This window comes from Kibdelosporangium persicum (genome assembly GCF_013280595.1).
GTDB classification, from domain to species: Bacteria; Actinomycetota; Actinomycetes; order Mycobacteriales; family Pseudonocardiaceae; genus Kibdelosporangium; species Kibdelosporangium persicum.
This window is the reverse complement of sequence record NZ_JAAATY010000006.1, coordinates 284350-340682: the sequence shown is the minus strand read 5'-3', so window position 1 is coordinate 340682 and position 56333 is coordinate 284350. Positions and strand designations below refer to the sequence as shown.

54 protein-coding genes and 1 pseudogene (2 of these 55 only partly in view) are annotated in these 56333 nt (G+C 68.1%); 30 read left to right on the top strand and 25 right to left on the bottom strand.

Annotation, left to right across the window (positions count from 1 at the left end; genetic code table 11):
- On the bottom strand, positions 1-1512 hold the 5' portion of the coding sequence (locus GC106_RS14385; protein WP_173129674.1) for an ABC-F family ATP-binding cassette domain-containing protein. The gene continues 126 nt to the left of window position 1, outside the view; the window shows 1512 of its 1638 coding nt (coding positions 1-1512); it begins with the start codon at positions 1510-1512; its stop codon lies off the left edge, out of view.
- A gap of 123 nt (positions 1513-1635) precedes the next feature.
- Here GC106_RS14385 and GC106_RS14380 point away from each other — a divergent pair, with 123 nt between their 5' ends.
- Entirely contained in the window at positions 1636-3153 is a 1518-nt protein-coding gene (locus GC106_RS14380; RefSeq protein WP_173129671.1) for an Nramp family divalent metal transporter, read from the top strand.
- Here the strand turns inward: GC106_RS14380 and GC106_RS14375 are convergent.
- Positions 3150-3806, bottom strand: a complete 657-nt coding sequence (locus GC106_RS14375; RefSeq protein WP_173129668.1) for a maleylpyruvate isomerase family mycothiol-dependent enzyme — start codon at positions 3804-3806, stop codon at positions 3150-3152. The genes GC106_RS14380 and GC106_RS14375 overlap by 4 nt on opposite strands.
- 91 nt (positions 3807-3897) lie before the next feature.
- Between GC106_RS14375 and GC106_RS14370 the strand changes: the two genes are divergently transcribed.
- Positions 3898-4446, top strand: coding sequence for a CGNR zinc finger domain-containing protein (locus tag GC106_RS14370; protein ID WP_173129665.1), 549 nt, complete (start codon positions 3898-3900; stop codon positions 4444-4446).
- Between the two features lie 41 nt (positions 4447-4487).
- Entirely contained in the window at positions 4488-5639 is a 1152-nt protein-coding gene (locus GC106_RS14365) for an AI-2E family transporter (RefSeq protein ID WP_376777735.1), read from the top strand.
- Between the two features lie 34 nt (positions 5640-5673).
- On the opposite strand, the gene GC106_RS14360 is transcribed toward GC106_RS14365, so the two are convergent.
- Positions 5674-5865, bottom strand: a complete 192-nt coding sequence (locus GC106_RS14360; protein ID WP_173129663.1) for a DUF3072 domain-containing protein — start codon at positions 5863-5865, stop codon at positions 5674-5676.
- A gap of 70 nt (positions 5866-5935) precedes the next feature.
- Here GC106_RS14360 and GC106_RS14355 point away from each other — a divergent pair, with 70 nt between their 5' ends.
- The 5 genes from GC106_RS14355 to GC106_RS14335 all read left to right on the top strand — a co-directional run bounded on the left by GC106_RS14355 (position 5936) and on the right by GC106_RS14335 (position 15887).
- Positions 5936-7234, top strand: coding sequence for an aldehyde dehydrogenase family protein (locus GC106_RS14355; RefSeq protein WP_173129660.1), 1299 nt, complete (start codon positions 5936-5938; stop codon positions 7232-7234).
- Positions 7235-7655: 421 nt separating this feature from the next.
- A complete protein-coding gene (locus GC106_RS14350) occupies positions 7656-7808 on the top strand; it encodes a hypothetical protein (protein WP_173129657.1) in 153 nt (50 codons plus the stop codon).
- A gap of 6 nt (positions 7809-7814) precedes the next feature.
- On the top strand, positions 7815-9068 hold the full coding sequence (locus tag GC106_RS14345; RefSeq protein ID WP_173129654.1) for a cation:proton antiporter: 1254 nt from the start codon (positions 7815-7817) through the stop codon (positions 9066-9068).
- Between the two features lie 82 nt (positions 9069-9150).
- Positions 9151-13632 (top strand): HAMP domain-containing protein, encoded by a 4482-nt coding sequence (locus tag GC106_RS14340; RefSeq protein WP_312872646.1) that lies wholly within the window; start codon positions 9151-9153, stop codon positions 13630-13632.
- A complete protein-coding gene (locus GC106_RS14335; protein ID WP_173129651.1) occupies positions 13629-15887 on the top strand; it encodes a SpoIIE family protein phosphatase in 2259 nt (752 codons plus the stop codon). Before GC106_RS14340 ends, GC106_RS14335 begins: the two co-directional genes overlap by 4 nt.
- Before the next feature lie 128 nt (positions 15888-16015).
- Here the strand turns inward: GC106_RS14335 and GC106_RS14330 are convergent, their stop codons facing one another.
- Together GC106_RS14330 and GC106_RS14325 are read right to left on the bottom strand one after the other, a co-directional pair.
- Positions 16016-16282 carry a cupin domain-containing protein gene (locus tag GC106_RS14330; protein ID WP_217280530.1) on the bottom strand — a complete coding sequence of 89 codons (267 nt, stop codon included), beginning with the start codon at positions 16280-16282 and terminating at the stop codon, positions 16016-16018.
- Between the two features lie 40 nt (positions 16283-16322).
- On the bottom strand, positions 16323-17069 hold the full coding sequence (locus GC106_RS14325) for a class I SAM-dependent methyltransferase (RefSeq protein WP_312872645.1): 747 nt from the start codon (positions 17067-17069) through the stop codon (positions 16323-16325).
- Between the two features lie 83 nt (positions 17070-17152).
- Between GC106_RS14325 and GC106_RS14320 the strand changes: the two genes are divergently transcribed.
- The 5 genes from GC106_RS14320 to GC106_RS14300 all read left to right on the top strand — a co-directional run bounded on the left by GC106_RS14320 (position 17153) and on the right by GC106_RS14300 (position 22926).
- The gene (locus GC106_RS14320) at positions 17153-17695 is read left to right on the top strand and encodes a CGNR zinc finger domain-containing protein (protein WP_173129642.1); all 543 of its coding nucleotides are present in this window, start codon (positions 17153-17155) and stop codon (positions 17693-17695) included.
- A gap of 64 nt (positions 17696-17759) precedes the next feature.
- Positions 17760-18107: an STAS domain-containing protein gene (locus GC106_RS14315; protein WP_217280481.1), complete on the top strand. Its 348-nt coding sequence runs from the start codon at positions 17760-17762 to the stop codon at positions 18105-18107.
- Between the two features lie 17 nt (positions 18108-18124).
- A complete protein-coding gene (locus tag GC106_RS14310) occupies positions 18125-18985 on the top strand; it encodes an SDR family oxidoreductase (RefSeq protein WP_173129872.1) in 861 nt (286 codons plus the stop codon).
- Positions 18986-19094: 109 nt separating this feature from the next.
- Positions 19095-21911 (top strand): golvesin C-terminal-like domain-containing protein, encoded by a 2817-nt coding sequence (locus tag GC106_RS14305; RefSeq protein ID WP_173129639.1) that lies wholly within the window; start codon positions 19095-19097, stop codon positions 21909-21911.
- Between the two features lie 79 nt (positions 21912-21990).
- Positions 21991-22926: a Ppx/GppA phosphatase family protein gene (locus GC106_RS14300; protein ID WP_173129636.1), complete on the top strand. Its 936-nt coding sequence runs from the start codon at positions 21991-21993 to the stop codon at positions 22924-22926.
- A 3-nt stretch (positions 22927-22929) separates the two neighbouring features.
- Here the strand turns inward: GC106_RS14300 and GC106_RS14295 are convergent, their stop codons facing one another.
- Together GC106_RS14295 and GC106_RS14290 are read right to left on the bottom strand one after the other, a co-directional pair.
- Complete coding sequence (locus GC106_RS14295) at positions 22930-23748, bottom strand: DUF72 domain-containing protein (protein ID WP_512698682.1); 819 nt, start codon at positions 23746-23748, stop codon at positions 22930-22932.
- 25 nt (positions 23749-23773) lie between these two features.
- Positions 23774-24532, bottom strand: coding sequence for an AMP-binding protein (locus tag GC106_RS14290; protein ID WP_173129631.1), 759 nt, complete (start codon positions 24530-24532; stop codon positions 23774-23776).
- A 193-nt stretch (positions 24533-24725) separates the two neighbouring features.
- Here GC106_RS14290 and GC106_RS14285 point away from each other — a divergent pair, with 193 nt between their 5' ends.
- The 4 genes from GC106_RS14285 to GC106_RS14270 all read left to right on the top strand — a co-directional run bounded on the left by GC106_RS14285 (position 24726) and on the right by GC106_RS14270 (position 28110).
- Complete coding sequence (locus GC106_RS14285) at positions 24726-25106, top strand: hypothetical protein (protein WP_173129628.1); 381 nt, start codon at positions 24726-24728, stop codon at positions 25104-25106.
- Positions 25107-25154: 48 nt separating this feature from the next.
- Positions 25155-25622 (top strand): hypothetical protein, encoded by a 468-nt coding sequence (locus tag GC106_RS14280; protein ID WP_173129625.1) that lies wholly within the window; start codon positions 25155-25157, stop codon positions 25620-25622.
- Positions 25622-26890, top strand: coding sequence for a DUF6545 domain-containing protein (locus GC106_RS14275; RefSeq protein WP_173129622.1), 1269 nt, complete (start codon positions 25622-25624; stop codon positions 26888-26890). Before GC106_RS14280 ends, GC106_RS14275 begins: the two co-directional genes overlap by 1 nt.
- 275 nt (positions 26891-27165) lie before the next feature.
- A complete protein-coding gene (locus GC106_RS14270) occupies positions 27166-28110 on the top strand; it encodes a hypothetical protein (RefSeq protein WP_173129619.1) in 945 nt (314 codons plus the stop codon).
- Positions 28111-28415: 305 nt separating this feature from the next.
- Here the strand turns inward: GC106_RS14270 and GC106_RS14265 are convergent, their stop codons facing one another.
- The 4 genes and pseudogenes from GC106_RS14265 to GC106_RS14250 form a co-directional block, all read right to left on the bottom strand.
- A complete protein-coding gene (locus GC106_RS14265) occupies positions 28416-29624 on the bottom strand; it encodes a sugar efflux transporter (RefSeq protein ID WP_312872643.1) in 1209 nt (402 codons plus the stop codon).
- Positions 29625-29681: 57 nt separating this feature from the next.
- Positions 29682-30713, bottom strand: a pseudogene (locus GC106_RS14260) (LLM class flavin-dependent oxidoreductase).
- 37 nt (positions 30714-30750) lie between these two features.
- The gene (locus GC106_RS14255; RefSeq protein ID WP_173129616.1) at positions 30751-31125 is read right to left on the bottom strand and encodes a PH domain-containing protein; all 375 of its coding nucleotides are present in this window, start codon (positions 31123-31125) and stop codon (positions 30751-30753) included.
- Positions 31126-31179: 54 nt separating this feature from the next.
- Positions 31180-32049 carry a hypothetical protein gene (locus GC106_RS14250; protein WP_173129614.1) on the bottom strand — a complete coding sequence of 290 codons (870 nt, stop codon included), beginning with the start codon at positions 32047-32049 and terminating at the stop codon, positions 31180-31182.
- A gap of 110 nt (positions 32050-32159) precedes the next feature.
- Here GC106_RS14250 and GC106_RS14245 point away from each other — a divergent pair, with 110 nt between their 5' ends.
- A complete protein-coding gene (locus GC106_RS14245; protein WP_173129612.1) occupies positions 32160-32543 on the top strand; it encodes a YchJ family protein in 384 nt (127 codons plus the stop codon).
- A 118-nt stretch (positions 32544-32661) separates the two neighbouring features.
- Positions 32662-33063: a PGPGW domain-containing protein gene (locus GC106_RS14240; protein ID WP_312872642.1), complete on the top strand. Its 402-nt coding sequence runs from the start codon at positions 32662-32664 to the stop codon at positions 33061-33063.
- 144 nt (positions 33064-33207) lie between these two features.
- Here the strand turns inward: GC106_RS14240 and GC106_RS14235 are convergent, their stop codons facing one another.
- Entirely contained in the window at positions 33208-34203 is a 996-nt protein-coding gene (locus GC106_RS14235) for a chymotrypsin family serine protease (protein ID WP_173129610.1), read from the bottom strand.
- A gap of 300 nt (positions 34204-34503) precedes the next feature.
- Here GC106_RS14235 and GC106_RS14230 point away from each other — a divergent pair, with 300 nt between their 5' ends.
- Together GC106_RS14230 and GC106_RS14225 are read left to right on the top strand one after the other, a co-directional pair.
- Positions 34504-34815 (top strand): nuclear transport factor 2 family protein, encoded by a 312-nt coding sequence (locus GC106_RS14230; RefSeq protein WP_246365721.1) that lies wholly within the window; start codon positions 34504-34506, stop codon positions 34813-34815.
- 1 nt (position 34816) lies between these two features.
- Complete coding sequence (locus GC106_RS14225) at positions 34817-35356, top strand: hypothetical protein (protein WP_173129606.1); 540 nt, start codon at positions 34817-34819, stop codon at positions 35354-35356.
- A 233-nt stretch (positions 35357-35589) separates the two neighbouring features.
- Here GC106_RS14225 and GC106_RS14220 read toward each other — a convergent pair whose 3' ends face one another.
- Positions 35590-36138, bottom strand: a complete 549-nt coding sequence (locus GC106_RS14220; RefSeq protein WP_173129604.1) for a DUF742 domain-containing protein — start codon at positions 36136-36138, stop codon at positions 35590-35592.
- 201 nt (positions 36139-36339) lie between these two features.
- Between GC106_RS14220 and GC106_RS14215 the strand changes: the two genes are divergently transcribed.
- Positions 36340-37359 (top strand): GDSL-type esterase/lipase family protein, encoded by a 1020-nt coding sequence (locus GC106_RS14215; protein WP_173129601.1) that lies wholly within the window; start codon positions 36340-36342, stop codon positions 37357-37359.
- A 6-nt stretch (positions 37360-37365) separates the two neighbouring features.
- Here GC106_RS14215 and GC106_RS14210 read toward each other — a convergent pair whose 3' ends face one another.
- Complete coding sequence (locus tag GC106_RS14210; RefSeq protein ID WP_173129599.1) at positions 37366-37998, bottom strand: hypothetical protein; 633 nt, start codon at positions 37996-37998, stop codon at positions 37366-37368.
- 147 nt (positions 37999-38145) lie between these two features.
- Between GC106_RS14210 and GC106_RS14205 the strand changes: the two genes are divergently transcribed.
- The gene (locus tag GC106_RS14205; RefSeq protein ID WP_173129596.1) at positions 38146-39630 is read left to right on the top strand and encodes an MFS transporter; all 1485 of its coding nucleotides are present in this window, start codon (positions 38146-38148) and stop codon (positions 39628-39630) included.
- Between the two features lie 283 nt (positions 39631-39913).
- On the opposite strand, the gene GC106_RS14200 is transcribed toward GC106_RS14205, so the two are convergent.
- Both GC106_RS14200 and GC106_RS14195 read right to left on the bottom strand, forming a co-directional pair.
- Complete coding sequence (locus tag GC106_RS14200) at positions 39914-40294, bottom strand: hypothetical protein (protein WP_173129593.1); 381 nt, start codon at positions 40292-40294, stop codon at positions 39914-39916.
- A gap of 10 nt (positions 40295-40304) precedes the next feature.
- Positions 40305-40739 (bottom strand): MarR family winged helix-turn-helix transcriptional regulator, encoded by a 435-nt coding sequence (locus GC106_RS14195; RefSeq protein WP_173129590.1) that lies wholly within the window; start codon positions 40737-40739, stop codon positions 40305-40307.
- Positions 40740-40808: 69 nt separating this feature from the next.
- On the opposite strand from GC106_RS14195, the gene GC106_RS14190 reads away from it, so the two are divergent.
- Entirely contained in the window at positions 40809-41195 is a 387-nt protein-coding gene (locus GC106_RS14190) for a PaaI family thioesterase (protein WP_173129587.1), read from the top strand.
- Here the strand turns inward: GC106_RS14190 and GC106_RS14185 are convergent.
- The 3 genes from GC106_RS14185 to GC106_RS14175 form a co-directional block, all read right to left on the bottom strand.
- Entirely contained in the window at positions 41185-42321 is a 1137-nt protein-coding gene (locus GC106_RS14185; RefSeq protein WP_173129584.1) for an alpha/beta hydrolase, read from the bottom strand. The genes GC106_RS14190 and GC106_RS14185 overlap by 11 nt on opposite strands.
- Before the next feature lie 75 nt (positions 42322-42396).
- Entirely contained in the window at positions 42397-45498 is a 3102-nt protein-coding gene (locus GC106_RS14180) for a S8 family peptidase (RefSeq protein ID WP_173129581.1), read from the bottom strand.
- Positions 45499-45699: 201 nt separating this feature from the next.
- Entirely contained in the window at positions 45700-46644 is a 945-nt protein-coding gene (locus tag GC106_RS14175) for a helix-turn-helix domain-containing protein (RefSeq protein ID WP_173129578.1), read from the bottom strand.
- A 52-nt stretch (positions 46645-46696) separates the two neighbouring features.
- On the opposite strand from GC106_RS14175, the gene GC106_RS14170 reads away from it, so the two are divergent.
- Both GC106_RS14170 and GC106_RS14165 read left to right on the top strand, forming a co-directional pair.
- Positions 46697-47530 carry a helix-turn-helix domain-containing protein gene (locus tag GC106_RS14170; RefSeq protein WP_173129576.1) on the top strand — a complete coding sequence of 278 codons (834 nt, stop codon included), beginning with the start codon at positions 46697-46699 and terminating at the stop codon, positions 47528-47530.
- A gap of 32 nt (positions 47531-47562) precedes the next feature.
- A complete protein-coding gene (locus tag GC106_RS14165; protein ID WP_173129573.1) occupies positions 47563-47790 on the top strand; it encodes a DUF397 domain-containing protein in 228 nt (75 codons plus the stop codon).
- On the opposite strand, the gene GC106_RS14160 is transcribed toward GC106_RS14165, so the two are convergent.
- Together GC106_RS14160 and GC106_RS14155 are read right to left on the bottom strand one after the other, a co-directional pair.
- Positions 47774-48211, bottom strand: a complete 438-nt coding sequence (locus tag GC106_RS14160) for a GNAT family N-acetyltransferase (RefSeq protein WP_217280479.1) — start codon at positions 48209-48211, stop codon at positions 47774-47776. The genes GC106_RS14165 and GC106_RS14160 overlap by 17 nt on opposite strands.
- Positions 48208-48906 (bottom strand): hypothetical protein, encoded by a 699-nt coding sequence (locus GC106_RS14155; RefSeq protein WP_173129570.1) that lies wholly within the window; start codon positions 48904-48906, stop codon positions 48208-48210. The genes GC106_RS14160 and GC106_RS14155 overlap by 4 nt, the downstream gene beginning before the upstream one ends.
- A 54-nt stretch (positions 48907-48960) precedes the next feature.
- Here GC106_RS14155 and GC106_RS14150 point away from each other — a divergent pair, with 54 nt between their 5' ends.
- A complete protein-coding gene (locus GC106_RS14150; protein ID WP_173129566.1) occupies positions 48961-50559 on the top strand; it encodes an SLC13 family permease in 1599 nt (532 codons plus the stop codon).
- Here the strand turns inward: GC106_RS14150 and GC106_RS14145 are convergent.
- Positions 50516-51130: a TetR/AcrR family transcriptional regulator gene (locus tag GC106_RS14145; RefSeq protein WP_173129563.1), complete on the bottom strand. Its 615-nt coding sequence runs from the start codon at positions 51128-51130 to the stop codon at positions 50516-50518. The two genes, GC106_RS14150 and GC106_RS14145, sit on opposite strands and share 44 nt — an antisense overlap.
- 91 nt (positions 51131-51221) lie before the next feature.
- On the opposite strand from GC106_RS14145, the gene GC106_RS14140 reads away from it, so the two are divergent.
- Together GC106_RS14140 and GC106_RS14135 are read left to right on the top strand one after the other, a co-directional pair.
- On the top strand, positions 51222-52145 hold the full coding sequence (locus GC106_RS14140) for an NmrA/HSCARG family protein (RefSeq protein ID WP_173129560.1): 924 nt from the start codon (positions 51222-51224) through the stop codon (positions 52143-52145).
- 48 nt (positions 52146-52193) lie between these two features.
- Positions 52194-53342, top strand: coding sequence for a serine hydrolase domain-containing protein (locus GC106_RS14135; protein ID WP_173129557.1), 1149 nt, complete (start codon positions 52194-52196; stop codon positions 53340-53342).
- Positions 53343-53358: 16 nt separating this feature from the next.
- Here the strand turns inward: GC106_RS14135 and GC106_RS14130 are convergent, their stop codons facing one another.
- Positions 53359-54204: an SDR family NAD(P)-dependent oxidoreductase gene (locus tag GC106_RS14130; protein WP_217280478.1), complete on the bottom strand. Its 846-nt coding sequence runs from the start codon at positions 54202-54204 to the stop codon at positions 53359-53361.
- Between the two features lie 179 nt (positions 54205-54383).
- On the opposite strand from GC106_RS14130, the gene GC106_RS14125 reads away from it, so the two are divergent.
- Positions 54384-55241 (top strand): helix-turn-helix transcriptional regulator, encoded by an 858-nt coding sequence (locus GC106_RS14125; RefSeq protein ID WP_217280525.1) that lies wholly within the window; start codon positions 54384-54386, stop codon positions 55239-55241.
- A 13-nt stretch (positions 55242-55254) separates the two neighbouring features.
- Here the strand turns inward: GC106_RS14125 and GC106_RS14120 are convergent, their stop codons facing one another.
- Both GC106_RS14120 and GC106_RS14115 read right to left on the bottom strand, forming a co-directional pair.
- Complete coding sequence (locus GC106_RS14120) at positions 55255-56154, bottom strand: alpha/beta hydrolase family protein (protein ID WP_173129548.1); 900 nt, start codon at positions 56152-56154, stop codon at positions 55255-55257.
- Between the two features lie 14 nt (positions 56155-56168).
- Positions 56169-56333 carry the final stretch of an LLM class flavin-dependent oxidoreductase gene (locus tag GC106_RS14115; RefSeq protein WP_173129545.1) on the bottom strand. 726 nt of this gene lie beyond the right edge of the window, so only the last 165 of its 891 coding nucleotides appear in the window; its start codon lies beyond the right edge, outside the window; it ends in the stop codon at positions 56169-56171.

The window sequence follows — 56333 nt, the reverse complement described above, 5'->3', positions numbered from 1 at the left end:
CTGCTCGATCGCGGGCAGGTCCAGGTGGTTCGTGGGCTCGTCCAGCACGAGCAGGTTCACACCCTTCGCCTGCAACAGGGCCAAAGCCGCCCGCGTCCGTTCGCCAGGGGACAGCGACCTGGTCGGCCGCGTGACGTGCGCGGACTTCAGGCCGAACTTCGCCAGCAGAGTCCGCGCGTCAGCCGGTGACCAGTCCGGGATCGCCGCGGTGAACGCGTCGAGCAGCAGCGCGTCGGAGTCGAACAAGCCGCGTGCCTGGTCCACTTCGCCGACGACCACGCCGGGCCCGAGCGCGCCGGACCCGGCGTCCAGTGATAACCGGCCCAGCAGCGCGGCCAGCAAGGTCGACTTGCCGGACCCGTTCTTCCCGGTGATCGCCACCCGGTCGGCCCAGTCGATCTGCAGGGTGACCGGTCCGAGGGTGAACGAACCGCGTCGCACGACGGCCTGCTGCAACGTCGCCACCACCGCGCCTGCCCGGGGCGCGGCGGCGATCGTCATCCGCAGTTCCCATTCCTTGCGCGGTTCCTCGACTGTTTCCAGCCGCTCGATCAGCCGCTCGGTCTGCCGGACCTTGGACGCCTGCTTCTCGGTGGCCTCGCTGCGGAACTTGCGGCCGGCTTTGTCGTTGTCGGTGGCCTTTCGCCGGGCGTTGCGCACGCCTTTGTCCATCCAGGACCGTTGTGCCTGGGCGCGGGCCTGCAACGAGGACACAGTGCCGGCGTACTCCTCGTACTTCTGGCGGGCGTGCCGGCGGTCCACCTCGCGCTCGGCCAGGTACGCCGTGTACCCGCCGCCGTAGCTCCGAACTTGCTGCTGAGCGAGGTCCAGTTCGACCACCCTGGTGACGGTCCGGGTGAGGAACTCCCTGTCGTGACTGACAAGCACGGTTCCCGCGCGCAGTTCGGTGACGAACTTCTCCAGCCGTTCCAGCCCGTCCAGGTCGAGATCGTTGGTCGGTTCGTCGAGCAGGAAGACGTCGAAACGGCTCAGCAGCAACGAGGCCATCCCGACCCGGGCGGCCTGGCCGCCGGACAACGCGGTCATCGGCTGGTCGAGGCTCACCGTGAGGCCCAGATCCGCGACGACCTCCTTGACGCGCTCGTCCAGGTCCGCGCCGCCGAGCGCCAGCCAGCGCTCCAGACTCTCCGCGTACGCGTCGTCCGCTCCCGGCTGACCGCTGCCGAGTGCCTCCGCGGCCGCGTCCATCTGGCTCTGTGCGTCCGCGACACCGGTCCGTCGCGCGAGGAACGCCCGCACCGTCTCGGCTGCCCGGCGTTCCGGTTCCTGCGGCAGATGGCCGACATTCGCCGTCACCGGGCTCAGCCGGACAGTGCCCTGCTCGGCCGGGATCAGGCCCGCCAACGTGCGCAGCAGCGTCGACTTGCCCGCGCCGTTGGCTCCTACCAGCCCGATCACGTCACCAGGGGCGACGACGAGGTCCAGTCCCGAGAACAGCACGCGATCGCCGTGGCCCGCGGCGAGGTTCTTGGCGGTGAGTGTGGCGCCCATCGGGCACGATTATGCACTGGCCACTGTGGACAAGGTCGACCTGGGCCGATGCGGGCGGCATTGACGTTCGCGATCAAAGAGCGCTTACTGTCCGGATCGTGAAGTTCTGGTCAGGAGGTGCTCATGGCCGGTATCGACCCACGAACCCAGCACCGGAGCGAGTATCCGCTGGGGGTGAGTCGTCCTCCGTTGGACGTCGCCGATCTGCCGAAACCCGAGGAGGTCTTCAAGGTCGGCAAGCTCGGCCCGTTGCAGGTGATCCAGTTCGTGATCGGCCCCAGCCTGATCGCGCTCGGGATCTCGATCGGCAGCGGGGAGTGGTTACTCGGCCCGCAGGCCGTCGGATCGTTCGGCTTCGTCGGCATCGGCTGGGTGATCACCGTTTCCGCCGTCCTGCAGACGTTGTACAACATCGAGATCGCCCGGTACGTGATGGCCACCGGCGAGGTGCCGATCGTCGGGTTCGGGCGCGTCCCGCCGGGCTGGAAACTCTGGGTGCCGCTGTCGCTCGTCGTGTTCTACTTCGCGTTCATCTTCGGCGGCTGGGCCGCGGGCGCCGGGCAGGGCCTGTTCGCCCTGTTCGCGGGCCGGGTGCACCGGCCGGACGAGCTGGAGTACGTGCGGCTGCTGGGTATCGGGCTGCTGCTGGTGGTCTTCGCGATCACCGCGCTGGCCCGCAAGGTGTCCAGGGCACTCGAACTGGCGAACTGGATCATCGTCGGCACGCTGCTGGTGGTGCTCCTCGTCATCACGATCGCGGTCGTGCCTGGTGGCGTGTGGTGGGACGGCGTCGCTGGACTGCTCACGCCCGCCGCTCCGCCGGACGGGATCACCGCGACGCAGCTGGGGGCGCTCGCCGGGTTCACCGCGTTGGCGTCCGGTCTGAACTGGTACGCGATGAGCCACTACCGCGACAAGGGCTACGGCATGGGCCACCGGGTCGGGTTCATCGCCGGCATGCGGGGTGAGCGCAAGGAGATCAAGCCGGTCGGCGTGACCTTCCTCGACACCCCGGAGAACACCGCGCTCTGGAAGCGCTGGTACCGGTTGTTGCGAGTGGACATGTGGGGCGTGTTCTTCGCGGGCGCGATGATCGGCATGCTGCTGCCGACCATCCTGATGTCCCACCTGGTCGCCACGACGGGCCGGGCACCGACGGCGGCGAACGTCCCGACGTACACCGCCGAGGCGCTCGGCAGCCAGTACGGATCAGGCATGTTCTACCTGATGTTGCTGGTCGGCGTGCTGATCCTGTTCTCCACCCAACTGGGCATCTTCGAGGCGCTGGTGCGCAACTTCACCGACGCCGCGCACGCCACCAGTCCGAAGCTGCGCAGGCGGATCGAAGGCGACCCGAGGCGCTTCTACTACCCGTTCATGCTGGTCGTGCTGGCCGTGATCGCGCTGGCCATCCACCTGGCGTTGCCGGTGGAACTCGTGCAGATCTCGGCGAACATGTCCAACCTGGGCGCGCTGATGTTCCCGTTCGCCCTGATGTACCTCAACAGCAGGCTGCCCAAGGCCGCGCGGCCCAGGGCTTGGCACTACGTCATCCTGGTGCTGAACGTGCTGTTCTTCGGGTTCTTCTTCGTCAACTTCGTGTACGAGTTCGTCACCGGCAGCGCACTGGTGCGGTTCTAGGGCCACGGCCCCAGCCGGATCGGCCGGGAGAACACGAGTTCGCCCGCGTAGTCCCGGCCGGCGAGCCAGGCGGCGATGTCGGTCAGGTCGCCGGTCACGTGGACCGGCTCGCCCTCACCGAGTGTCCGGTCGGGCAGCACGAGGGACACACCCGCGGGGATGCGCGGGGACAGGAAGCCGAAGAGGTGACCGCGGAACTCCGGTGACCACCTCACCGGCGTGAGGCCGAGGTCGGCAGTGTGGATCTCGACCTCACGCCACCGGACCAGGACGGTGTCGGCGACGGTGCCGTCACGGTGCTTGACCGGCCGTGCCCAGTCGTCCGGACCCACGGCGGCCCAAGCGGATTCGAGTTCCTTGGCGGACTGGACGACATCGTCGGCCAGTGCCGCGGCCGGCCGCCCGGCGCCTTGCTCGATCGCCGCGGCCCGGCCTTCCGCGCCGCCGTCGTACACGTCGACCAGTTTCCCGTCGAGGGCGTACTCCACTTGGCGCGTAAGGGCACGGGCCAGGTTCGCCACGTGGGTGAGCACGTGCCCGCGCGACCATCCCGGCAACGCGGAATCGGCACGTGCCTGGTCGTCGGTGAGCGTGCCGACGATCTCGGCCAGCCGCGCGTGACCGGCGGCGACCTCAGCGATTTTCTGGGCCATCGGGACGACCTTTCTAATGGAGTTTGTCGCCAAGCTCATTAGGCACCCTATCCCACATGGGTTCGGTCCGAAACTCCATTAGGATGACGGGATGGCTCACCTGGCCCTGGAGTTGGCCTCGACGATCAGGCACGACGGCCACGGTGGTGTGGCGGACGACCTGGACAGCGAGGAGGGCTTCCGGCAGTGGACACGTGACCACGTGGGAGACGTCGAAGGCGACCGTGACCAGGTCGTCGCACTGCGCCGCGCGGTCCGGACCCTGTTCGCGCACGCCGTGCGACCCGCTGAGCCGAGCAAGGCCGACGCGACGAACCTGCTCGAACCGCACGTCGCCCTCGAGATGGTGAACGCGGCGGCCGGGGACGTGCTGCGCGCCCCGCAACTGGACTGGCCCGACGACGGCGATCCCGCCATTCGGTACAAGGTGACCGGCGGCGACGAACTGCTCGCGACCCTGGCGCGAGCGGCGATCGAGTTCCTCGCGAGTGACGACCGGACGCGGCTGCGGGCATGCCCGGCGCCGCGGTGCGTGCGGTACTTCGTCAAGCAGCATCCGCAACAGGAGTGGTGCAAGCCGTCGTGCGGCAACCGTGCCCGGGTGTCGCGCTACTACAAGCGCAGGAACGAACCGGTTTAGTCGCGCTTCCGCCAGGGCAGCCCGTTGGCGGAGGTGGACGGGTGGCGGAGCAGCAGAACGGGGTGCCGCGCTTGATGCGCGTGACCGCCGCGGTGAGCTGGCGGGTAGTGGCGATCGCCGCGGCGCTGTACGTCGTCGGCCATGTGGTCGGGTTCCTCGCGCCGGTGGTCGTGCCACTCGCGATCGCGTTGTTGTTAGCGGCTTTGCTGGCTCCCGCGGTGTCCTTCCTGGTACGGCAACGGGTCCCGCGCGGCCTGGCCGTCGCACTGGTGATCGTCGGCGGTCTCGCGGTTCTCGGCGGGTTGCTGGCGTTCGTGATCACGACGTTCGTGAACGGCCTGCCGGCGCTGCGCACCCAGTTGTCCCGGAGCGTCGAGACCATTTCGGACTGGCTGACGAACGGTCCGCTGCACCTGAGCGACGACCAGTTGCGGCGGTTCCTCGACAACATCGTCACGTCCATCGCGGGCAACCAGGGCGAGCTCACCACCGGGGCGCTGAACACCGCGTTGACCATCGGCGAACTCCTCGCCCAGGCGCTGCTGGTGATCTTCTCGCTGATCTTCCTGCTCTACGACGGCCCGGGGATCTGGAACTTCCTGCTGCACGGCGTGCCCAACGGTTACCGCACCCGCGTCGACGTCGCCGGCCGCCGTGGCCTCGCCGCCTTGGTGAGCTACGTGCGAGCGACCGTCGCAGTGGCCACAGTGGATGCTGTCGGGATCGGCATCGGACTGGTCGCTCTGGACGTGCCGTTGGCGTTCCCGTTGGCGGCCTTGGTGTTCATCGGTGCGTTCGTGCCCATCGTCGGTGCGGTCGTCGCGGGCGGAGCCGCCGTCCTGATCGCCCTGGTGGCCAACGGCCCGGTCAGCGCGTTGATCCTGCTGGCCGTGGTGATCGCCGTCCAGCAACTCGAAGGCCACGTGCTGCAACCGTTGTTGCTCGGCCGCGCGGTCAAGTTGCACCCGCTGGCGGTCGTCCTGGTGATCTCGGCCGGTGTCGTCACCGCGGGCATCACCGGAGCGTTGCTGGCCGTGCCGCTGCTCGCGGTGCTCAACTCCGGCATCCGGTCACTGCGCAGCGAGGCCGACGAACACGTCGACCCCGAGGACGTGCACACCAGCGAGCCCGAGGACTCCGCGCCGGACGAGCCGGGCCTCGACCGGCACGACGACACGCCAGGGCCAGGCTAGGCCCCGTGCATCGATGTCCCCGGGTCGATCAGAGTCAGGCCCCGCGACCGGTCCGCTGCTGGAGTTCGTCGATGAGCTGGGACGCCTGGGCCTTGGTGAGGCCGTCGGGCACCTGCTCACCGGCCTCCTGGGCCAACGTGTTCAGGTAGGACTGCTGAGGGCCGGTCATCGGCTCGTCGCCGGTCGTCCACTCTTCGGGGTCCTTCTCGGGATTCGGCTGCGCCATCGGTCACCTCGCGTTGATCGGAACATACGTTCGACGGGTTACCCGGATGCTGCCCGGGTAATCCCCGCGCATGACCGAAGCCCTGGACCGAGCACACCAGGCCAAGCGCGCCTGGGCACGTACACCCGCGACCGAACGCGCGGCCATGCTGCACGCCGCCGCGGCGGAAGTCAGAGACCGTGCGGACGAACTCGCCGCCCGTAACGAGCAGGAGACCGGACGGCCCGCCGCCGACGCCAGGGAAGGCGTCCTCGCCGGCGCGGGCACGCTCGTCCAGTACGCCGAGCTGGGACCGGTGCACCGCGGACGCAGCCTGCTGGGCGGGTGGTCGGCGACGGACCTCATGGTCCCGGAACCACGCGGGGTCGTGGTCGCCCTGACGCCGTGGAACGACCCCGTGGCTGTGGCGTGCGGCCTGCTGGGGGCGGCGCTGGCCACGGGCAACGTCGTGATCCACAAGCCGAGTGAGCGCTCACCGGGCACGGGTGCGCTCCTGGACGAGATCCTGCGCAACCACCTGCCCGAGGACGTGTTGATCACCGTTCCGGGTGACGGGAAGGTAGGCGCCGAGCTGGTCGCGCAGCCGGGCATCGACGTCGTCGCGCACGTGGGTTCGACGGCGACCGGGCGTGGCATCGCCCGGTCGGTCCAGCCGGGGGTGAAGGTGCTGCTGGAGAACGGCGGCAACGACCCGCTGTTGATCGACCAGGACGTCGACCCGGAATGGGCGGCGAGCCAGGCGGTGACGGGCGCGTTCGCCAACTGCGGCCAGGTCTGCGTGTCGGTGGAACGGATCTACGTGCACCAGGACATCGCGAATCCCTTCCTGGACGCCCTGACCGCGCAGGCCAAGCAGCAGACGTTGCCGCCGTTGGTGGATCGCCGCCAGCGTGACCACGTCCACTCGCACGTGACCGACGCCGTCTCCCGTGGCGCGGAACTGCTGACGGGCGGCGAGATCCCCGGCGGGCCCGGCTCGTACTACCCGGCGACGGTGTTGTCCGGCTGCACCCCGGAAATGCGGGTGATGACTGAGGAGACCTTCGGCCCGGTCGCTCCGGTGATGGTGGTCGCCTCGTTCGAGGAAGGTCTCGAGCAGGCGATGAGCGGTGAATACGGCCTGGCGGCGACCGTGCTGACCTCGTCGATGGAGCACGCGCAGCAGGCCTGGCGGGAACTGCCGGCAGGCACGGTGAAGATCAACGCGGTCTTCGGCGGCGCTCCCGGCGGAGCCGCCCAGCCCCGGGGTACCAGCGGCACAGGCTTCGGCTACGGCCCGGAACTGCTCGACGAGATGACGGTGACCAAGGCAGTCCACATAGGACTAGCCCACCCACGCACACCCGTGTCCACCACTCCGAAACCCTGAAACCCCCACTCCAGCACCCCGAAAGCCCCGTTCCGGCACCCCGTGTCCTCCGTTGCGGCACCTCGTGTCGACCGTTGCGGCACCTCGTGTCGACCGTTGCGGCACTGCGTGTCCTCTGCCGAGGGCATGGCACGCGCCTTCGGCGACGGCATCGCGTCACCGAAAGCCGGATGCGAACTCGGGGTGCCGGAACGTGCATCTCGGGGTGCCGGAATGTGCATCTGGGGGTGCCGGAACGTGCATCTCGGGGTGCCGGAATGTGCATCTGGGGGTGGCGGAATGTGTATTTCGGGGTGCTGGAGTGGTGGACACGGGGTGCCGGAAAGGTGGACACGGGGTGCTGAGGGTGGGGCGGTTGAGGTTGGGCGGGCCGGGTATCCGGTCGGCGGACGTGATCATTCCTGCCGTGGAGGGCCGACTCATGGGTCTTGTCGTCTTGCTGCTGGTGATTTGGCTCGCGCTGTCGGTGCTCGGGTTCGTCGTCGAGGGACTGGTCTGGTTGGCGATTGTCGGCGTTGTGCTGTTCCTGGTCACCGGCGCGTGGAGCTTCGCGCGCCGGGGTGTCCGCCGTTAGGACTTCATGGCCGCACTGATCTACGCCGCCGCCGGGGCGGCGATGCTGGCGGCGGCGCTGCTGCCGAGGCTGCTGGGCAAGGCACCGATCTCGATGCCGATGGTGTTCCTCGCGGTCGGGGCGGTCGCGTTCACCGTCATCGACGGCTTACCGGACCCCGACCCGATCAGGTACAGCGCTGCAACGCAGCACCTGACCGAGCTGTGCGTGATCATCTCGCTGATGGGCGCGGGCCTCGCCCTCAACCGCGCGGTCGGCTGGAAACGGTGGTCCACGACGTGGCGGCTGCTCGCCATCACCATGCCGTTGTCGATGCTGGCGGTCGGACTGCTCGGCTGGGCGGTGCTGGGGCTGGGCGCGGCGGCCGCGGTCCTGCTCGGCGCCGTGCTCGCGCCGACCGACCCGGTGCTGGCCACCGAGGTCCAGGTCGCCGAACCGGCCGACGACAAGGACGATGACGACGACGAGACCCGGTTCGCCCTGACGTCCGAGGCGGGCCTGAACGACGGTCTGGCGTTCCCCTTCACGTACCTCGCGGTCGCGCTCACCACCCTCGCCCCGAACTGGCTGCTGAAATGGGCGGCCGTGGACGTGCTCTGGCGGCTGGCCGTCGGTGTCCTCCTGGGACTGGCGATCGGCTGGCTGCTCGGCAGGCTGTTCTTCACCGCGCGGTCGACGAAGATGCGGCTGGCCGAGCACGCGGAGGGATTCGTCGCGCTCGCGGCGACGTTCCTCACCTACGGCGCGACCGAACTCGCTGAGGGATACGGGTTCGTGGCCGTGTTCGTCTGCGCCTGCACCGTCCGGGCGGCCGAGCGGTCCCACGGGTATCACCGCGTTCTGCACCAGTACATCGAGCAGACCGAACGGATGCTCACCGTGGTGATCATCTTCCTGCTCGGCGGCGCGGCCGCGACCGGACTGCTGGCGGGCGCCACGTGGCAGGAAATCCTCGTCGCCGCGGCGGTACTGCTCGTCGTGCGGCCGTTGGCCGGGCTGGCCGGCCTGGTCGGCGCTCGCACCGGTCCCAGGGAGGGCTTGGTGGTCGCCTTCTTCGGCGTCCGCGGCGTCGGTTCGGTGTTCTACCTGGCATACGCCTTGTCAGCCGGGCCATTTCCTCATCCGGAGGCGTTGTGGCGGATCGTCGGCATGGTGGTGATCGGGTCGATCGTCCTGCACGGAATCACGGCGTCGCCGTCCATGCACGTGCTTGACAGGATCAGGGCCCGTGAACGGCCCCACGATTCCGGATACCTGTAATGTTCGGGCCAGTGTCACCGTCTAGCCAAGGGCGGGAAACAACTCGGCCGAGCATGGCCGCTGATCGACAGCGGGGTTGGACGTGGGTGGCATCTCTGTGGACAAGGCACGCCCGGATGGTGGCGAAGTCGGTGAGCCGGAGCTCCGGCAACTGCTCGCGGGGCTGACGGCCGTGCGCGACGGCGACTTCGGCATTCGCCTTCCTGAGGCGGAGAACGGACTGCTCGGCGAGATCGCGACGGTCTTCAACGGCATGGTGGACCAGTTGTCGCTGTTCACCTCCGAGGTCACGCGAGTCGCGCGGGAAGTCGGCAGCGAGGGCAGGCTCGGCGGCCAGGCGCAGGTGCCCGGCGTCTCCGGGACGTGGGAGGACCTGACCGACTCGGTGAACGCGATGGCGGGCAACCTGACCACGCAGGTGCGGGACATCGCGCAGGTCGCGACTGCGGTGGCCAAGGGCGATCTGTCGCAGAAGATCGACGTGGACGCGCGGGGCGAGATCCTGGAGCTCAAGGAGACCGTCAACACGATGGTCGACCAGCTCTCGTCGTTCGCCGACGAGGTCACGAGGGTGGCCCGGGAAGTGGGCAGTGAGGGCAGGCTCGGCGGCCAGGCCCAGGTGCCCGGCGTCGGCGGCGTGTGGCGGGAACTCACCGATTCGGTGAACTTCATGGCCGGCAACCTGACCGACCAGGTCCGCAACATCGCCCAGGTGACCACGGCGGTGGCCCAGGGTGACCTGTCGCAGAAGATCGACGTCGACGCGCGCGGCGAGATCCTTGAGCTGAAGAACACGATCAACACGATGGTCGACCAGCTGTCGTCGTTCGCCGACGAGGTCACGCGAATGGCGCGTGAAGTGGGCACCGAAGGGATCCTCGGCGGCCAGGCGGACGTCAAGGGCGTGTCGGGAACCTGGCGGGACCTCACCGACTCGGTGAACTTCATGGCCGGCAACCTCACCGCGCAGGTGCGGTCGATCGCCCAGGTGGCGACGGCCGTGGCCCGTGGTGACCTGTCGCAGAAGATCACGGTCACCGCCCGGGGTGAGATCCTCGAGCTGAAGAACACGATCAACACGATGGTCGACCAGCTCTCGGCCTTCGCCGACGAGGTCACCAGAGTCGCGCGCGAGGTCGGCACCGAGGGCCGGCTGGGCGGCCAGGCCGACGTCAAGGGCGTGTCCGGCACCTGGAAGGCCCTGACCGAGTCCGTGAACGTCATGGCGGACAACCTCACCGCGCAGGTGCGGTCGATCGCCCAGGTGACCACGGCGGTCGCGAAGGGTGACCTGTCGCAGAAGATCCGGGTGGACGCGCGGGGCGAGATCCTGGAGCTCAAGGAGACCATCAACACGATGGTCGACCAGCTGTCCGGATTCGCCGACGAGGTCACGCGGGTGGCCCGGGAGGTGGGCACGGAAGGAAACCTGGGGGGCCAGGCCGGTGTGCGGGGCGCCGAGGGCACGTGGAAGGACCTCACCGACAACGTCAACGTGATGGCGTCCAACCTGACCGGCCAGGTGCGGTCGATCGCGCAGGTCGCGACGGCGGTCGCCCGGGGCGACCTGTCGCAGAAGATCACCGTCGAGGCCAAGGGCGAGGTCGCCGCGCTGGCCGGCGTGATCAACACGATGGTGGACACCCTGTCGGCGTTCGCCGACGAGGTCACCAGGGTCGCCCGTGAGGTCGGCACCGAGGGAATCCTCGGCGGCCAGGCCCGTGTGCCGAACGTGGCGGGCACGTGGAAGGACCTGACCGACAACGTCAACTTCATGGCGAACAACCTGACCAACCAGGTCCGCAACATCGCCCAGGTGACCACGGCGGTGGCCCTCGGCGACCTGACGCGCAAGATCGACGTGGACGCGCGGGGCGAGATCCTGGAGCTCAAGACCACGATCAACACGATGGTCGACACGCTGTCCGCGTTCGCCGCGGAGGTCACGCGGGTGGCCCGTGAGGTGGGCAGTGAAGGCCGGCTGGGCGGTCAGGCCGAGGTCGAAGGCGTGTCCGGCACGTGGAAGCGGCTGACCGAGAACGTCAACGAGCTGGCCGGGAACCTGACCAGGCAGGTGCGTGCCATCGCCGGTGTGACCAGCGCCGTCGCCGAGGGCGACCTGACGCGGTCGATCACGGTCGAGGCGTCCGGTGAGGTCGCCGAGCTCAAGGACAACATCAACTCGATGGTGGAGTCGCTGCGCGAGACCACCAGGGCCAACCAGGAACAGGACTGGCTGAAGTCCAACCTGGCCAGGATCTCCAGCCTGATGCAGGGCCGCCGGGACCTCGCCGTGGTGGCCGAACTGGTGATGGACGAGCTCACGCCGCTGGTGTCCGCCCAGTACGGCGCGTTCTACCTGGCCGACGACACCGAGCTGCGGCTGATCGGCTCGTACGGGCACCCTGACGACACCCGTGCCACCACGTTCCGGCTCGGCCAGGGGCTGGTCGGGCAGGCCGCCAGGGTGCGGCGCACGATCGAGGTCGCCGACATGCCGCCGGACTACATCACGGTGTCGTCCGGCCTCGGCGAGACCAGGCCCAGCAACCTGATCGTGCTGCCGATCGTGGTCGAGGACCAGATCCTCGGCGTGATCGAGCTGGCCTCCGTGCACCGCTACACCCAGATCCACCGCGACTTCCTCGAACAGCTGATGGAGACCGTCGGCGTCAACGTCAACACGATCGTGGCCAACGCCAGGACCGACGAGCTGCTGCTGGAGTCCCAGCGACTGACCGCGGAACTGCAGGCCCGGTCCGAGGAACTGCAGGTGCGTCAGGAGGAACTCCAGCGCTCCAACGCCGAGCTGGAGGAGAAGGCGGCGCTGCTGGCCACCCAGAACCGGGACATCGAGACCAAGAACCTGGAGATCGAGCAGGCCCGGCAGGAGCTGGAGACGCGGGCGCAGCAGCTGTCGCTGGCGTCGAAGTACAAGTCGGAGTTCCTGGCCAACATGAGCCACGAGCTGCGCACCCCGCTCAACAGCCTGCTGATCCTCGCCCAGCTGCTGACCCAGAACGCCAGCCGCAACCTCACGCCCAAGCAGGTCGAGTACGCCAGCATCATCCACTCGGCCGGATCCGATCTGCTGCAGCTGATCAACGACATCCTGGACCTGTCCAAGGTCGAGGCGGGCAAGATGGACATCAGCCCGGAACGCGTGCCGCTGCGGCAGCTGCTGGACTACGTGGAGGCCACGTTCCGGCCGCTGACCACGCAGAAGAACCTGGACTTCCGGATCACCACGGCGTCGGGCGTGCCGGTCGACCTGCTCACCGACGACTCGCGGCTGCGCCAGGTGCTGCGCAACCTGTTGTCCAACGCGGTGAAGTTCACCGAGTCGGGCGGCGTCGAGCTGCGGATCGAACCCGCGCAGGCCGACGAACTGCCCGCGTCGGTCCGCAGGCACGGCCCGGCGATCGCGTTGCGCGTGATCGACACCGGCATCGGCATCCCCGAGCAGCAGCTGGAATCCATCTTCGGCGCGTTCCAGCAGGCCGACGGCACGACGAGCCGCAAGTACGGCGGCACGGGCCTGGGACTGTCGATCAGCCGCGAGATCGCGTACCTGCTCGGCGGCGCGATCGACGTGCGGAGCACGCCCGGCCAGGGCAGCGCGTTCACGTTCTACCTGCCGGTGTCCCGGCCGGACTTCGAGGACCTGGCCGCCGGCACGCACCAGGACGAGCAACCCGCCGAGGTCGAGCAACCACCCGCGTCCCCGGTGCGGCAGCGGCGGCTGCTCGTGATCGAGCCGCATCCACGGGGACTGCTGTCGCTGGTCGCGGAGAGTGCCGTCGGTGATCTGCCGATCGGCCCGGACCACGGGGACGACCGCGGACCGGTCGAGATCGTCACCGCCACGACGGCCGAGGAGGCGGCGGCCGCGCTCGCGGACAGCCCGTGCCATTGCATCGTGCTCGAAGCGGACATGCCGGACGGCGCGACGTGGACGTTCCTCGACGCGCTGGAACGGGATCCCGCGCTCCGCGACGTGCCGGTCCTCGCGCACAACAACCGCAGGCTGGACACCCGTCAGGAAGCCGCGTTGCAGGCTCGCGCCGAACCGATGGCGAGCCTGGACGAGCTGCGGGAGCGGATCGTGTTGCACCTGACCGCGGAGAAACTGCCGTTGGTCCGTGCGGAAAGCGCTGCCAAGCCCGCGCCTCGGACGTACGACGACCGCGTCGCCGGACGAACCGTGCTCGTCGTGGACGACGACGCACGCAACGTCTACGCGTTGACCAGCATGCTGGAGCTGCACGGAATCCAGGTGTTGCACGCGGAGAACGGCCGCAAGGGCATCGAGACGCTCACCGCGCACCAGGAGATCGACCTCGTCCTGATGGACGTGATGATGCCGGAGATGGACGGCTACGCGGCGACCGCGGCGATCCGGGCGATGCCGCAGTACGCCGAGCTGCCGATCATCGCGGTGACGGCCAAGGCGATGCCGGGCGACCAGGAGAAGAGCCTGGCCGCCGGAGCGAACGACTACGTCACCAAACCGGTCGACGCGGACCACCTGATCGCACGCATCCAGCACTGGCTCGACGCATGACCGAGCCGGTGCACAGGCTCGCGGCGACGGTTGAACGCCTGCGGGACGAGGTCCAGGAAGCGCACGCGTCGGCGGACGGCCGGGCCTTGGTCGAGCTGGCGAAGGGCATCCTCGTCGAGCGGTTGCGGTGCGGGCCCGTGCAGGCGGCCCAGCAGATCGAGGCGCTCGCCGAGCAGTCGGGCGTGTCGCTGCTCGAACTGGCCGCGGACATCGTCAACGACGTCGCCGCCGACCGGCTCACCGAGACCGCGTCGTCCACTGTGGACCGTGTGCGGCTGCGCAAGGCGGAGAGCGGCATGCTCGCGGCGGGCGACGCGCAGGCCGTCGCTCAGTCTTTGCTGGAACAGGCGCTTGTTCCGTTGGGTGCGGCGTCGGTGGCCGTGTGGGCGGTGGATTCGGACACATCGTTGAGGTTGGCGGGTTTCGCGGGCTTCACACCGCAGGAAGCCAGCCGTTGGCGTTATGTCCCACCGGGTGTGGCCACGCCGGCCCGGCGGGCGCTGGCCGAGCGTCGCACGGTGTGGTTGACGGACCTGGCCGGAGCCGGCCTGCCGTCGATCGGGCCTGCCAAGGGCGGCCGGGTCGCCGCGCCCGCGGCGATGGGCGGCCTGATCGCCGGGATTCTGGAGATCGGCTGGGCACAACCCCTTGAGCCGCAACCGGTCGCGGTGCGGCGGCAGATCGAGGCGCTGGCCGGGCTGTGCGCGCACACGTTGCACGAGGGGTCGGTCGGCAGACTGGACGAGGACGTGGCCCGGTTGTCGGACCTGGCCGACGGCATCCTGGACCCGGCGCTGGTGCTGGTTCCGCGACTGGATCAGGGCAGGGTGGCGGACTTCCGGATCCACCACCTGAACGAGCGGTTCGTCGATCCCGCGGGACGGCCGCGCAGCCTGGTCGACGGCACCCTGCTGCTTGAGGCGTATCCGATGGCAGCCGACCGGGGCGGGCTGTTCGAGAAGGTCGAGCACGTGCACGCCACCGGTGAGGCGTTCCGTGCCGGGGACATGGCGATCACGACCCTGGTCGCCGACGTTCCGGTGACCGTCATCGCGGACGTGAGCATCAGCCGGTTCGGCAACGCGGTCCTGCTGATCTGGCGTGTGCAGGACGAGACGACCCGGCTGACCAGCCTGCTCCAGCACGCGCAGCGGCTGGGCCGGATCGGCGGGTTCGACGAGAACGTGCTCACCGGCGAGGTCAGCTGGAACAGCCAGCTGTTCGAGCTGTACGGACTGCCGCCCGGCGCCCCGCCGGTGCCGCTGGATCAGCTCGGCACCCAGGCACATCCGGACGACGGCCCGGCGATCAGCCGCTTCCTGCGCTCGGTGCTGCACCATCGGAGGTCCGCGTCCACGGCGTTCCGGCTACAGCGGCCGGACGGGATCGCCCGGCACGTCCGGGTCATCGCCGAACCCGTCCTCGACACGGACAACCGGCTGCTGCACGTGCGTGGCGCGTACCAGGACATCTCGGCACAGCACTGGACCGAGGTCGCGCTTGCCGTGACCCGGGATCAGCTGGCGCAGACCGAGCAACACGCGGCCGAACGCGACCGCCTGGCGTTGCAGTTGCAGCGCGCGATCATGCCGTCGAGCCCTGATCCCATCGACACGTTCGGGCTGAGCATCGCCGTGCGGTATCTGCCCGCGGAGAGCGGCGCGTTGGTCGGTGGCGACTGGTATGACGCGGTTGTCCTGCCCACCAAGAAGATCCTGCTGTCGGTCGGCGACATCGCCGGGCACGGAATCGACGCGGCGACAGGCATGGTGGTGCTGCGTAACGCCTTGCGCGGGCTGGCGACGACCGGCGCCGGGCCCGGGAAGATGCTGACGTGGCTCAACCTCGTGGCACACCACCTGACCGACAGCGTGATGGCCACGGCGATCTGCGGGTTGTACGACCCGGAGACCCGGACTTTGTGCTGGGCCAGGGCCGGGCACCTGCCCCCGGTGCTCGTGCGCGACGGGCGGGCGAGCATGCTGCCGATGCCGCGCGGCAGCATGCTCGGTGTCGTCGCCGAGGCCGAGTACGAAGAGGCGCAGTTCGAACTCGAGCCCGCGGACATGCTGATGCTCTACACCGACGGCCTGATCGAGCGCCGCGACCGCAACGTCGACGAGGCCCTTGAGGAGTTGCGGGTGCTGGCCGAGACCACCAGAGGCCCGCTGGAACAGCGCCTCGACCGGCTGGTGCGGTACAGCAACGCGGACACGGACGACGACACCTGCATCGTGGCGGTACAGCTCAACTAAACGATCCCCGGGTGCCCGCCGCCGTGTCCACCACTCCGGCACCCTGTGTCGACCGTTGCGGCACCCCGAAATTCCCCTGCGCCACTGCCGCCCTGTCCGGCAACCGCGCCGCCACAAAGGAAACCCCGCTAACCCTCCGGGTAGAACACGAACAGCGTGCACCCGGTCCTGCTCTGCGGGATGTGCCACGAGCCGGCGGGGGCGTGGATGAACGATCCGGCCGGGTAGTCCTTGAAGCCGTCGTTGAAGACGCCGCTCACCACGTACACCTCTTCCGGGCCCGGCTCGTGCACGTCCTTGCCCTGCCAGCACGAGCCGGGGCCGAACTCCACCACGTCGGCGCCCGCGCCGTTCTCGCCTTTCCACAATGGACGAAGCCGGATGCCGGGGAACAGTTCCGTGGCGGGGGCGCCGGCGACGGCTGTCGGCGTGCGTTCAGGACTTGAGGGCGACGAGCACCTGGTCGTCGCCCACCTGCCAGAGCGGCGCGACACTGTCGAATCCCGCGGCGCGCAGGAGATCCGAGTGTTCCTTGATGGACAGCCGGTTCTCGGCGTGGGAGTCCTTGTGCGCCCGGCGGTCGGTACGTGCCTTGGCGAGCGTGGCCAGTTCGGGGGAGTCGTTGACCGCGTCCCACCACGCGCCCCACTCCTCGTTGTCCTCGACGCCGACTCGGGCCGCCCTGCGGTGCCGGACGACGCCGGCGATCTCGTCGAGCCGGTCGTCACCCAGCCTGATGTGGTCGCCGTTGACGAAGACACGCGTGATCACCCGGCCGAGTGTCCGGTAGAGGTCGGCCAGTTGGGCCTCGGTCAGCCAGTGCAGGGCGGTGGTGGACACGGCCGCGTGCACGACGGAGGGGATCTCGGCCTGCCATCCGGCGGTGGTGAGGTCGGCGTCCACCCAGGTGATGCCGTCCCGGTAGTGCGCACGTGCCAGCCCGAGCAGCAGGGGATCCGAGTCGATGCCGATGATCCTGGCGTGCGGCAGTCGTTCGTGCAGCCGCGCGGCCAGCGAACCAGGGCCGCAGCCGAGGTCGACGATCACCGGTTCCGCGACGTCGGCCAGTGCCGCCTCGACGACGTCACACAGCACCGTGAACCGCTCCTCGCGGTCGGCGATGTACCGCTCCTGCTGGGCATCCCACCGCCGCAGCCACGCCTCGGCCGCTTGGCTGGTCACCTGAGTCATGCTCCACCCCGTCACTGTCGTTATGATGTTTGCCAGTGACGTTGACTCTAGAGCCGGAAGGGGTGACTGGTCAATTGAACTTTGACAGTCACACGAGTGACGTGGTGGCCGCCGCTGTCGAAGCGGTCAACGTGCTCACGCCCGGACACGCGCTGGGACGCGAATACTCGGCGGCCGATCCCGATCTGCGCGGGCTCAGTCACGGAGAGCCGGTGCACAGGGAGGACGTGGAGGAGCTGCGTGCGTACGCGGCCAGGCTGCGTGAGGTCTTCACGGCGGTCGACGAAGGCCGTATCGACGAGGCCTGCGAGGCGACGAACCTCCTGCTCAAGGACACCCAGGCCGCGCCGATGCTGATGAAGCACGACGGCGAGCCCTGGCACGTCCACTTCCACACGGCGTCCGCCAGCTGGGCCCGCAGACGGGCCGCTCCGATGGCGACCGCACTGGCGATCGTGCTGGGAAACCCGATGTTCGACCGGCTGGGCGTGTGCACGGCGGTGGCCTGCGACCGGGTCTTCGTGGACGTCTCGCGCAACGGCACCCGGCGGTTCTGCTCGACCGCGTGCCAGAACCGCGTCAAGGCCGCGGCGTTCCGCGCCAGAAAGCAGGTTTGATCGACACCGGTTGCGGGGTAACTGCGCGGGCAAGTCCATGTGAGCTGAAGGAACGGGATAACACGTGGTCGGTGAGCTGCTCGAGGTGAAGACACTGCGCGACGAGTCGGGAGCGCAGGTGCTGGGCCTGGCCGGTGAGGTCGACCTCAGTACCGCGCCAACGCTGGAGAAGGCGATTCTGGCGGCACTCGGCGAGCTGACCGCCAGGACGCTGGTCGTGGACCTGACGAAGGTGACGTTCCTGGCGTCGGCGGGCATGTCGGCGCTGATCGCCGGCCGTGAGCGGGCGGCCGAGAAGGGCGTCGAGATGGTGATCGCCGCGTCGCCGCAGGGCGCCGCCTACCGATCACTGGAGATCGCCGGGCTGGTCGACGTGTTGCGGGTGCGTCCGGAGGTAACCCCTCCTGCGTGACGACTGATCCGCGGTACATGTACCCAGGCCCAGGACAGCAGTCCGGGCAACAGCAGGAACACCCGGGCACAGACTCGGATATGGGACCGAGCCCCGATCACGGCGAGCGGACCTATCGGGGCTGTGCCCGGTTGGACGACCGCAAGGCGGTGATCACCGGCGGCGACTCCGGGATCGGCAGGGCGGTGGCGCTGGCCTTCGCCCGGGAGGGCGCGGACGTCCTGCTGACCTACCTGCCGGAGGAGGAGAAGGACGCCAGGGCGACCGAAGCGCTGATCACCGACGCGGGCCGCAAGGCGGTGCTGGTGGCGGCGGACCTCCGGTCGGAGGACCAGTGCGCCCAGGTGGCCGATCGTGCGGTCGCGGAGTTCGGCCGGATCGACATCCTGGTCAACAACGCGGCGTACCAGATGTCCGCGGACGAGGGCCTGCTCGGCATCAGCACGGACCAGTTCGACCGTGTGCTGAAGACCAACCTCTACGCGCTGTTCTGGCTCTGCAAGGCCGCGGTCCCGCACATGCCGCCGGGGTCGAGCATCATCAACAGTTCCTCGATCCAGGCCTTCAACCCCTCGCCGGAACTGCTGGACTACGCGGTGACCAAGGCAGGCATCGTGAACTTCACCAAGGGCCTGGCGCTGAACCTGGTCGAACGCGGCATCCGCGTCAACTCGGTCGCGCCTGGTCCGGTGTGGACACCGCTGATCCCCGCGACGATGCCGCCGGAGAAGGTGGACTCGTTCGGCGGCCAGACCCCGTTGGGCCGAGCGGCGCAACCCGCGGAGCTCGCACCGGCGTACGTGTACTTCGCCTCCACCGACTCCAGCTATGTCACGGGCGAGATCCTCGCCGTCACCGGCGGGCAGTTCATCACGTAACCGGTCACGGACATGCCGGGACGCCCGGTGATTCCCCGCCGCGGGGGCCCGAGAACAAGATCAAGCCAGGCAGGATGACGTCATCGGCTTGCTCTTGAAGGGGTCCAGGGTGAACCAGGGGATCATGCTCCGGGCGCTGGTGGCCGGCGTGCTGGCCGCGCTCACTGTGGCGGCACCGGCGGCGGCGGGACAGGCGGACACCGGATCGTTCGAGGAGGCCGAGTTATGGGACTCGACCGACGATGACGCCTACGCCAGTTTCCACGCGCACGGACTGGCGGTGATCCCGGCCGGCACGGTGACTCCTGCCGGGAACGGTCAGCCGCTGGCCGACGACGTCGTGCTCACGTTCACCGAAGGGCGATTCAAGGTCGGTGACGACGGGCCGAAGGACCTGCTCGTCCGACGCAGCGTGGATGCGGGCCGCACGTGGTCGCCCAGCGCGCCCGTGGTTCCTGCCGATCCCGCGCACAGCTGGGGCAACGCCACACCGGTGGTGGACGAGCAGACCGGCCGCGTGTGCATGTTCTACAAGGGGTCCGGCGGCACGATCTTCGTCAAGCGGAGTGACGACGCGGGCGCGAGCTGGTCGGCACCGGAGGACTTGACCGGGCTGTTCGCGTCGAACCCGCACGGGTGGACGCGCAACAGCCCGATGCCAGGGCACGGTATCCAGCTTCGTAGCGGCCGGCTGCTGATGCCGGTCAATCACCGGGCACCTGATCCGGATCGCAACTACGGCGTCGACGTGCTCTACAGCGATGAACACGGCGCGCCCGGTTCGTGGCGCCGCGGTGCCGCTGCGCCGGTCAGCGATGCGTATCCGATCAACGAGAGCCGCGTGTACGAACGCAGTGATGGGACCGTGGTCATGAACGGCCGCTGGGGTGCGGGAGGTACTCGTTACCGCATCAGCACGACGAGCACGGATCAGGGCAAGACCTGGTCCGCCCCGGTCATCGAAGGCGCGACCGGGCAGTTCGGGTCCGTCGACGCGGGAATGGTGCAGTACACGCGCGGAGCGGTGAACCGGTTGCTGTTCAGCAGGCCGGATTCGTCGGCGCGGCAGAACATGACCGTCTCGATCTCGTACGACGAAGGCGCGAGTTATCGATACAGCCGTGTGGTCAACCCGGGTCCGTCGTACTACTCGGACCTGGCGCGCCTGTCGGACGGCACGATCCTGTTGGTGTACGGGCGAGACGGCACCATCCCGAGCTTCCCTGAGCGGATCAGCATGGCACGGTTCGACCTTGAGTGGCTGACCAAAGGACGGGACAGCCTGACGACGGGTCCTGGGCTCACCCAACACGAATACGAACTGGCGATTCCGGAAGCCCGGACCAACACGGGAACCGCCGCGCCTGTCGTAACCAACGCCAATGCCCGAGGCGGCAAAACCCTGCGCTACGCGGCTTCGTCGGGTGCCTACGTCGAGGTCCCGTTCGACGTTCCCCAGGCCGGGACGTACGAGGTGGCCGTACGACTCCATCGCCTCGCTGACCGGGGACAGCTTCGGGCGAGCATCGACGGCACATCGCTGACTCACGGCGTGGTCGATCCGGCGATGACAGCGGGGGAGGGCTTCCAGCTCTATCCGCTGGCCACGGTCCCGCTCACGGCCGGGCGGCACTCGATCCGGCTCACGCTGGCGGGCCCTGGCCGCGGCGGCGGAACCGTCCTCGCGGCCGACCAGTTGATGCTGACCAAGGCGGCACAACCGGCGGACGCGCCGAGTGTGGTGGCGGACAACGACTCCCTGCCCAGTTTCGAGGTGCTGTCCGGTTCGTGGACCCGGCAGGACGACGTCACCGGGGATTACGGCCAGAGCCAGCACTCGCATCCCGCAGGCACCGGTACCGCGAAGGTCCGGTTCCGGCCGGACGTGCCGATGGGCGGCGTGTACGAGGTTTCCACCTGGTACCGGGCCGCGTCGAACCAGGCATCGAACGCCACCTACACGGTTCGCCATGCCGAGGGGCAGTCGACGGTCACAGTGGACCAACGGTCCGGCGGCGGACGATGGGCGCGACTGGGCGAGTTCGTCTTCGCGGGCGGCGGCGCGGGCACGATCGAACTGTCGAACGCCGCTGACGGAGTCGTTGTCGCCGACGCGATCCGCCTCGCTTATCGCGGTGCGGTCACCGACAACGACGCAGCCGGATTCGAAACCGCCTCAGGCGACTGGAATGCGGCGACAGGCGTTGACGGCTACTACGGCGCGAACTACCGCACCCACACCGCCGGCAACGGCGACGCAGTCGTCCGTTGGAGGCCCCAGGTTCACACGAGCGGGTTGTATGACGTCTCCGTGCGCTACACCGAGCACACGAACCGCGCGCCGAACGCCGTGTACAAGGTCAACCATTCGGCTGGTTCCACGCCTGTGGAGATCGATCAACGCACTCGGGGCGGGCAGTGGGTGTCGCTGGGATCCTTCCAGTTCACCGCGGGTGACGCCGGCTCGATCGAATTGTCCGACGCTGCCAACGGATATGTCGTCGCTGACGCCGTCAGGCTGATATACCACGGCATTGTCGTCGACAACGACGATCCGGGCTATGAAGTGGTATCCGGGACGTGGAACCGTGCGACCGGCGTGAGCGAGTACTTCGGGGAGTCCTACCGGACTCACCCCGCAGGCAACGGCTCCTCGGTTGTGCGATGGAGTACTCAAGTACCTCACAACGGCGTGTACCACGTCGCCGTCTGGTACACAGCCCATGAGAACCGCGCGACGAACGCGACTTACCGGGTCGCTCACGCCGACGAAGTGACCTCTGTCCCGGTCAACCAGCGCACTCGCGGTGGGCAGTGGGTATCGTTGGGAGCGTTCCCATTCCGGGCCGGTGTTCCCGTCACGATCGAGCTTTCCGACAGTGCCAATGGATACGTCGTCGCCGACGCCGTACGCCTTATCGGGTGATGTGACGGGAAAACCGGGGTTTGCCGCCGGGACGGATGGGTAACTTCCTTCGCACCAGGGGACAGGCGAGGTGATCGGCATGCGCAAGGAGCGCCATCGGGTGGCGGTTCTGGACGTGGGGTGCTTCAGCGCGCATCTGGTGGTGGCGCAGCGTGACCGTTCCTCTCCCTTTCGTTCGGTGGTGTCCAAGAAAGTCCGGCTGCGGCTGGACAGGGCGATCGACGACTCGGGCCGGATCAGCCCCGCAGGCATCGAGCAGGTCGCGGACGCGGTGCGCAAGGTCCGGCGGCATCTCCAGGACGTTCCCGTGTCGGCGTTCGTACCGTTCGCGACCTCGTCCGTTCGTGACGCGGCGAACGCGGACGAAGTGATCGACCGCGTCGTCCGGCGGACGGGCGTGGAACTCCAGGTCCTGCCCGGCGAACGCGAGGCGCACCTGTCGTACATAGCCGCACGGCACTGGTTCGGGCCGTCGGCTGGAACGCTCACGGTGCTGGACGTCGGTGGCGGAACGGTCGAGCTGGCCGTCGGCCGTGACGAGCAGCCGTTGCTCACGCGCTCCCTGCCGTTGGGTGCCCGGACGCTGACCAGGCTGGGACTGGACAGCGACGAGCGCCTGCCGGAGTTGTGGGAGGAGGTCGCCGACCGCGTCGCCGAAGCCCTGTCCCGGCAAGAGATCGCCGAGGCCATGCGCGGACGTGCTGTCGGTTGCTCCAAGGTGTTCCAGCAGTTGGCCCGCCTGGCCGGGGCCCGCAGGCACCACGTCGTCACCCGTCAGGACCTGATGGAGTGGATCCCCCGGCTGGCGGCACTTCCGGCCCACCGCCGCGCGAAGCTTCCCGGCATCTCGCGCCACCGCGCGCACCAGTCCGTCGCCGGAGCGGTGGTCGCCGAGTCGCTCATGCGCGCGACGGGTCATGACGTGGTCGGGATCTGCCCGTGGTCGACCAAGGAAGGCCTGCTGATCGACCTGCTCATGAACACAGACCGGGCCGCCACCCGGTTCGCGGCATAGGTTTCAGAGCGCACCGCGCAGGTACGCGGCATTCACCTGTGCGTCGTCGGCGAAGCAGTTGTTCATCACGACGTACGTGGTCCGCGCCTGTTCGGCCAGGTCCCGGATCTTGGCCGCCCACTCGTCGAGTTCGCCCTCGGAGTAGCGATACCGGTACTTCTCCTCCTTGGTCCCGGTGTCCCACAGCTGACTGTGCCCGTGGAACCGGACGACGGCATCGTCCGAGGTGACGGCCAGCACGGGCGGAATCGGGCGGGGCATGTCGACGCACACGTACGTGATGTCATGCGCCGCAAGGAAATCCAGCTCGTCCGGAACCCAACCGGCCGCTCGGAACTCCACGCAGATCCGGAGGGGAGCTGTGCGGCGCCGACACTCCAGCAAGTACTCCCGTGCACTGTCACCGGGCCGGAACCACGGTGGGAACTGGAACAACAGCAACCCGAGCTTCCCGGCCTCGTGCACCGGCGCCACTGTGTTCAGGAACCGGTCCCATAACGCGTCGACATGCGTGCGTGCCAAGTGCCGTTGCCCCACGCTTCCCCGGTCCGTCTGCCGGAGATCCGGTGGCAGCATGGCGGTCTTCGTCTGGTGGTGGGTCAACAGGCTGAACGCCTTGATGTTGAAGACGAAACCTTCGGGAGTGCGATCCGCCCATGCCTTGGTGGTGGCCGGATCGGGAAGCGCGTAGTGCGTCGAGTTGACTTCGACGAAGTCGAACTGCTTGGCATAGAACCGTAACCGCTGTTCGGGAGTGTGCACTCCGCGCGGATACCACCGCGCGGCGATGAGGGATTTGTCAGACCAGCCTGCGGTACCCACCCGTATCGATCCCACGCGCCTTCGCTTACCCCATGGACTCAGTCGTTAAGCGCGGCGGAGCAAACGCGGCCGCTGAGCCGGGTCGCGGCTTTGACGTGACCGTCCACTGTGCACCAGCGACCAGCGCCAGCAGGCCGAGTGTGCAGTGCTCGGTGTGCACCTGGTTGCCAGGCCCCAACGAGCCTCGCTCAGCGAGCGTGCGGAGCCCGGAGCCGAGCGAACCTCGTGTATGGACAACGGCTTGCGGCGTGAAGACGACAACCGCGTCCTGATCAGGAGTGCGCACTGGGAATTCGTTGTAGGACACCGGCTCCGCGAGCTTCTGGGCGGACAGCGCGCCACGGGGAACTCCGGGCAGCCACGGACCGGACCGGACGTGCCGGACGGGAAGCTTGCGGTAGGCAGGCGGGGAAAGGCTGCCGCGGCGTGCGACGGCACGTGCCAAGCCGGAGTACAGCAGGGATTCCGCCGCGGCCCACTTCGGTTTCACCAGATCGGCGCGGCTCCGGAACAGCTCCGGGGTACCGCCCGGCTCGACGAACACGATCGTCCCACCGGCCGCGACGGTACCGAGAGCGAGCACGATCGCGCTGATACCAGGGCGGACGGAGAACAGCATCCGGTCGCCCGGCGTGAAGCCGTTGGCGCGCAGATGGTGTGCCGTACCGAGCACCTGGGCCAGCAGATCGCCGTACGTGATCACGCCCCGGCGGTCGGCGACAGCAGGGGAGGAGCGGTGCTGACGTGCCGCGTTGAGAACGTCCACAATCAGATCAGCGGGCACGGCGCACCACCATTCTGTGACGACTCGGAATCAGGACACGGCGGGCGGCCACATCCTTGTTGTCAGGCTAAGAGCCCAGGAGCGGCGCGCGCGTGCGTAGAACTACTCGACTGACCCGGCTTTCCCGGGATCGCCGTTGCGGTCCGTCACTCGTCGAGTACATTGTGCGTGTTGACCTTGAGGGGGTGAGCGGATGCAGCGATCCGAGTCATGGCTCGCCATGACCGTGAAACGGTTGCTGGCCGAGAAGTACGGCGGGCGAATTCCGGGGGTACGGAAAATCTCCGCCGATATCGCCGCGGCGAACAACGGCGACACGATCTCGCACGGCCACGTGCACAACATCCTCACCGGTGAGGCGGAAAACCTGACAGACCGGACACGGGTTCTGCTCGCCCGGTTCTTCGGCAAGCAGCCGTCCTTTTTCCACGCGCCCCAGGAAGGCGACGCGCCGAGTGCGGATTCGGTCCACGCGCTCGCCGCCCGGTTGGCCACTTTCGACCAGGCTCAGCTGGACGCCATCAGGACCGCATTGGACATTGCCTCCGGTCAGCGGCGTTCCGACGACCGTTAGACCGTTCGGGGTTTCACGGTGGCCGCGAGCCATGAGACGGTGCAGGCTATGACGTGGAAACAGGCGCGTGCCGAGGCAGTCGGCCTGATGGCGGAATTGCCACCACTACCGCGGCCGTGGCGGATCGAGGACCTGTGCACGAGCCTGGCCGAGCGACGTGGCCGGCCATTGCTGCTGCTCGAACTGGATTTGGCGGCGCTGCCGTTCGGCCTGTGGTATTTCGACGGCGAACGTGACCACATCATTTCCCGTGCCGGCACGACCGGATACCACCGGGATCACATCATCCTGCACGAGATCTGCCACATGCTGGCCGGGCACAACACCGCGCAGGCTGCGTCCGCCGGGGGCGGTATGGCGTCCACGGTGATCGAGGCGGCGCTGGCCAACCCGCACACCAACGCCCACGAGGAACTCGCCGAGGCGTTCGCGACCGTCGTGCTCAAGCAGGCGAGGAAACGCCCACCGGGCGGCGACTTCGAGCAGCGCGCGTCGGCCGTCTTCGGCGCCACCTGATGTGGGAGGACATCTCCAGATGGGCGATCCTGACGGTCGTCTGGGTCGTCGTGCTCGTCCGCACCCCGGCGATGCTGCGGGACGCCAACCAGCGCCCGTTATGGGTCGTGCTCATGGTGATCGCCCTCGGCGCGATCCCGATCCAGCCGTGGTTCGCCGACTGGATCGACCAGCTCACCGGTGACCCGAAGTTCCACAACCTGTTCCGCGGCCTGTTCGCGGTCCTCGACGCGGCTGTGACGTGGCGTTTTGTCGTACACATCGCCGGCCGTAAGGACACCCGGTGGCATAGCCCCCTCGTGAGTGTTTATCGGTGTTCTAACCCTGATAAACACTCACGAGGGGTGACCAGGGGTTACGCGCGCAGGGCGTCGATGAACCATTCCTCCGGCGGGCGCTGGTTCCGTGCCGCACTGGCGTGGGGTGTCGGTGTCGCGATCACCATCTGCTATTACGTGGCGCCTGCCGCGCAACGGTTCCTGCCCTCGCCGGACGGCCCGTTCGCGCTCTACAACCTCCTGATCTTCCTGTATCTCGGCATCTCGCTCGGCGCGGCCGCCTGGCAGATGTGGCGGCACCTGCCTGAGGTGCGCGGCCGGACGTTGCGTGCGGGCCTGGCGCTCGTCGCGATCGGCAACGCGATGGAGGTGCCTTTCGCGGCGATCCGGCTGGGGGAGCGGCTGACGTGGTTCGCCTCGCCCGTGCTGACCGATGTCGCGTTCTACGCGTCCGCCGCGCGGTTCCTGATGGTGCCGACCGGGTGCGTGGTCGCGGCGTTCGAACCGATGCGCACGGCCTTGCTGTACTACTTCCGGCGAATCCGGCTCTATTCACTCTGGCGTTCACTCAGGGCGGCGACGCCGGAAATAGCCCTGGCACGGCCGATGTCCCGCTGGCAGGATTTCGCCACCATGGACAACGCGTGGGAAAGGCTGCACCGGCGGATCATCGAAATCCGGGACAGCGCGTTCTACCTGCACGACACATGGTGCTGGCCGGAACTCGTCGACCGGGCGGCGAAAAACGCCGACGGCGATCGCATTGGTGTCACGGCGCGGTGGCTGGAAGTCGCGAAGCGCGAGAGCCTGGCCGGTTCGCCGAAACGTTATCAGCCGGTGGACAAGGCGTTCCTTCCCGCGCTGGCCGCTGACGAGTCCACTGTGCGCGAGGAGACCCGATATCTGCTGAGACTTCGCCGTGAGCTCGGATCGCCTGCGGTACAAGCCTTTGCGGCCTCGATACGGCAGGATTCGGTGACCGGGCATTAGCGTCCACTGGCCGTCTACCACGCTTGACGCGTGACGGTGCGTGTCGTAGTGTCCACTGTGCGACGACGCAGTTCCGGGCTCGGGTCGTACGCGGGTGAAATCGATAGCCGTGCCTGATCACACTCGACAAACACGGCCGCGGTGGTTTCGCTCGGAGGCCCGAACTGGGGGTGCCTCCGAGCGTGAGCACCACAACCAACCGCGAATCGGGTAATTCACCAGCCGCATTTCCGGCGCGTTGAGGCCCATCGCGCCTGCGCGTAGCGTCACTGGTCGTGACCAGGACCAGCTTTGAGCACGCCGAGGCCGAGGTTCATCGCCTGATCAAGGACTACACCAGCATCCTGCCCGCGCCTCGGCTCGAGCGACTGACCAGTGCGTGGGCCGCGATGGCTGATCAGGTGGCGCGAGAGACCCACCCGGCGAGACTTCGTGATCTCCACGCGCTGACGGGCCGCCTGGGTGTCCTGCTCGCCTACACCCGCCAAGACCTCGGACACGCCGCCGCCGGGGCGCGTCAGGCGGCGCTGGCCGGTCGCCACGCGGAACTGGCCGGCCACGACGAACTGCGTGTGCACGCCAGGACCGTCCAGGCCAACATTCTCTTCTGGGACGAACAGCCTGCCGCTGCGCTGGCCCTGGTCGAGCCCGAACTCCCGACGGCGCCCGTCGCCAGACGAGCCGGCTTGCTCTACAACCAGGCGCGTGCCCGAGCCGCCATCGGCGACCGCGGCACGGCACTGGAGGCGCTCAGGCACGCACAGGAGTACGTCGACCGGGCGCCGGTGGATTCGCTGTGGGGCGGCACGTCCTTCGAATGGCGTCCGGCGTCCGGGCTGCTGCTCGCGGCGTCCACGCACGTGCGCCTCGGCAACGGAGCCGACGCGGCCGAACTCGCCGAGCGGTGCCTTGCCGCCTACCAGGCCCGGCCGCGGGGTGAGAAGCCGAGCAACGCCGACATCCGCGCCCTGCTCGAGCTGACCAGTGCCCGGGTCCTGACCGAGGACCTGGACGCGGCTGACGAAGCACTGCGCCCGGTGTGCACGCTCGAACCCGGGCGACGAACCGAAAGGCTCGTGCGGCGCGTGCGGTTCGCTGAGCGGACAGTGGCCGCTTCCCGCTTCGCGCACACCCCGGAAGCGCAGGTACTGCTGGACCAGACTAGTGATTTCACCAGTTCCGCACTGCGCGCGAGGAGCGGGCATTCGGGCGGGACATGAACAAAAAAGGGTGTCGCGCTCGACCAGCCTGGGGGTTACCGGGAGCGCGACACTGAGGAAACGGTATCTCTGTTGGCGGTTCTTGTCCACTCCCCGGCGATCACGTGTCTGGCCGAGTTTCCCACGGACCTTGCTGACCAGTGCGAAGCGCTGGCAGGAAGTCGCCACCGGGCCCGCGCCGATGCGCCGCGGAAACCGGTGCGCCGGACCGGCCGGACGATGCGATCGATTGCCGCCGTCTGCCACCCTCGTGAGTGTTTATCAGGGTTAGAACACGGATAAACACTCACGAGGGAAATTCTGCTTCACCGAACCGTTGGTGCGACAGCTGAACGTGGCCTCACGCGCGTCCGGCCGAGCAACAGCGCGATGATGCCGAGGATCGACAGGCCGAGCGCCATCGCGTACGCCGTTCGGTAGCCGAACTCCTGCGCGACACCGAGCAACGGTCCGGCGACCATGACGCCGAGCGTGAGCGTGTTGCCGTACATGGTGGAGGCGAACCCGGGCCGGTCCGGTGCCAGGGACTGGAAGTACGTGATGCCGACGCCCATCACCGCGGAGATCACGATGGCGCTGAGCACCTGTGCCGCGGCGATCTGCCAGACCGCGGTGGTGGCCAGCATGATGCCCTGGTACGCCAGCGCGACCGACGCGCCGAGCAGGATGATCAGGTGCTGGTCGTACTTGGTGGCCAGCGTGCCGAACCACAGGATCAACGGGATCTCCAGCGCCGCGCACAGGCCCAGCACGAGCCCGGCGTCACCGGGCGAGCCGTGCAGCACGTCGGTGATGAACAACGGCATCGCGTTCACCCCCAACGCGGAACCGCCTTGCAGCAGAACGAACCCGACGATCGCCAGGCTCATCTGACGGCGCAGCGCTCCGCGCTCGATGTTGTCCTCCGTGGCCGTGTGCGTCACGCCCAGTTCGGGCAGCCGGACCGTCACCAACGCCACGGCCAGGTAGAACGCGGCCGAGGCGATGAACAGCCCTTCGAAGCTGGCCTTGGACACGATCACCGCGCCCAGGGGCGGACCGCCGACCCAGGCCAGCGAGAGCACCGTCCGCAGGATGCTGACGGCGAAAGGTGCTTTTCCGGCGTTCGTGCGTTCCATGAACTGGTGCGCGTAGGCGAACATCTGCGAGAGCACCGATCCGGCGATGGCCAGCAACGTGATCGAGACGATCAGCAGCAGCCAGTACTCGCGGACGACCGTGAAGACCGCGAAGCCGGCCGTCCCGGCCGCTCCACCGGCGACGAGCAGGTTGCGCCGGATCGCCCGGGAGTCGGACCACCGCCCGAGCAGCGTGCCGATGACGAGTCCGGCCATGGGCGACGCGAACATGAAGACGCCGAGTGCGGCAGGGCCGGCGCGTAGCTCGTCGGTGATGAACAGCGCCATGAACGGCATGCTCAGCGACATGGCGGTGCCGACGAACAGGCTGACCGAGGCGAGGGGGAGGAGGGATCGGATGTTGAGCGAGGGTCGGACGGCGCTCGCGGTAGTCACCCGATCATCCTCACCCGCCGGGCGCCGACTGGTCCAAACCTTTTCCGCCGTCCGTCCTCAGCTGAATTCCTTGCGCACCTGGGGAAGCACCTCGGTGCCGAGTAGTTCGATGGCGTTCATCACAACCGGATGCGGCACGCCCGACCAGTCCATCTGCATGGCGTACCGGTCGGCGCCGACGAGCTTGCCGACGGTGATCAACCGGTCGGCGATCTCCTGCGGACTGCCCACCAGCAGCGAGTTGGCGTCGCGCGTGTACTCGTCGTAGTGCGCGCGGGTCGGCAGCGGCCAGCCGCGCGCTTCGGACCCGTACCGCATGGTCTCCATCCAGTACGGGAAGAACGTCTCCTTGGCGTCCTGCGAGTTCTTCGCGATCAGCCCGACACCGCCCATGGTGACGTGCAGGTCCTCCGGCGCGTGCTCACCGGCCTCGCCCGCCCGGCGGTACAGGTCGACCAACGGCTTGAACCGCTCGGGCTGGCCGCCGATGACCGCGTAGACGACAGGAAGCCCCAGCAGCCCGGTCCGGACGGACGACTCGGGGTTGCCGCCCGTGCCGACGGAGATCCGCAGCCTGCGGTGGTACGGCCGGGGCAGCACCCGGACGTTGTCCAGCGGCGCCCGGAACCTGCCCTCCCACGTGATTGGGTCCTCACGGTCCAGGTGCAGCAGCAGGGCGAGCTTCTCCTCGAAGAGCTCGTCCTAGTCCTCCAGGCTCGCGCCGAACAGCGGGAACGACTCGGTGAACGACCCGCGCCCGGCGAGCAGTTCGGCACGTCCCCGGCTGAGCTGGTCCAGCGTGGTGAACTGCTGGTAGACCCGCACCGGATCCTCGGTGCTCAGCACGGTCACAGCGCTGGAAAGCGTGATCGTCTCGGTGATGCTCGCGGCCGCGGCGAGCACGGTGCCCGGATTGGAGATGGCGTACTTGTCGAGGTGGTGCTCGCCGAGACCGTAGAACGACAGCCCGACCTGCTCGGCCAGCTTGATCCGTTCAAGGGTCTGCGCGAGCGTGTCGGCGACCGAGACCTGCTCGCCGGTGACCGGGTCGGGCGTGCGGTCGCCGAAACTGTAGATGCCAAGCTCCATGGCCGCCGCAACAAGTCAAATCAGGTGACTATTCCCGTCACAGCGCGTGGGTCGCGACCAGGTGGCCGATCTGCCGGATGTCGGCGCCGCCCCGGAACTCCAGGCGGACCATGCCCAGCCCGCTGAACCACAGGTCAAGTTCGGCGTCCAGGTCGAAGGTGCCGGCCGTCTCGATCGAGAACGCCTGGATCTTGCTGTACGGCAGGGAGGTGAAGTCACGTTTCTTGCCGGTCATGCCCTGGACGTTCACGGCGATCAGCCGTTTGGTCGTGAACACCACGAAGTCCCGGACGGTCTTGAAGGCCAGGACGATCTGCTCACCGGGGATGATGAGCGGCGCGACCTCGGGCCCGACGTTCTCCACCCGGGCCGGGGTGAGCTTGAAGACGGCGTTCTTCTGAAAGTCGATCACTGCGCACAGCCTAGCGATCACGCCTTCGGCCGCGCGGACGGCCTGACGAGCGGATCAAAGGCATTCGGCCAGTACGGCCTCCATGATCTTGCGGGGCAGGGCGGGGTTCGCGGCCGCGGCCTCCGCCACGAGCAGGTCCGGGTCGTCCAGCAGTCCGGTGGCGACGTCCGGGGGGAGGTTCGGGTGCCGGGCGGCGTGCCGGCGGGCGGCCGGAACCCGGAGGCACAGCATCAACGTGTCGGCGTCGGTGTTCGGGTGTTGGGCGATCTGCGGGCACACGGCCTCGGCCCGCCGGGCGAGCGAGTGCAGCAGCGCGGGGGAGCAGCGGGGGTTCTTGGCGGCGACGAGCGCCTGCACCACGGGCAGGTCGGGGTCGGCGATGAGCCGGTCGACCACGTCACGGGGCAGGTTGTCGTGCAGCCCGACCAAGGCACGCACCTGCCAGGACGGGGACGCGGCGAGGCTGCGCAGTTCCGCCGGGTTCGCCGCCGCGACGCGGGGCAACAGGACCGGGGGCAGGTCGGCCGTGGTGGCGATCTCGGCCAGCAGTTCGACCGGCACGACCGGGTTCCAGGCCAGTTCGGGACGGACGGCGCGGTCGTCCGCGAGTGTCCACAGCAGACCTTCCGGGACGGCCGGGTTGCGGGCCAGGTACAGCCGGACCCAGAGCCGTTTGTCGGTCGCGAGCTGGTGGTAGACCCACTCGGGCAGGTCGGTCCGGCGGGCCAGCACCTCGCCGGTCGACTCGATGGCCGGCGCGTCGGCCATCTCGGGTACCTCGGTTCTGGGCACGCCGAACAGGTCCTCTCCGGCGTCGAGTTCACCGCTGGTCACCGCGACCAGTTTGTCCAGCAGGTGCTCCGGCAGATTCGGGTTGTCCGCCAGTCCGCAGAGGTGTGCGAGGTATCGGTCCTCGTCGGCCAAGTTTTTCGCCTCCGCCCGGTGGATGCCGGCCGGTCGGCCGGGTCCGCCCCATGCGGAACATTTCAGAATGCCCGTGGCCTTGCCCAGAGGCAACCGCCATTCGTACTAGCATGTCGGGCGTGCCAGCATCGTGCCCGTGTGATCCAGGCAAGTCCTACGACGACTGTTGCGGCGTGTTGCACCGTGGAAAGGCGACGGCGAGCACGGCTGAACAACTGATGCGGTCCCGCTTCAGCGCGTACGCCGTCGGAGACAAGGACTATCTGCTCAGGACGTGGCACTCGACCACACGCCCCAAGACGGTCGCGTTCGATCCGGCGCTGCGCTGGACGCGCCTGGAGATTGTTGGCACGACCGGCGGCAGCCCGTTCCACAAGGTCGGCACGGTCGAGTTCCACGCGCACTACCAGACGAACGGCCGTGCGGACGTCATGCACGAGAACAGCACCTTCTCCCGTGAGAACGGGCAATGGGTTTATGTGGCGGCAGAGTGATCCCAGGCTGAAGCGTCAATTGCGGCTCCACGTTATTCGAAATCGACTACCTTCGAATGGCGTGGGAAACGCGGTAATCCAGCATGCGGATCCGCGCCGCGGATAGGAGAATCGTGGCGTGGCAGCGGTGAAACGGGTGACCTTGACGATCGTCGGGGGCGCGCTTGTGCTCGTGGGCGCGGCGCTCCTGGTGTTGCCGGGACCGGGCCTGTTGCTCGTGCTGGCCGGGCTGCTGATCCTGGCGGGGGAGTTCCCCACGCTGGAGAAGTACGTCGACCCGGTCCGTGACCGAGCGATGAAGGCGGCCGAGGACAGCGTGTCGACGCCGTTGCGGATCGCCTGGTCGGTGCTGGCCGGCCTGTCGTTGATCGCGGCGGGCATCGTCTGGGGCACGGTCGACGCACTGCCGCTCAGCGGCTGGAGCACGGGATCGAGCCTGATCCTGTCCGGGATCGTGCTGTTCGTCCTGCTCGGCTGGAGCTACCGCAAGGTCCAGGCGAAAAGGAAGAGCCCCAGGTAGCACCCAGGGCCCCTCCTCCCGTGTCCACCTTTCCGACACCCCGTGTCCACCACTCCGGCACCCTGAGTTGCACTGTGCGGCACCGCGAGTTCGCTGCGCCGCTCGCCAGCTCACCTCGCCATGCCGGAGCCGGTGGACACGCGCCTAGATGAAGATCCCGAAGTCCCGGTTCGCGGTGGCGAAGTCCTGGAAGCCGAGGCGTGCTCCGGCCGCGCGGGTGACGGTGCCGTTGGCGATCACGCCGCCGGACGTGTGCGAGTAGACCGATCCGCCGCTGTCACCGCCGCGGGCGGCTGGCTGGCCCTGCGTCTGCTCGGCCTCGACGAGGTCCTCGGCGTCCTGCCAGAAGAAGATCACCTTCAGGTTGCAGACCGGGCCGCCGGTCTGCTCCGCGCTGGTCACGCCGGACTGGCAGAGCATCTGGCCGACGAACACGTGACCCCAGTTGGTCACGGTCACCGTCGAGTTGCTGTCGCCGTTGCCGACGTACATCTGGTTGGTCGAACTGGACGTCGGGATCACCGAGATGTCGTGGTCGTCGCGTGTCGAGCCGACGTTGCCGATGAACTGCCCGGTGCGGTCGGCGATCCGGTGGCCGCTCTGCCCGCAGTGCTCGGCCGACAGCACGAACCGCGCGCCCGAGCCGTTGCGCACTCCGAATCCGGAGGTGCAGATCGTGCTGTTGGTCTGGTTCCAGATGCCCGCTCCGCCTTTCCACGGCGGCGCGTCGTCCTTCCGGGACTTCGTCGTCATCGGTTCCTCGTGCACGACCCGGATCGGCACTTCGGACGGGATCGCCGCCGAGTTCGTCAGCACCCCGGGATATGCGGCGAGGACGAGTCCGCTGCCGTCGCCCGGGTTTTTGACGCCGTAAACGCCGGACTCGGGATGTTCCTTGCGCCATGTTTCGAGCTTTTTCGCGGCCGCGGTCAGCTCCCGTTGGGAATGGGCGGCCGGTGCCACGCGGACCGGCGCCTGGACCGACGCCCGCCGCACGACCTCGCTGATCGAGCGGGGTACGCCGCCCTTCCACCAGAGCATGACCTCCTTGTCCGCCAAAGTGATTCCGGCGAAACCGGGATGGTCGGCGGCCGCGCCGCGCAGCACTTCGGCCGCGGTGACCAACGGCCGTTGGTTCAACGACTTGAGCTCGCCCTCAGTCCAGTTAGTTTGACTGGCATACGAACTAAGTCCGCTTATTGTGAGAGAAGCGGTCAACGCGATCGTCAGAACGATTCCAACGCGCATGGAAGTACACCTCGCCTGCAGGGGTTGACGAGTGGCAATACCTTCCCATACTGGCAGAATTGGTGTCGCGGTGACAATCGACACGAGTGGACAGAATTCTTATCGCCCGCATTCGGCGAGTTCACGCGAGGCGAAACGGCGCCACCCGGGATGCGTGCCGCGCCGCCAGGGTTCATGCTGTCACGCGTGACCATGGATCCAGTTGTGCGCGCGGCGATCGACGCCGCCAACAAGAACGACCTCGCCGCGTTCCTGGCGTGCTTCACCGAGGACGGTGTGGTGGACGACTGGGGGCGCGAGTTCCGCGGCGCCCAGCGGATCACCGAGTGGAGCGACAACGAGTTCATCGGAAAGAAGGTCAGTCTCGACGTGACCGAGGTCGACGAGCGGGACGGCGAGACGGTGGTCACCGCGCAGGTCGGCGGCGACGGCTTCCACGGCCCGAGTCACTTCTCCTTCCGGGTCGAGGGGGACAAGGTCGCCCGGATGACCATCCGGGCCTGACGTGCGCCTGCCTCGTTTCCTGCTCGCCGGGGTCCTGCTGTACGTCTCGCTGTTCGTGCTGGTCGCCTTGTTCACGGCGCCGGTCGGTGCGATCGCGGCGATCGTGTTCTGGCCGCTGTGGTACGCGGTCGCCACGGTGAACGCCGCGGTCGGCGTGTTCGCGGCCGGGTACAAGATCGGCGAGGAGGCCGCGGTGATGGCGGCGGTCTTCGGCATTCCCGCGGCCGTCGCGGGCGTCGGCTGGCTGGCCAGCGCGCGGTGGTGGGCAGGCGGCCCGCTGATCCTCAGTGGACGGACCGCGTTCGTGCTCGGCGCGGGTGTGCTGCTGTGGGCGGCCATCCGCGTGTTGAGCGGCCTGCTGACGGCGAAACCGAGCGGCACGGCGGCGCTGGTCTTCATGCCGCTGTGGTTCCTGTTCTGCCTGGCCAACCTCCTGGTCGGGGTGATCGTCGCGGGCTACGGCGTCGGCGAGGAGATCCCGATCCTGCTGCTGAACTTCGCGGTGCCCGCGGCGGTGTCCGTGCTGGCCCTGCGGTTCTGAGCGGTTCTGCCGGACCCTCTTGGTACGTTGGTCCCGCCTGCGGGCAGCAGGTCCGGTGCATGGGGTGCGGTTGCTTCCGGGCGCTGGCGGAGGTGCGGGGTTCAGCACGCTCGCGAGTGGGCGAGATCCGGCCCGTCACCCGCTCGACCTCGGACCTGGTGGGAGGCGGCGAAGGACGGGATCTGGCCGTGGCGAACCGCCCGCGAGTCCACTGTGGAGGGACGAGGTGGGCGTCAGAGCCGGAGCAGTCCGGCGTGGACGCGTTCGAGCAGGTCCATCGACGGCCGGCTGTCCACGAGTTCGAGTTCGTGGACCTGGATCAGGCCCAGCTCGACCACGTCGGCGATCAGCACCCTGGCCGCGCCGAGCGGGAGTCCAAGGTGGACGGCCAGTTCGGCGGTGGACTGCGGGGTCTGGCAGGCCAGGCAGATCGCCCGGTGGTCAGCACGGAGAGTAGCGAGGTCTACCGGCCATCCGGGTGAATACGACAGCAGCGTCTCGAGTTCGAGTGAGTGCACTGGACGCGTTCGGCCGCCTGTGCGGGTGTACGGGCGTACCAGTCTGCGGGGCTCGGCGTCCCCGGCCTCGAAGGCCTCGAAGTCGGGTTCGTCGTCCTGTGCCGGGGTCACGGGTTCCAGGTAGGGCTGGGTCGAAGGCTGTTCTTGCTGGTGCACAGCGACTTTCTCCACTGGCGAGTGCAGTTGGAAGTCATGGTCGGCCCCAGGTCGGTAGTCGCCCCATCCTTCGAAGGACAGTCCGTTGAGCTGACGGTCGTCGCTCATGACGGAATTCACCACCCGCGTTGGTCAAACGAGGGTGTGAGTTTAAGTTGGTTTCAGATTGTGACGCAATGGTTCATCTGGGTTTTCGTTTGGCTGACGTAGTTGGTTAGTTTGTCACTCGCACGGTAGCAGTGGATCACCGTCCACCCAAGACCCGTTCGGCTGATCGAGCCGCGTCCGCCCGGCTCGTACCGTGAACGGATGCCGTTACACAGGTGGAAAATCGGTCTTGTATCCGCGTTGGTGGGCGCGCTGCTGATGCCCACGCAGGCCGCGGCCGACACCCGGCCGACGGCGGTCGTGTCCCTGGGGGACAGTGCGATGTCCGGCGAGGGCGCCGGCGACTACGAACCCGGAACCCGCGGGGAGAACGGCAACTGGTGCCACCGGTCGACCCGCTCGATGATCCACCGCACCCAGCTCGCCCAGCGCACGTTCAACCTCGCGTGCTCGGGTGCGGACTCGGCCAACGTCTCGCTGGCCGACACCACCCACTACACGGAAGGGTCGCAGGCCAAGCGCCTGATCGACATCGCCACGGCCAACCGCGTGACCATGGTGATCGTCCAGGTCGGCGCGAACGACGAACCGGCGTTCGCCGACACGATGGTCGACTGCATCAGGGAGTGGTTCAACCCGCTCAGCGCCGGATGCGCCCCGAAGCTGCGCCAGCAGTGGCCGCAGCGGCTGGCCGCGATGGCGCCACGGGTCGAAGCCGCGTTGGCCGACGTGCGCACCGCGATGAGGCAGGCCGGGTACGCGGATTCCGCGTACGCCCTGGTGCTGACCTCCTATGCGTCGCCGCTCACCGAGAAGATGGACCCGATCCTGCACGGCCCGCAGGGCTGTCCGTTCAAGTTGCCGGACGCCAGGTACGGCCGGACCGAGGCTGTGCCGCAGTTCAACGCGGCGCTGCGAGGCGTCGCCAGCCGCGCCGGGGTCCGGTTTCTGGACTTGTCCCGTGCGACCGAAGGCCATGAGGCGTGCAGTGGCGGCGGCAACCCGTCCGGCGAGTGGCAGCGGCGGATCACCGTGGACCCGTGGGCCCTCGTGACCGGCGGACTCGACGCGATCGGGCTGCACCTGGCGCAGGAATCCTTCCACCCGAACGCCGCCGCGCACGCACAACTCGGCAGGTGCGTCACTCAGTTCGTGCTCAGCGGCGCGAACTCCGCGCGGTGCGTCATCGGCAGTGACGGCAACCTGAACGCCGTCACCTGACGGCCATCACCGGGTGGTCGCCGTGACCGACCCGGTCGAGCGGCCGGCGATGACCTGCTGGATCTTCTGGCACTCGTCGGCACGCTCGGCCGCGGCCTGCATCTCGGCCGAGTTCAACGCGGGCTGGTCCAGCGGGTTCTTCACCGACCCGAGCGAACTCATCTCCTTGGTGACGTCCTGCACCGCCGCCGCGACGGCCTGCTGGTTGTTCACGTCGGTCGCGTCCAGCCTGGCCTTCGACCTGTCGACGCTCTGCTTCATCTGCCCGAAGGTGGTCTTCAGGTCGTCGACCGCCGCCTGCCCGTCCGGGACGCCGGCCGTGTCGACGTCGTTGAGGTCCTGGGTCGCCTCGGTCAGGCCGTTGGACAGCGTCGTCAACTGGGTCTTGAGGGAGTTCACCGCCGCCGCCGGGCTGCTGGTGTCAGGCCGGTAGCCCGCCGCGGGCACGATGAACTTCGCGACGGCGCCGCACAGGTCATTCGCGAAGCCGACCTTCTGCGGGTCCGGCGCGGCCGATCCGGTCGTGGTCGGCGTCGTTGTGGCGGGCGGCGTGGACTGCTGGCCGTTTCCGCTGCATGCCGCTGTGACCAGGCCGAATCCGGCCACCAGGGCGATGATCGTGCTGCGTGCGGCCCGCATGTCGACTCCTTGCCGTCGTCCGGTTCCGGTGCGCTCCGGGTTCCCGGGAAGAATTCCGCTCAATCTTTTTGCCCGGTGATGTCGATCCACGCCGGTGTGGATCGACGAGGAGGTGAAGGTACCCACCGGGCAGAGGGAGAGAGAACGATGAGGGCAGGACGACGTGAGTGGCTGGGGCTGGCGGTTCTCGCGCTGCCGACGCTGTTGCTGGCGCTGGACATGAGCGTGCTGCACCTCGCGGTCCCGCACCTGGCCGCCGATCTGCGGCCGAGCAGCACCGAGCTGTTGTGGATCATCGACATCTACGGGTTCCTGATCGCCGGGTTCCTGGTCACGATGGGCACCGTCGGCGACCGGATCGGCAGGCGAAAACTCCTGATGATCGGCGGCGCGGCGTTCGGGGTCGCGTCCATCGCGGCCGCGTTCGCCACCAGCCCACAGATGCTGATCGCCGCACGGGCGGGCCTCGGCATCGCGGGTGCCACGCTGATGCCGTCCACCCTGGCGCTGATCAGCAACATGTTCCAGGACGCCAAGCAGCGCGGCACGGCGATCGCGGTGTGGATGAGCTGCTTCATGGGCGGCATGGTGATCGGCCCGGTCGTCGGCGGTGTGCTGCTGGAGAACTTCCACTGGGGCACGGTGTTCCTGATGGCCGTCCCGGTGATGGTGCTGCTGCTGGTGTCTGCGCCTAAGCTGCTGCCGGAGTACAAGGACGCCGACGCGGGCAAACTCGACCTGGCCAGCGTCGCTCTGTCGCTCGGTGCGATCCTGCCGGTCATCTACGGCCTGAAGGAGATCGCGAAGGACGGCCTCGGCCTGACCAACGTGGTGGTGCTGGTCGCCGGTCTGCTGGTCGGCACGGTGTTCGTGCGACGTCAGCGCACGCTGGCCGCGCCGATGCTGGACCTGTCGCTGTTCAAGGTCCGCAAGTTCAGCGCGGCGTTGAGCATCATGCTGGTCGGCGCGACCACCATGGGCGGGCTGTTCCTGCTGCTGAGCCAGTACCTGCAGATGGTCGCCGGGCTGACCGCCGCCGAGGCCGGATTGTGGCTCGTCCCGCAGGCGTTCGCGGTGGTGATCGGCTCGCTCGTCGCGCCGAAGCTGGCGCAGCGGTACCGCCCGGAGTTCGTGCTGGGCTTCGGAACGCTCGTCGCCGCCGGTGGCATCCTGCTGTTCACGCAGGCCGAGGGCCCGGGCGGACTGTTCGCCGTCGTGATCGGCCTGTCGGTGGCCGGTTTCGGGATGGGCCCGCAGGGCGTGCTGTGCACCGAGATGGTGGTCGGTTCGGTCCCGCCGCAGAAGGCCGGTGCCGCGTCGGCGATGTCCGAGACCAGCGCGGAGTTCGGGATCGCCATGGGGATCGCGGTGTTCGGCAGCATCGGCACGGCCGTGTACCGCGGCGAGGTTCCGGCCGGCACGCCCGACAGCCTCGCCGGTGCCCTGGACGCCGCGGCCCAGCTGCCCGGCCCCGCGGCGGAGAGCCTGATCAGCGTGGCACGGGACGCGTTCACCTCGGGCCTGCACACCGTGGCCGGTATCGGCGCGACGATCGTGGTGGTGTTCGCCGTCGTGGGGATGGTGGCGCTGCGCAAGAAGACCGAAAAACCCGAAGACCTGGTGAATGCTTGATCTCCTGGCCACCACGCCGCTCTCCGCCTCGCCGCGGAGAGCGGCTCCCGCGTTCTCACAGGAAGACCGGCGAGCCCGTTCCAGCACCCCGAGTTGCGCGTTCCAGCACCCCGAGATGCCCGTTCCGGCACCCTGAAATGCGCGTTGCGGCACCCTGAAATGCGCGTTGCGGCACGTCGAGTTGCGCTTCCCGGCCGTCTGGGGAATTTCACCGTGCCGGAGTGTGGCTTTCGGGGTGTCGGAGTGTGGCTTTCGGGGTGCCGGAATGGTGGACACGCCGGGGTCACACGTGGTCGGGGTGGCCTGGTGTGGTGCGCTCCTTCTTCATCTCGGCCTCGAAGATGTGCCGGGCTCCGTCGAGCAGCTTGTTCCGGACGAGCTTTTCGAGGTCACGGAACACCTGGTAGTAGCTGTCGTCGTACTCCTCGACGATCTGGTACGTCCACCTGCCCGGCAGCACGTTGCGGCCGACGAGCTCGTGGTCGAGCTGGTCGGCCAGTGCCACGTGCCCGGCCTCGCGCAGCAACTCGACGGCCCGCCCGAGCTTCATGTCGGCGCTGCCCGTGAGCTGGTGGAACGAGTACAGGTGCCCGCGGGCGCGTTCCGTGGTCTCCAGCGCCTCGGTCAAGGCACCGACGGCCTCGACGGTCTCACGTCGTGTCATGGCCGGGGTATTACCCAGCGATTTTGCCGGTGAACCACCGGTCGAGCCGCGCCAGTGCCTCCGTGGTCGCGGCGAACGCCTCCGTGCCGATCGCGGCCCGCATCTCGTCGTTGAACTGGTCGATCGCCGGGCGCACACGGTCCAGCGCCTGTTTGCCGCTGGAGGTCAGGTCGAGGGCAATCGCCCGGTACTGGCGGGGATGCGCCCGCTTGGTGATCAGCCCGGCGTCCACCAGCCGGGTGACCATCGAGGTGATCGCGGATTCACGCTGGCCCAGCGTGTGCGCCAGTTCCTGCTGGGTGATGCCGGGCTGCTCCCGCACGGCGAACAACGCGCCCAGTTGCGCGCTGGTGATGCCGGCCGCGCCCAGGCAGCGCCGGTCGGCCGCGACCCGGACCTGATGCGCCGCCCGTTGAAGCATGAAGTACAGCCGCTGGTCCGTCATGGCCTCAGATCTTGACAAAGAACCGTCACCGGCACATCCTCACTTCACTAGTGAAGTGAGGAGATCGGGATGGACTTCGAGTACGCCAGGAAGGGCCTGGCGCAGCAGCCCTTCAGCGTGTTGGTCGGTGCCCGGCTGGTGTCCTTCGGCGACGGCGAGGCCGTCATCGAAATCGACGCACGCGACGACCTGCGTCAACAGAACGGCTATCTGCACGGCGGAGTCGTGTCGTACGCGGCCGACAACACGCTGACCTTCGCGGCGGGGTCGGTCCTCGGGCCCGCGCTGCTCACCGCCGGGTTCACCATCGACTACGTGCGCCCGGCCGACGGAACCACGCTGCGGGCCGAGGCCAAGGTCGTGCAGTCCAGCAAGTCGAGGGCGACCTGCCGGTGTGAGATCTACTCGGACGGCGAACTGTGCGCAGTCGCCCAGGGGACAGCCGTCAGACGATGAAGCTCACGTCCGGATGCTCCACGGACGGACCACGCAGCAGAGAACTGTCCCGGCCACGAAGGTGCAGGTCGAAGAAGGCCGTCAGGTAGGCACGTTGGGCGGCGATCGACCGCGCGGGCGGCACGCTGCCGAGCTCGCCGCGGTAGTCGAAAGCGGGATAACCTGCCCGGATCGACGGGTAAAGCGCCTGGTAGTCGCAGAACGAACCCCACGTCGAGCCGTTGAGCTGGATGTTGAGTTTCCAGCCGGTCAACCGGGGCCAGAACGCCTGCCACGCCGGATTGTCCCGATGGTTGTTCGGCGCTTCGGTATCGCTGAACTGCAGGAACGGCACGGAACCCGCCGACGTCACCCACGGCCCGATCACCTCCGGCACTCCGGCGACAGCGTCGATGCCGATGCCCTGACTGGCTGCGTGCAGACCGGCCACGCCGCCGCCGACCATCCCGAAAACGCCCACTGTGGACACATCGAACCGCGCCCGCAACCTCTTGAGCACGAAGGCCATGTCGTCGGCACGGCTGTGCAACGTGCGCTTCTGCTTGTCCAGCACGTCAGCCGGATCGCCGAAGTCAGGCGTCGCCTCAGGCTTGATCTTCTCCAACCGTCCGCCAGGAAACTCCACCGCCAACGCCTCATGGGTGCCTTCGGTGGTCACGACGACGTAGCCCCGGCTGGCCAGTTCCTCGACCAGCAGAGTGGCGTAGGACCGGATCTCCAAGTGCTTGGGCGAGAACAGGATCATCGGACGCCGCCCCGGCAGCACCGGCGCGCCCTGATGCGCGTGCGTCCGGATTCCTGACCAGTCCAGCACCTTGCGAGGGACGCTGGCCAGCGTCAGGCGCTGGTACTCCTTGGCCACCAAGGGGGACTGGTATCGGGCCAGGGGACAGCGGCGCACGGTGCGGGCCGGATACCAGACGCTGACCATCAACTCGCGATACGGCCGCTTCGGCAACCAAGGATCACATCGCGTCCGATCAACCAGGTGCAGGTCGACCCGGCCGATGTCATGCGGGCCGGTCGGCGGAACCAAAGCCGGGGTCACGGCCGTGGCTGCCGCAGCCGGAACACCGGAACCCAGCAAGGCCACTCCGGCTCCGGCGAGCAGAGCTCGTCGCTTCATCACCATGACGCCAACCTGCCAGGAGAAGCGGCGGGTTCCCTCCCGCGCGGGAGGGAACCCGCTCACTCCAATTACCTAATCGAGCAGGTAAGCGTCGAGAATGGTCTGCTGCACGGTGTTGCCCTGGTCATCGGCTGCGCTGGCGCGCAGTGACACCGAGGGAGCACCAGCGGGGTGGTACAGCAGCAGGAAGTCGTCGAACAAGGCGGCTTTCTCCCACGTCGTCCCTCGGTCGTAGGAAACCTCGGTCGACGTGAGGTGCGGCGTGGAGCCGGTGCCTGCCTGCGGCTGCACGTGAACTGGGACGGCGAACACGATCCCGGCCTTCGCCCTGTCCGACGCGTCCAGCTTCGGCGTGTAGCGGATCGCCGAGACCGGCAGTGCGGACACGCCCGTGCTGTGGTCTGACTGGAACGTCCACGACGCCGAGACGTGCGTGGACGTGGTGTGGCCGGTTCGAGTGGCCTCGGCGATGAGCTCGTACTTCGCAGACCCCCGCGGAATCACCGACCGGACGTACCCGGCTTCCGGGCTCTCGGAGACCAACGCGCCGTCGCGGTACAGCTTGGTGGAGGCGTTCTCCGCCACGGAGAACCCGGCGTTGCCCGCGCCGTCGCCGAAGAGCGGGACGTTGGCCACGAACAAGTCGCCCCGCTGCTGCACCCAGGGATCGAGTTTGTTGTCCGGGAAGGACGGACCGAAAACGCCGTAGTAGAACGGTTCCGTGTACGTCTTGCCGGGCGTGTACGACCTCGGCGGTCCGTCGAGCCCGCCACCGTGGCCGTTGTCGTCGAACACGTTCATCCGGCGCGCCCAGTCCGCGTTCTCGCCACCGTAATACTCAGTGCGTGGACCAGGTGTGAAGTTCGTCAGTGCGCCAAGGCCCCAGTGACCGCGGTCGTGTGGTGAGGACGTCACGCCGATCGTCGCGGTCTCGCCGGACCGCAACGGCCCCACATCGACTTTCACCGTGGCCAGATCGCTGTGCCTGATCTCCTTGTCGATGCCGGAATGAGTGTGCCCCTTCGTGTACCAGGCCAGGCCGTAGGTGTCGTTGTGGACAGTCCATGTTGTACTCAGCTGGCCGAGTACCTCGGTGGAATCCGGTCCCAAGTGCTGAAGTCCGACGTGGTCGGCACTGCCACCGAAGGACAAGTTGGACACCTGGTACCGCTCCGGTCCGGAGATTCGCTCGAACCCGACCTGTAGCAAGGACAGCTCCGCGCCGTCGACCGGCAGCTTGATCGAGACCGGTTTGCCGAGGCGCGCGTCGAAATCGATCGTGGTCGGCCCGGAGATGGTGAGGTCCGGGTAGTTCAGCACGTCATGCGTGTACGGATCACCGCCGAGGATGGCGCCGGACAGCACGTACCGCCCCTTGGCAAGGCGTTGTTCGAGCCTGCCTTCCATGGTGGAGTTCGGGAACACCCGGTCGCCGGTGTCCACATTGATCAGGAATGCCGACGCGTAGTCCGCGGGCGCACCGTTGCGGCCGATCGCGTTGAGCGTCAGGTCGTAGCTCTCGACTTCGAGGTCGACCTCGATCGCGGTCCGGACACGCTGCCCGCCACCGGTGGCCACGACGGCACCACCGAACTGGCCGCCGTCCGGGGCGTTGCGGATCTCCGCCGTGGCGAGAGCTGTCGCCGTGCCACCGGCTGGAACAACCAGCTGGGACGGCGTGATCGAGAACAGCTCGGCGGGCGCGTTGGTCTCCATCAGCAGGTCAAGCGTGATCGGTGCCTGACTGTCGTTGGTGTACGTGATCTCCTGGGTGACAGCGGGCCGGCCGGCGTGCGGCCAGCGGTGCTGACCGAAACTCGCGCTGCTCGGCTCGGCGCTCACGGTTTGCTTCAGCGCCGCGGCGGAATCCACGCGTCCCGCCCCCTGCTGGAACGGCGTCAGCCCGGCCGTCGGCGTGCTCGAACCGACCAGACGCGCCTTGAGCTGCGTGCCCGTGAGCTCAGGATGTTGCTGGACAAGCAAAGCCGCCGCACCGGCGGCGTGCGGCGTCGCCATCGACGTGCCCGACAACGCCGTGTATCCGTCGACGACCGGGGCGCCGATCCGCTTGGCCGCGTGCAGTGCGGCCACGATGTCCACGCCAGGACCGGTGAGGTCCGGCTTGATCATGCCACCGCCCTCACGCGGTCCACGGCCGGAGAATTCGGCGATGTCGTTCTCACGATCGACGGCCCCGACCGTCAGGGCGGCGTCCGCGCTGCCCGGCGAGGTGACCGTGGCGCTGCCGGGACCGTAGTTGCCCGCCGCGATCACGAACAGCGTGCCGTACTTGGCCGACAGCGTGTTCACGGCCTCTTCGAGGGGATCGACCTCGGGGCTGTCGAATCCGCCGAGGCTCATGGTGATCACGTCGGCGCCCTGCCCTGCGGCCCACTGCATGCCCGCGATGATCGCGGAGTCGGCGCCGAACCCGTTGTCCGCGAGCACTTTCACGTCCAGGATGGCGGCGTCCGGCGCCACCCCGCGGAACCTGCCGCCCGACTTCGCGCCCGTTCCGGCGACGATCGAGGCGACGTGCGTGCCGTGCCCGTAGCGGTCGACGGCATCCGGTGACCTGGTGAAGTTCTTCTCGCCGACTTCACGTGACGCGAGGTCCGGGTGCGTCTGGTCGACGCCGGTGTCGAGCACCGCGACCGTGACCCCTTTGCCGGTGTAGCCCGCCTGCCACGCCGCCGGTGCTCCGATCTGCGGAACACTGCGGTCCAGGGTCACGGTCCGTTTGGCGTCCAGCCAGACCTTCCTGAGTCCCCCGGACTTCGCGGTACTCCACACGTCTGTTCCGGTGGAGGTGAGCGCGACGGCGTCGATGGCAGGCAGGTCGGCGGTGACCTGCGCGGTCAACGGCCGTTGCCCGGCTTGGTATTTCACGATCACCGGCACATCGCCCTTGCCGTACCCACTGGCGCGCAGCTCGGTGACGTCGAACAGCCGCTCGTCGAGAACCCCCTTGGCCAGCAACGGCATCGCATCGGCGGGAACGACAAAACTGTGTCCCCTGGACTGGTACACGGTGAAGTTCTGCCGTTCCCGGCCCGGCGCGGGCTTCAGGTACCGCGGAGTTCCTTGTGCGCCGAGGAAAACCTGGTCACCGCTGAGCAGCGTGACCGCCTCGGCGGCCCCGCCGGGCGGTTCGGCGTACGCCGCCGTCGGCATCAGAAACACTGATGTCAGAGAGAAAACGACGGCGCCAACCGCAGGGCCGCGATACCGACCGCGCACGAGTGCCTCCAAGTGATCACTTGTACGCGGACAGTATTGCGCTGTTCAAGCCGTCCACAAGAGCCGGGCGGACCACACCGCCTTGGTCGGTTCGCCATCACCAGTTGCCACTGGTCCGCCTGGCCGGCCGGGTGGTCAGTGCCCGAACCGGGGCGTCTTGAGCAGGAGCAGGGTGTCCTCCGGGCTCATGGCCAGTTGGCTGACGTGGTCGAGCGCACGCCGGATCGTCGCGGTGCGCTCGAGGTCCTGCGTGTCCTGGAGGCCGACGAGGCTTTCGCTGAAGGCCGCGTCCGGCTCGTTCGGATCGTCGAAGGAAAGCAGGACGACCGATCCGTGCAGCCCTTCGTGAAGGATATTGCGCTGCGGTACGACCTGGATTGTCACATTGGGAAGTTCCGCACGATCGATCAGCGCCTCGCGTTGTGCGCGATTCACGCCCTGGCGAAGCACGGGTTCGTGAATCAATGCGTGCAGCGTGAGTTGTGGTTCGGTGCAGAGGCGTTCCTGCTGACGCATTCGCAGGTCGGTCAACTTCTTGACCGTGCGCTTGTTGATGCTGAGAGTGGCGCGGGCGTACTCCTCGGTCTGCAACAGGGTGGGAATGTGGCCGAGCTGGAATTCGTATTTGACGTCGGCCTCGTCCTCCATGCGGACGTACCGAGTGTCCTCGAGGTGGAAATCCCGCCACCACGCGCGCTGCCTGGCAAGCTCCCACAGTTCGAGGTACGGGCCGTAGTCGCAGCTCAGCACGCCGTACGCGTCCAGCAGCATGACGAGCTCGTGGTACGTGGGCAGCTGACGCCGCTCGATCCGGCTGAGCTTCTTGAACTCGATGCGGACGCGTTCGCCCGCCTCCTCCTGCGTCAGCCGGTTGTCCTCGCGCAGCCTCTTGAGCTCGCGCTGCAGTTGACGGCCGTAATAGTTCGGTTCCGGGGTGATGCCTGCCATGACTCTTTCTTTCGCATAAATGGAAATCCCGCAGATGAGATTCGCAATTCCGAGAATCTCGACTCGCAGCGCGAGGTGCCGGTCGATAACCGGGCACGGAGAAACTAGTGGATGTACGTGCGCGGTTGTCATCACCTAATCGTGTACTGTGGACACTTACCTGAATTGCGGCAGGATGAATGGCATGGAAGACACCGAAGACCTGAGCCCCGGCTCATTGGTCCGGCGCTGGCGGCTGGGAAAAAGACTGCGAATGATGCGGGTGGAAGCGGGCAGGACGATGGACGAGGCCGCGGCCTACATCGGCGTGAAGCGCCCGACGATCAGCCGGATCGAGACGGGCAGGCAGGCGATCCTGGCGCGCAACGTGAAGTTCCTGTGCCAGCTCTACGACGTCGGTGCGCCGGAGGTGGACATGCTGATGCGCCAGGCGGACGAGTCGAACGAGCGCGGCTGGTGGGCGTCCTATTCGGACACGATGCCGGACTGGTTCGAGACCTACGTGGGCTTCGAGGCCGACGCGAAGGAGATCTGGCTCTACTGTTCGGAGTTGGTACCTGGCATCTTGCAAACGGCTGGTTACCAGCGCGCACTCAAGCAGGCCAGGCGGGGATCAGTCGACGAGGAGGGGGTCGCCTTCCGGTTGGAGCGGCAGCGGCGCCTGGCGGACCGGCAGCCGCGCCTGCGCATTGTGCTGAACGAGGCTGTGCTCCGCAGGAAGGGCTGCGACATGGACAAGCAGATCAGCCACCTGACTGCGGTGTCGAAGCGCACGAACGTGTCCCTGCAGGTGCTGACGTTCGATTCAGGTCCGCATGCCGCGATGCGGGGACCCTTCAACATGTTGACCTTGCCGGAGGAACCAGCGCCTAACCTGGTGTACCTCGAACACAATGATGGGGCTGTATACCTGGAGCGCCCAATCGACCTAGCGAAGTACTCCGCTGCGTTCGAATCTTTGACCAAGCAGGCACTTTCGGCTGAGGACACGCGGGACTTCCTGGCTACCCTTGCCTAGTACTACCTGGGCAAGCAGGAAGGAACGCTGCGGTGGAGCTCAACCGTGCGTGGAGGAAGAGCAGTTTCAGCGGCGCCAACAATGGCAACTGCGTCGAGGTGGCGTGGCGCAAGAGCTCGTTCAGCGATGCCGACAACGGTGACTGCGTTGAGGTCGCCCTTGGCCCCGGCGTTGTCGGTGTCCGTGACAGCAAGAACACCGTGCACACTCTGATGTTCGGCGCCGCTCAGTGGCGTGCGTTCATCACACGTCAATCCTGAAGATCTGCCTCGAACCGCCTTCCGGGCCCGGCTCGGTCATCGGACCGGCCGTGTAGCCGAGTCGCTCGTAGAACTCGCGCGACTCGGCGCCCGGATGGTCCGGCCCGAAGGTGACCACTTCGATCGTCCCCGGGCCGACGACGAAGCGCCGCACGGCCTCGTCCAGCAGCGCACGCCCGATCCCCTGACCGCGTGCCTTCTTCGAGACGACCAGCCAGTCCACGTGATAGTTCGGCGCACTCGGGTCGAACAGCAGCCCGCCCAGGATTCCCTCGGCCACCAGGGCCGTCGACCGGGCGATGTGCGTCCTGACCGCCCGGTGGAATCCGGGTTCGGCCACCATCGGCCCGAACCAGTCCTCGACCTCCGCCGCCAAACCGAGAATCCCGGAAACGTCCTCTTCCACCGCGAGCCTGATCACCGAGGCAAACTACCGATCAGCCTGATCAGCTGCCAGGTCGCCTCATCGCCACCGACGGCGTGCTGAGCCTGCCGCACCACCACGGGCAACGGCAGCCTGCCCGGATCGTCCAGCACGGCTTGGAAGTACGGCTGGTTCGGACGTGCCTCCAGCGCGTGCCGGGCGTACTCGACCGCCAGGGCTTGCGCGTGCTCGGCACTGACCTCGTCCATCAGGTTGATCAGCACCTGCGGGTCCACCTTCTCGGCGGTCGCCACGAGGTGCGTCAACTGCCAGGTCGCTTCCTGCCCGCCGGTGCACAGCCGGACCACCTGCTGGGCCTCCGCCGCGACCGTCCGCACCGTGAGGTTCTTCAACTCGCCGCGGCTCAGTCCTTCCCGGACCAGGTCACGCTGCCAGCACACCGACACCGCCAGCACCGCGACCCACATGATCTCCTCGGCGAGCCTGCTGCCGTGCACCCGGATCTTCGCGTGCGCGTCGCTGGCGTCGGCGAGTGCCGTCATGCTCGCTTCGCCACTGAACAACGCCTTCGCGGCCCGCAGATAGATCGTCGAAAGGTCCTGTTGCTCAGGTGTCAGCTCCGCGGCGCACACGTCGAGGACATGTTCGGCGAACGCCAGGGACAACACCTTGCCGCGCAGCGGGTCGACCGTCCGCAACTGCTGGTCCAGCACCTTGACGACATTGACCACGAGCCGGATTGTGCCACCCTTTTCTTCATCGAATCAGCGCGGAGGGAGACGGTCATGGACGATCGAACCCGAAATCGCACGGACGTGGACAGCGCGTTGCTCGGTCACGCCACCTACCGCAGCCTCGGTGAGCAGAAGCTCTCACCGGCCGAGGAACGTTTCGAGAAGGCCCGGCGGACGGTCGGTCTCTGGCTCGCGCCACTCGTCACCATCGTGTTCCTGGCGTTGCCGCTCGACCTCGCCGGTAACCAGCAGACGCTCGCGGGCATCCTGCTCGGCGTCATCATCCTGTGGATCACCGAGGCCGTGCCGATCCCGATCGGCGGCCTGATCGGCGTCGCGGCGATCGTGGTCCTCCAGGTCGTTCCGGCGGAGGACGCGCTCGAACCGTTCGGCTCGTCGACGATCTTCACCTTCATCGGGGCCTTCATCCTCGCCCAGGCCATGCTGAAACACGGCATCGCCCGCCGGTTCGCCTTCCGGATCCTCGCGTTGCCCCGGGTCGGCCGCTCGACGTTCGGCGTGATCCTCGCGTTCGGCGCCATCACGTGCGTGCTGTCGGCCTTCGTGTCGAACACCGCGACCGTGGCGATGCTCCTGCCGACCGCGCTCGGCATCCTCGCGGTCATCGCGAAACTGCTGCAGGAACGGGGAATCGTCGAGCAGGACTTCGACCCGCTGCGGCTGCGCGTCGGTGCCGCCCTGCTGCTGATGCTGGCGTACGGCGCGAGCGTCGGCGGACTGCTGACCCCGGTCGGCAGCCCGCCCAACCTGATCGGCCGCGGCCTGATCGAACAGGCGACCGGCCAGCGGATCTCCTTCGCCGAGTGGTTCCTGATGGCCCTGCCGATCTGTGCGGCGATGTTCGTCGTGCTCGGCCTGATCCTGCTGTTGATCAACCGCCCGGAGATCCGCCGGATCGAGGGCGTCGAGGACTACATCGCCCAGGAACGCGCCAAGATGGGCCCGTTGTCCCGCGCCGAGAAGAACACCCTGATCGCCTTCGGCATCACGGTCGTGCTCTGGATCGCGCCCGGCATCATCGCGGTGATCTTCGGCAACGACTCGGCGATCTACGACAACGTCAGCGGCAGGCTGAACGAGGGGATCGTCGCGGTCCTCGGCGCGTCGCTGCTCTACCTGCTGCCCACGGACTGGTCGCGGCGTGAGTTCACGCTTCGCTGGCGGGACGCCGCGGAGATCGACTGGGGCACGATCCTGTTGTTCGGCACGGGCATCATCTTCGGCTCGTTGCTCGGCAGCACCGGCCTGGCGAAGACCCTCGGCGAGTCGGCCTCGAACTCCCTCGGGCTGAGCAGCACGGTCACGATCACGATATTCGCCGTGGTTCTCGCCATCGTGGTCTCGGAGACGACGAGCAACACGGCGTCGGCCTCGGTCGTCGTCCCGATCATCATCTCAATCGCCGACGCGGCCGGGGCGAATCCGTTCATCCCGGCGCTGGCCGCGACCTTCGCGGCGTCCTTCGGCTTCATGCTGCCGGTGTCGACCCCGCAGAACGCCGTGGTCTACGGCTCCGGCGCGGTCTCGATCACCCGCATGATCCGTTCGGGCGTCTCGTTCGACGTGCTCGGCGCGATCCTGATCCTCATCGGACTCCCGCTGATGGCGGCGCTGCTCGGTCTCGCCTAGCACCGCCGGTGGGTTCCGGCTGGCCGCCGAGTCCCGTCACGGCCAGCCGGAACAGCCGGTTCGCCTGCGCCGCCGGGTCGGGATAGGACTCCGTGGCCAGGACGATTCCCACGATCAGGGTGATCAGTTCCTTGACGGTCACGTCCGTCGTCACGCCGCCGTCCCGTATTGCCCGGCGCAGCAAGGGATCGGCGGCCTCTTCCAGCGCCGTCGCGCAGGAGTTCTCGTGCACGGGGTCGCCGTCGAAGGACAGCGCGGCCGCCAGTCCCCGGGCGGCGACGCAGTAGGCGACGACGTCATCCAGCCATTCCAGCAGCGCACCCCGGCTGTCGTCGCTGTCTGTCAGGTCGTGGGCACGCGCGCGGAGGGCCTCGATGCGTTCCCGTGACACCGCTTCCAGGAGTGCGCGGCGGGTGGGGAAATGCCGGCGCACGGTCGCCGAGCCGACTCCTGCCGTGCGGGCGATCTGTTCCAGGGACGCCGCGGCGCCGTGCGCGGCGACCTCCTCCTCGGCTACGGCGAGGATGCGCGCGTAGTTGCGCCTGGCGTCGGCGCGCTGGCGGTCGGGCATGGCGTCCTCTCCGTACTTGCTAAGTGGCGGGCCCCGCCGTATCGTACCGGACGTAAACGGCGGACCCCGCCACTTAATTTCGAGGAGTGTCATGTCCCTGGAATTCGCGCCTGTCCTGGTCACTGGTGCCACCGGCAAACAGGGCGGTGCGACCGTCCGTGCCCTGCGAGCGGCGGACGTCGCCGTCCGCGCTCTGGTGCGCGACCCGGCCACCGACCAGGCCAAGGCTGTCGAGGCCCTCGGCGCCGAACTGGTCACCGGCGATCTGGACGACCGCGATTCGCTGGTCCGGGCCGCGAAGGGTGCCCGAGGTGTGTTCTCCGTGCAGATGCCCACCATGTCCGCGGATGGCTTCGATTTTGACGGTGCGCGGGTGCAAGGCATCAACCTCGTCGAGGCGGCGAAAGCCGCCGGCGTCGAGCAGTTCGTGCACACGTCGGCGATGGGCGCCGGGCAGCACCGCGAGTCCGTCGGCTGGGTGGAGGGCCGCTGGCCGATGCTGGAACGCAGCCTGGATGCCAAGAGCGAGGTCCAGGACCACGTCCGCGCGGCGGGTTTCGCGCACTGGACGCTGCTCAAGCCGGGCTTCTTCATGGAGAACCTGTTGCCGTCCGCGGCTTACCTGTTCCCGCGCGGTGTCGAGGGCGGGCTGGTGAGCGTGGTCAAACCGGAGACCCGGCTGTCGCTGGTCGCGGTCAAGGACATCGGCAGGGCGGCTGCCGCCGCTTTCGTCGCGCCGGAACGGTTCGACGGGGTCGAGTTGGAGCTGGCGAGTGACTACCTGTCGATGACCGAGATCGCCGAGATCCTCTCCCGCGTACTGGGCACGCCTCTGGTCGCGCCGGAGATGACCGAGCAGGAGGCGTTGGCCGCCGGGATGCCGCCGATGGGCGCCACGCTCGACTGGATGAACGAGGCAGGCATGCCGGGCCGTCCGCAGGACGCGAGGGACTTGGGCATCCCGCTCACCAGCTTCGAGCAGTGGGCGCGGGAACACGTGCGCGCCGACGCCTGACGGGCCGAACGGTCTCCGCCCTGTCAACGTCACGATTAGCGTAGCGTCATGACCGACGTACAGGGCCATCACGACCGTCGATTCGACAACGTCCGTGCCGCGTTCGAACAGAACGTGGCTTCCGGTGAGGAGCTGGGCGCGTCCCTCGTCCTCGACATCGACGGCGATGTAGCCATCGATCTGTGGGGCGGGTACCGCGACCCGGCTCGCACCACCCCCTGGGACGAACACACCATCACCAACGTGTGGTCGACCACGAAGACCGTCACCAGTCTCGCCGCGCTCATCCTCGTCGACCGCGGCGACCTCACCCTCACCGCACCGGTGGCGGAGTACTGGCCCGAGTTCGCCGCCAACGGCAAGCGGGACGTGGAAATCCGCCACCTGCTTTCGCACACCTCCGGTGTCGCCGCGCTCGACCAGCCTGCCGTGGTCGAGGACCTCTACGACTGGGAGAACTCGACCGCCCGGCTGGCCGCCCAGGCACCCTGGTGGGAACCGGGGACGGCCTCGGGCTACCACGTGACGAACTTCGGTCACCTGATCGGCGAGGTGGTCCGTCGCGTCACCGGCAAGACCTTGAAGCGGTTCGTCGCCGAGGAGATCACCGGCCCGCTGGGCGCGGACTTCCAGATCGGCGCGGCCGAGCGGGACTGGGGCCGGATCGCGGACGTAGTTCCGCCACCGCCGGCACAGATCGACTTCGCCGCACTCGGCGCGGACAACCTGATGGTGCGAGCCCTGACGGGTCCTGCCGTGGACGCGAACGTGGCCAACACACCGGCCTGGCGCCGTGCGGAGATCGGCGCTGTGAACGGGCACGGCAACGCCCGGTCGGTCGCGCGGGTCCTGTCGGTGATCGCCCGTGGTGGTTCGGTCGACGGCGTCCGGCTGCTCGGCCAGGACACCATCGACCTCATCTTCACCGAACAGGCCAACGGTGTGGACCTTGGCCTCGGTATCCCGTTGCGGTGGGGCGTCGGATACGGGTTACCCCGCCAGGACACCATCCCGTGGATCCCGGACGGACGGATCTGCTTCTGGGGCGGCTGGGGCGGATCGATGATCATCATGGACGTCGAGCGGCGCATGACGATCTCCTACGTGATGAACAAGATGGCGCCCGGCATCATCGGCTCCGACCGGAGCGCCACCTATGTCACCGCTGTCTACGAGGCACTCCGGCGTGCCGCCTAAGCCCGGACAGGCGATCTCAGGCGGCGGGGAAGTCGGTGGACGGCGCCGTCCCCGCTGTCGCCTCGACGTTCGCCCGCAGGGCGTCGACCTTGGCTGTGGCGTAGGAGTGCGCGTCCGATCCGAGCAGTTGGCGCAGCGGGCCGTCCCCGCTGACCACCTGGCCGATGATCGCCGCGGCGCCCCTGACCGGGTCACCGAGCTGGCTGCCCTGCAGGCGAAGGTGCTCGGCGGTCATCTCACGGATCGCCGGGTAGGCCGCCGTGGTGGCGGCGGGCAACGCGATCGAGTCCGTGGTCAGGAAGTCGGTGCGGAAGTAGCCGGGTTCGACGATGGTGACCTTCACGTCGAACCCGGCCACCTCCGCGGCGAGGGCCTCACTGAGACCCTCCAGCGCGAACTTGCCCGCGCAGTAGAGCGCCCAGCCCGGGACGGCGGTCAGCCCCAGGATCGACGACACGTTGACGATGTGGCCGCTCCGCTGCTCACGCAGGATCGGCAGCGCGGCACGCAACACGTTCCACACGCCGACGACCTGGACGTCGAGCATGTCGCGGACATCGCGGTCGGTGGTCTCCTCCACGGCGGCCAGGAAGCCGTAGCCGGCGTTGTTGACCACGACGTCAAGGCCACCGAAGCGTTCGCTCGTCTGGTGGACCGCCTGCGTGACAGCTTCGTCGTCGCGCAGGTCGACGGCTAGCGGCAGCAGCCGTGACGTGTCGACGTCACCGAGCGCGGACAGCAGGCGCTCGGTCGAGCGCGTGGTGGCGGCGACGTTGTCGCCCCGGTCGAGCAACTGCTTGACCAACTCAAGACCCAGGCCGCGGGAAGTACCGGTCACGAACCAGGTCGCGGGTCGATCCATCGGGAAAGCCATTGTCGTCCTTCACTCACGATCTGCGGGGAAGTACGGCGGTCGTCCGCCGTGACTCCAGCCTGGAGCACGGAAAGCCGTGCTGGGCGGTCATCTCGGGCCCTGTGCGACCGAGGATTGGGCAACCTGGGACTGAGAGGTCCACTCACGACCGGGTGAAGTCGGCGACAATGGGTTCCGTGCCCAACACCAACCGGGAACTCGCTGACTTCCTGCGCCGAGCCCGCAGCCAGGTCGACCCGCGACGGGCCGGCCTGCCGTCCGACGGGCGCGTGCGCCGCGTGCCTGGCCTGCGGCGCGAGGAAGTCGCGCTGTTGGCCGGGGTGTCCACCGACTACTACGCCCGGCTGGAACAGGGCCGGCGCATCACGCCCTCCGCGGCCGTGGTCGAGGCCATCGGCCGCGCCCTGGAACTCGATGCCGCTGGACGTGCCCATCTCGAAGACCTCATCGGACTGACCGCCGCACCGGCTCACCGACGGGCCCGCGGCGTCCAGCGTGTGCGTCCAGGGCTCTACCAGCTTCTCGATTCCCTGGACGGCGAGCCCGCGCTCGTCCTCGGCCGCCGCACCGACGTCCTGGCCGCCAACCGGATGGCCAAGGCCCTGTTCACCGACTTCGACCGGCTGCCCGCCAGGCACCGCAACTACGCCCGCTGGATGTTCCTCGACCCGGACGCCCGGTCGCTGTTCGCCGACTGGCCGGACATGGCCCGGGCCGCGGTCGAGAGCCTGCGGTTCGAGGTCGGCCGTGACCCCGGCGACAGCGTCACGACCGCTCTGGTCACCGAACTGCGGGAACAGAGCCGCGAATTCGACCAGTGGTGGGAGCAGCACCGGGTCCACCAACGCACCCACGGCTCGAAGCGGCTACGTCACCCGCTCGTCGGTGAGCTGACCGTCGAGTACGAGACACTCGCGCTGCCCGGTGACCCGGACACGACTCTCTACATCTACACCACCGAGCCAGGATCGGCCTCCCGGCGAGCCATGGATCTGCTCGCGAGCTGGACGATTACGAACGCCTGAACGGCCGCGCCACTCACTTGGAGTCGATACGGCCCAACGTGTTGCCGCCGTCCTGCAACGCCTTGCGGGCTGTCTGCCAGCCGAAGTCGTCGACGCCGAGCGCATCGCGCAGGTAAGCCGTGGTGACCTGCTGGATCAGCGCGACACGTTCGGGATTCTCGTCTGTCGTCTCCTTGGCTTCATAGCCGGAGATCCCGCCGAGCGAGTGTTCCGCGCCGAACAGGGTGAGCAGGTCCGTGGCGCCAGGGCTGAGGTGGTACGCGTCGGTGAACCAGTCCGGCCCCCGGACGGACAGGGCAGACTGGTCCCGATCACCGGCGACCACGAGCGCTGGCGTGGTCAGCTGCGCGAAACTCGGGTTCATGAAAGGGAAGTGCTCGGCGGCGAACGGCGACAGGTCCGCGCCGCCCGTGCCGGTCAGGGCAAGCAGCACACCCGCTCGCACCCGGGGATCGGACATGTCCTCGCCGGAACCGGCGACCTGCGCGCCCAGCAGCATGCTGGCCGACTGGGCACCCCACGAGTGCCCGGCCACGGCGATCCGGCCGCGATCCAGCCGCCCGGCCAGACCGGGCACCGCCGCTTCGACGAGATCGAGCTGGTCCAGGACACGCTTGAGATCCTCGATCCGGACCCGCCAGATCAGCGGTGTCCGCGGATCGTCCGGAGCGAGGCCCAGGGTCCGTGAGTCGAGATGAGTGGGTTGTACGACAACAAAGCCGTGCGCGGCCCAGAAGTCGGCCAAGGGGCCGTAGCCGTCCATCGACGAACCGAAGCCGTGCGAGAAAACGATGACGGGCAGGTTGTCCCCGGTCTGGGGCGCGGACACGCGCACTCGCAGATCCTCGCCGCGGCCCGGGGCTGACAGCACCACCGGCTTCACCGAGACGACAGGAACGGAATCAGGGTTCATCACAGGTTTCCTCTCTACGCCGACGCGCTGTGGATCGCGTCGGCGAGGATCTGGTCGGCGACCCACTGTGCGACGCCGGTGGGGTAGGGCGCCGGCAGTCCGAGGACGACGTGCCGGAAGCCGGCGCCGGTCGCCTCCCTGATCGCGTCCCGGGTAGTGCCGGGCTGGTCGTAGGAGAC

What these genes read in the sequence shown, in the direction of transcription:
- GC106_RS14380 (WP_173129671.1), top strand. Translation starts at nt 1,636, where the DNA reads ATGGCCGGTATCGACCCACGAACCCAGCACCGGAGCGAGTATCCGCTG.
- GC106_RS14375 (WP_173129668.1), bottom strand. Translation starts at nt 3,806, where the DNA reads ATGGCCCAGAAAATCGCTGAGGTCGCCGCCGGTCACGCGCGGCTGGCC.
- GC106_RS14370 (WP_173129665.1), top strand. Translation starts at nt 3,898, where the DNA reads ATGGCTCACCTGGCCCTGGAGTTGGCCTCGACGATCAGGCACGACGGC.
- GC106_RS14360 (WP_173129663.1), bottom strand. Translation starts at nt 5,865, where the DNA reads ATGGCGCAGCCGAATCCCGAGAAGGACCCCGAAGAGTGGACGACCGGC.
- GC106_RS14355 (WP_173129660.1), top strand. Translation starts at nt 5,936, where the DNA reads ATGACCGAAGCCCTGGACCGAGCACACCAGGCCAAGCGCGCCTGGGCA.
- GC106_RS14350 (WP_173129657.1), top strand. Translation starts at nt 7,656, where the DNA reads ATGGGTCTTGTCGTCTTGCTGCTGGTGATTTGGCTCGCGCTGTCGGTG.
- GC106_RS14345 (WP_173129654.1), top strand. Translation starts at nt 7,815, where the DNA reads ATGGCCGCACTGATCTACGCCGCCGCCGGGGCGGCGATGCTGGCGGCG.
- GC106_RS14335 (WP_173129651.1), top strand. Translation starts at nt 13,629, where the DNA reads ATGACCGAGCCGGTGCACAGGCTCGCGGCGACGGTTGAACGCCTGCGG.
- GC106_RS14310 (WP_173129872.1), top strand. Translation starts at nt 18,125, where the DNA reads ATGTACCCAGGCCCAGGACAGCAGTCCGGGCAACAGCAGGAACACCCG.
- GC106_RS14300 (WP_173129636.1), top strand. Translation starts at nt 21,991, where the DNA reads ATGCGCAAGGAGCGCCATCGGGTGGCGGTTCTGGACGTGGGGTGCTTC.
- GC106_RS14285 (WP_173129628.1), top strand. Translation starts at nt 24,726, where the DNA reads ATGCAGCGATCCGAGTCATGGCTCGCCATGACCGTGAAACGGTTGCTG.
- GC106_RS14280 (WP_173129625.1), top strand. Translation starts at nt 25,155, where the DNA reads ATGACGTGGAAACAGGCGCGTGCCGAGGCAGTCGGCCTGATGGCGGAA.
- GC106_RS14275 (WP_173129622.1), top strand. Translation starts at nt 25,622, where the DNA reads ATGTGGGAGGACATCTCCAGATGGGCGATCCTGACGGTCGTCTGGGTC.
- GC106_RS14245 (WP_173129612.1), top strand. Translation starts at nt 32,160, where the DNA reads ATGTCGGGCGTGCCAGCATCGTGCCCGTGTGATCCAGGCAAGTCCTAC.
- GC106_RS14230 (WP_246365721.1), top strand. Translation starts at nt 34,504, where the DNA reads ATGGATCCAGTTGTGCGCGCGGCGATCGACGCCGCCAACAAGAACGAC.
- GC106_RS14220 (WP_173129604.1), bottom strand. Translation starts at nt 36,138, where the DNA reads ATGAGCGACGACCGTCAGCTCAACGGACTGTCCTTCGAAGGATGGGGC.
- GC106_RS14215 (WP_173129601.1), top strand. Translation starts at nt 36,340, where the DNA reads ATGCCGTTACACAGGTGGAAAATCGGTCTTGTATCCGCGTTGGTGGGC.
- GC106_RS14210 (WP_173129599.1), bottom strand. Translation starts at nt 37,998, where the DNA reads ATGCGGGCCGCACGCAGCACGATCATCGCCCTGGTGGCCGGATTCGGC.
- GC106_RS14205 (WP_173129596.1), top strand. Translation starts at nt 38,146, where the DNA reads ATGAGGGCAGGACGACGTGAGTGGCTGGGGCTGGCGGTTCTCGCGCTG.
- GC106_RS14200 (WP_173129593.1), bottom strand. Translation starts at nt 40,294, where the DNA reads ATGACACGACGTGAGACCGTCGAGGCCGTCGGTGCCTTGACCGAGGCG.
- GC106_RS14195 (WP_173129590.1), bottom strand. Translation starts at nt 40,739, where the DNA reads ATGACGGACCAGCGGCTGTACTTCATGCTTCAACGGGCGGCGCATCAG.
- GC106_RS14190 (WP_173129587.1), top strand. Translation starts at nt 40,809, where the DNA reads ATGGACTTCGAGTACGCCAGGAAGGGCCTGGCGCAGCAGCCCTTCAGC.
- GC106_RS14185 (WP_173129584.1), bottom strand. Translation starts at nt 42,321, where the DNA reads ATGAAGCGACGAGCTCTGCTCGCCGGAGCCGGAGTGGCCTTGCTGGGT.
- GC106_RS14180 (WP_173129581.1), bottom strand. Translation starts at nt 45,498, where the DNA reads ATGCCGACGGCGGCGTACGCCGAACCGCCCGGCGGGGCCGCCGAGGCG.
- GC106_RS14175 (WP_173129578.1), bottom strand. Translation starts at nt 46,644, where the DNA reads ATGACAACCGCGCACGTACATCCACTAGTTTCTCCGTGCCCGGTTATC.
- GC106_RS14170 (WP_173129576.1), top strand. Translation starts at nt 46,697, where the DNA reads ATGGAAGACACCGAAGACCTGAGCCCCGGCTCATTGGTCCGGCGCTGG.
- GC106_RS14150 (WP_173129566.1), top strand. Translation starts at nt 48,961, where the DNA reads ATGGACGATCGAACCCGAAATCGCACGGACGTGGACAGCGCGTTGCTC.
- GC106_RS14145 (WP_173129563.1), bottom strand. Translation starts at nt 51,130, where the DNA reads ATGCCCGACCGCCAGCGCGCCGACGCCAGGCGCAACTACGCGCGCATC.
- GC106_RS14140 (WP_173129560.1), top strand. Translation starts at nt 51,222, where the DNA reads ATGTCCCTGGAATTCGCGCCTGTCCTGGTCACTGGTGCCACCGGCAAA.
- GC106_RS14135 (WP_173129557.1), top strand. Translation starts at nt 52,194, where the DNA reads ATGACCGACGTACAGGGCCATCACGACCGTCGATTCGACAACGTCCGT.
- GC106_RS14130 (WP_217280478.1), bottom strand. Translation starts at nt 54,204, where the DNA reads ATGGATCGACCCGCGACCTGGTTCGTGACCGGTACTTCCCGCGGCCTG.
- GC106_RS14125 (WP_217280525.1), top strand. Translation starts at nt 54,384, where the DNA reads ATGGGTTCCGTGCCCAACACCAACCGGGAACTCGCTGACTTCCTGCGC.
- GC106_RS14120 (WP_173129548.1), bottom strand. Translation starts at nt 56,154, where the DNA reads ATGAACCCTGATTCCGTTCCTGTCGTCTCGGTGAAGCCGGTGGTGCTG.